At 56.6% G+C, this 57671-nt stretch carries 43 protein-coding genes, 1 tRNA gene and 1 pseudogene (1 of these 45 only partly in view); 21 read left to right on the top strand and 24 right to left on the bottom strand.

Features of this window, described 5'->3' with window-relative positions:
- The first annotated feature begins 53 nt into the window (after positions 1 to 53).
- The 8 genes from C4S63_RS10205 (at position 54) to fhuF (ending at position 23765) form a co-directional block, all read left to right on the top strand.
- Complete coding sequence (locus C4S63_RS10205) at positions 54 to 1712, top strand: multidrug ABC transporter permease/ATP-binding protein (RefSeq protein ID WP_103917501.1); 1659 nt, start codon at positions 54 to 56, stop codon at positions 1710 to 1712.
- A 40-nt stretch (positions 1713 to 1752) separates the two neighbouring features.
- The gene (locus C4S63_RS10210) at positions 1753 to 1953 is read left to right on the top strand and encodes an MbtH family protein (RefSeq protein ID WP_062815862.1); all 201 of its coding nucleotides are present in this window, start codon (positions 1753 to 1755) and stop codon (positions 1951 to 1953) included.
- A 33-nt stretch (positions 1954 to 1986) separates the two neighbouring features.
- Positions 1987 to 12792, top strand: a complete 10806-nt coding sequence (locus C4S63_RS10215) for a non-ribosomal peptide synthetase (RefSeq protein ID WP_103917502.1) — start codon at positions 1987 to 1989, stop codon at positions 12790 to 12792.
- Complete coding sequence (locus tag C4S63_RS10220; RefSeq protein WP_103917503.1) at positions 12789 to 18245, top strand: non-ribosomal peptide synthetase; 5457 nt, start codon at positions 12789 to 12791, stop codon at positions 18243 to 18245. The genes C4S63_RS10215 and C4S63_RS10220 overlap by 4 nt, the downstream gene beginning before the upstream one ends.
- 117 nt (positions 18246 to 18362) lie before the next feature.
- Positions 18363 to 20639: a TonB-dependent siderophore receptor gene (locus C4S63_RS10225; RefSeq protein ID WP_103917504.1), complete on the top strand. Its 2277-nt coding sequence runs from the start codon at positions 18363 to 18365 to the stop codon at positions 20637 to 20639.
- Positions 20629 to 21609 carry a GNAT family N-acetyltransferase gene (locus C4S63_RS10230; protein ID WP_103917505.1) on the top strand — a complete coding sequence of 327 codons (981 nt, stop codon included), beginning with the start codon at positions 20629 to 20631 and terminating at the stop codon, positions 21607 to 21609. The genes C4S63_RS10225 and C4S63_RS10230 overlap by 11 nt, the downstream gene beginning before the upstream one ends.
- Before the next feature lie 99 nt (positions 21610 to 21708).
- On the top strand, positions 21709 to 23001 hold the full coding sequence (locus tag C4S63_RS10235) for a lysine N(6)-hydroxylase/L-ornithine N(5)-oxygenase family protein (protein ID WP_103917506.1): 1293 nt from the start codon (positions 21709 to 21711) through the stop codon (positions 22999 to 23001).
- Positions 23001 to 23765: a siderophore-iron reductase FhuF gene (gene fhuF, locus C4S63_RS10240; RefSeq protein ID WP_103917507.1), complete on the top strand. Its 765-nt coding sequence runs from the start codon at positions 23001 to 23003 to the stop codon at positions 23763 to 23765. The genes C4S63_RS10235 and fhuF overlap by 1 nt, the downstream gene beginning before the upstream one ends.
- On the opposite strand, the gene C4S63_RS10245 is transcribed toward fhuF, so the two are convergent.
- A complete protein-coding gene (locus C4S63_RS10245) occupies positions 23740 to 24432 on the bottom strand; it encodes a 4'-phosphopantetheinyl transferase (protein ID WP_103917508.1) in 693 nt (230 codons plus the stop codon). The two genes, fhuF and C4S63_RS10245, sit on opposite strands and share 26 nt — an antisense overlap.
- A 148-nt stretch (positions 24433 to 24580) precedes the next feature.
- Here C4S63_RS10245 and C4S63_RS10250 point away from each other — a divergent pair, with 148 nt between their 5' ends.
- The gene (locus C4S63_RS10250; RefSeq protein ID WP_063525724.1) at positions 24581 to 25510 is read left to right on the top strand and encodes a DUF808 domain-containing protein; all 930 of its coding nucleotides are present in this window, start codon (positions 24581 to 24583) and stop codon (positions 25508 to 25510) included.
- A gap of 416 nt (positions 25511 to 25926) precedes the next feature.
- Positions 25927 to 26061: a hypothetical protein gene (locus tag C4S63_RS17580; RefSeq protein ID WP_255409079.1), complete on the top strand. Its 135-nt coding sequence runs from the start codon at positions 25927 to 25929 to the stop codon at positions 26059 to 26061.
- 213 nt (positions 26062 to 26274) lie between these two features.
- On the opposite strand, the gene C4S63_RS10255 is transcribed toward C4S63_RS17580, so the two are convergent.
- Positions 26275 to 26457 carry a hypothetical protein gene (locus C4S63_RS10255; protein ID WP_103917509.1) on the bottom strand — a complete coding sequence of 61 codons (183 nt, stop codon included), beginning with the start codon at positions 26455 to 26457 and terminating at the stop codon, positions 26275 to 26277.
- A gap of 125 nt (positions 26458 to 26582) precedes the next feature.
- Here C4S63_RS10255 and C4S63_RS10260 point away from each other — a divergent pair.
- The 3 genes and pseudogenes from C4S63_RS10260 to C4S63_RS10270 all read left to right on the top strand — a co-directional run.
- Positions 26583 to 27019 (top strand): annotated as a pseudogene (locus C4S63_RS10260) (transposase); the annotation flags it as partial.
- A 201-nt stretch (positions 27020 to 27220) separates the two neighbouring features.
- Complete coding sequence (locus C4S63_RS10265) at positions 27221 to 27583, top strand: cupin domain-containing protein (RefSeq protein ID WP_001201003.1); 363 nt, start codon at positions 27221 to 27223, stop codon at positions 27581 to 27583.
- Between the two features lie 23 nt (positions 27584 to 27606).
- Positions 27607 to 28170, top strand: a complete 564-nt coding sequence (locus tag C4S63_RS10270) for a chlorite dismutase family protein (protein WP_001097412.1) — start codon at positions 27607 to 27609, stop codon at positions 28168 to 28170.
- A gap of 250 nt (positions 28171 to 28420) precedes the next feature.
- Here the strand turns inward: C4S63_RS10270 and C4S63_RS10275 are convergent, their stop codons facing one another.
- From C4S63_RS10275 to C4S63_RS10295, 4 genes are all read right to left on the bottom strand, one after another.
- Positions 28421 to 29965 (bottom strand): IS66 family transposase, encoded by a 1545-nt coding sequence (locus C4S63_RS10275; RefSeq protein ID WP_008175578.1) that lies wholly within the window; start codon positions 29963 to 29965, stop codon positions 28421 to 28423.
- A 75-nt stretch (positions 29966 to 30040) separates the two neighbouring features.
- A complete protein-coding gene (gene tnpB / locus C4S63_RS10280) occupies positions 30041 to 30376 on the bottom strand; it encodes an IS66 family insertion sequence element accessory protein TnpB (protein WP_008175580.1) in 336 nt (111 codons plus the stop codon).
- Entirely contained in the window at positions 30373 to 30750 is a 378-nt protein-coding gene (locus tag C4S63_RS10285) for a transposase (protein WP_008175582.1), read from the bottom strand. The genes tnpB and C4S63_RS10285 overlap by 4 nt, the downstream gene beginning before the upstream one ends.
- 746 nt (positions 30751 to 31496) lie before the next feature.
- A complete protein-coding gene (locus C4S63_RS10295; RefSeq protein WP_103917511.1) occupies positions 31497 to 31934 on the bottom strand; it encodes a Panacea domain-containing protein in 438 nt (145 codons plus the stop codon).
- A 340-nt stretch (positions 31935 to 32274) separates the two neighbouring features.
- On the opposite strand from C4S63_RS10295, the gene C4S63_RS10300 reads away from it, so the two are divergent.
- The 3 genes from C4S63_RS10300 to C4S63_RS10310 are packed head-to-tail and all read left to right on the top strand — an operon-like array spanning position 32275 to position 35249.
- The gene (locus C4S63_RS10300; protein WP_103917512.1) at positions 32275 to 33234 is read left to right on the top strand and encodes an ABC-three component system protein; all 960 of its coding nucleotides are present in this window, start codon (positions 32275 to 32277) and stop codon (positions 33232 to 33234) included.
- Between the two features lie 49 nt (positions 33235 to 33283).
- On the top strand, positions 33284 to 33466 hold the full coding sequence (locus C4S63_RS17650; RefSeq protein WP_369826425.1) for an ABC-three component system middle component 8: 183 nt from the start codon (positions 33284 to 33286) through the stop codon (positions 33464 to 33466).
- Positions 33453 to 35249 carry a DUF2326 domain-containing protein gene (locus C4S63_RS10310; protein ID WP_103917514.1) on the top strand — a complete coding sequence of 599 codons (1797 nt, stop codon included), beginning with the start codon at positions 33453 to 33455 and terminating at the stop codon, positions 35247 to 35249. The genes C4S63_RS17650 and C4S63_RS10310 overlap by 14 nt, the downstream gene beginning before the upstream one ends.
- Before the next feature lie 51 nt (positions 35250 to 35300).
- Here the strand turns inward: C4S63_RS10310 and trbL are convergent, their stop codons facing one another.
- The 7 genes from trbL to C4S63_RS10350 form a co-directional block, all read right to left on the bottom strand.
- Positions 35301 to 36677: a P-type conjugative transfer protein TrbL gene (gene trbL / locus C4S63_RS10315; protein WP_103917515.1), complete on the bottom strand. Its 1377-nt coding sequence runs from the start codon at positions 36675 to 36677 to the stop codon at positions 35301 to 35303.
- Positions 36678 to 36700: 23 nt separating this feature from the next.
- Positions 36701 to 36922, bottom strand: coding sequence for an entry exclusion lipoprotein TrbK (gene trbK / locus C4S63_RS10320; protein WP_103917516.1), 222 nt, complete (start codon positions 36920 to 36922; stop codon positions 36701 to 36703).
- A 32-nt stretch (positions 36923 to 36954) separates the two neighbouring features.
- Complete coding sequence (gene trbJ, locus C4S63_RS10325; protein ID WP_103917517.1) at positions 36955 to 37698, bottom strand: P-type conjugative transfer protein TrbJ; 744 nt, start codon at positions 37696 to 37698, stop codon at positions 36955 to 36957.
- Positions 37699 to 37814: 116 nt separating this feature from the next.
- A complete protein-coding gene (gene traI / locus C4S63_RS10330) occupies positions 37815 to 39389 on the bottom strand; it encodes a TraI/MobA(P) family conjugative relaxase (protein ID WP_103917518.1) in 1575 nt (524 codons plus the stop codon).
- A gap of 14 nt (positions 39390 to 39403) precedes the next feature.
- The gene (locus tag C4S63_RS10335) at positions 39404 to 39775 is read right to left on the bottom strand and encodes a conjugal transfer protein TraJ (RefSeq protein ID WP_103917519.1); all 372 of its coding nucleotides are present in this window, start codon (positions 39773 to 39775) and stop codon (positions 39404 to 39406) included.
- Between the two features lie 1452 nt (positions 39776 to 41227).
- Entirely contained in the window at positions 41228 to 42139 is a 912-nt protein-coding gene (locus C4S63_RS10345; protein ID WP_103917521.1) for a replication initiator protein A, read from the bottom strand.
- 85 nt (positions 42140 to 42224) lie between these two features.
- Positions 42225 to 42437: a plasmid-related protein gene (locus tag C4S63_RS10350; protein WP_103917522.1), complete on the bottom strand. Its 213-nt coding sequence runs from the start codon at positions 42435 to 42437 to the stop codon at positions 42225 to 42227.
- An 81-nt stretch (positions 42438 to 42518) separates the two neighbouring features.
- On the opposite strand from C4S63_RS10350, the gene C4S63_RS10355 reads away from it, so the two are divergent.
- The gene (locus tag C4S63_RS10355) at positions 42519 to 43331 is read left to right on the top strand and encodes a hypothetical protein (protein ID WP_103917523.1); all 813 of its coding nucleotides are present in this window, start codon (positions 42519 to 42521) and stop codon (positions 43329 to 43331) included.
- A 113-nt stretch (positions 43332 to 43444) separates the two neighbouring features.
- Here C4S63_RS10355 and C4S63_RS10360 read toward each other — a convergent pair whose 3' ends face one another.
- The 6 genes from C4S63_RS10360 to rpsU form a co-directional block, all read right to left on the bottom strand.
- Positions 43445 to 44551, bottom strand: a complete 1107-nt coding sequence (locus tag C4S63_RS10360; protein ID WP_103917524.1) for a site-specific integrase — start codon at positions 44549 to 44551, stop codon at positions 43445 to 43447.
- Positions 44552 to 44711: 160 nt separating this feature from the next.
- Positions 44712 to 44788: transfer RNA gene (locus tag C4S63_RS10365), tRNA-Ile, on the bottom strand.
- 66 nt (positions 44789 to 44854) lie between these two features.
- Positions 44855 to 46759 (bottom strand): RNA polymerase sigma factor RpoD, encoded by a 1905-nt coding sequence (rpoD, locus tag C4S63_RS10370; RefSeq protein ID WP_103917525.1) that lies wholly within the window; start codon positions 46757 to 46759, stop codon positions 44855 to 44857.
- Positions 46760 to 46943: 184 nt separating this feature from the next.
- Complete coding sequence (gene dnaG / locus C4S63_RS10375) at positions 46944 to 48845, bottom strand: DNA primase (protein ID WP_103917526.1); 1902 nt, start codon at positions 48843 to 48845, stop codon at positions 46944 to 46946.
- 229 nt (positions 48846 to 49074) lie between these two features.
- Positions 49075 to 49521, bottom strand: coding sequence for a GatB/YqeY domain-containing protein (locus tag C4S63_RS10380; RefSeq protein WP_062815874.1), 447 nt, complete (start codon positions 49519 to 49521; stop codon positions 49075 to 49077).
- A gap of 14 nt (positions 49522 to 49535) precedes the next feature.
- Positions 49536 to 49751 carry a 30S ribosomal protein S21 gene (gene rpsU / locus C4S63_RS10385; protein WP_007148705.1) on the bottom strand — a complete coding sequence of 72 codons (216 nt, stop codon included), beginning with the start codon at positions 49749 to 49751 and terminating at the stop codon, positions 49536 to 49538.
- Between the two features lie 160 nt (positions 49752 to 49911).
- On the opposite strand from rpsU, the gene tsaD reads away from it, so the two are divergent.
- Complete coding sequence (gene tsaD / locus C4S63_RS10390; RefSeq protein ID WP_062815875.1) at positions 49912 to 50937, top strand: tRNA (adenosine(37)-N6)-threonylcarbamoyltransferase complex transferase subunit TsaD; 1026 nt, start codon at positions 49912 to 49914, stop codon at positions 50935 to 50937.
- Between the two features lie 204 nt (positions 50938 to 51141).
- Here tsaD and plsY read toward each other — a convergent pair whose 3' ends face one another.
- Positions 51142 to 51732, bottom strand: coding sequence for a glycerol-3-phosphate 1-O-acyltransferase PlsY (gene plsY, locus C4S63_RS10395; RefSeq protein ID WP_255409080.1), 591 nt, complete (start codon positions 51730 to 51732; stop codon positions 51142 to 51144).
- A gap of 202 nt (positions 51733 to 51934) precedes the next feature.
- On the opposite strand from plsY, the gene folB reads away from it, so the two are divergent.
- Both folB and folK read left to right on the top strand, forming a co-directional pair.
- Positions 51935 to 52297, top strand: a complete 363-nt coding sequence (gene folB / locus C4S63_RS10400) for a dihydroneopterin aldolase (RefSeq protein ID WP_035244902.1) — start codon at positions 51935 to 51937, stop codon at positions 52295 to 52297.
- Entirely contained in the window at positions 52290 to 52796 is a 507-nt protein-coding gene (gene folK, locus C4S63_RS10405; protein WP_062815876.1) for a 2-amino-4-hydroxy-6-hydroxymethyldihydropteridine diphosphokinase, read from the top strand. Before folB ends, folK begins: the two co-directional genes overlap by 8 nt.
- 413 nt (positions 52797 to 53209) lie before the next feature.
- Here the strand turns inward: folK and C4S63_RS10410 are convergent, their stop codons facing one another.
- From C4S63_RS10410 to C4S63_RS10425, 4 genes are read right to left on the bottom strand one after another with little or no spacing between them, the layout of a single operon-like run.
- Positions 53210 to 54154, bottom strand: coding sequence for a DUF4124 domain-containing protein (locus C4S63_RS10410; RefSeq protein ID WP_234999987.1), 945 nt, complete (start codon positions 54152 to 54154; stop codon positions 53210 to 53212).
- Entirely contained in the window at positions 54127 to 54540 is a 414-nt protein-coding gene (locus C4S63_RS10415; RefSeq protein ID WP_160052753.1) for a DUF4124 domain-containing protein, read from the bottom strand. Before C4S63_RS10415 ends, C4S63_RS10410 begins: the two co-directional genes overlap by 28 nt.
- A gap of 34 nt (positions 54541 to 54574) precedes the next feature.
- Positions 54575 to 55312, bottom strand: a complete 738-nt coding sequence (locus C4S63_RS10420; protein ID WP_103917528.1) for a pteridine reductase — start codon at positions 55310 to 55312, stop codon at positions 54575 to 54577.
- Entirely contained in the window at positions 55291 to 56541 is a 1251-nt protein-coding gene (locus C4S63_RS10425) for a multifunctional CCA addition/repair protein (protein WP_062815880.1), read from the bottom strand. The genes C4S63_RS10420 and C4S63_RS10425 overlap by 22 nt, the downstream gene beginning before the upstream one ends.
- 311 nt (positions 56542 to 56852) lie before the next feature.
- Between C4S63_RS10425 and C4S63_RS10430 the strand changes: the two genes are divergently transcribed.
- Positions 56853 to 57671, top strand: partial view of a DMT family transporter gene (locus C4S63_RS10430; RefSeq protein ID WP_062815881.1) — the 5' portion only. 99 nt of this gene lie beyond the right edge of the window; 819 of the gene's 918 nt are visible here — the first part of the coding sequence; its start codon is at positions 56853 to 56855; its stop codon lies off the right edge, out of view.

A 57671-nucleotide genomic window follows, 5' to 3' on the forward strand; every position in this document is an offset into this window, starting at 1 on the left:
ATCAATATCATTGCGATTCGTTTTTGTATCAGCCATGGAGGCGGACCACTGTCATGACCTTGCCGGGTTTGCTGTTTTCCGGTCGCAAAGCAACCTTTGTGGCTGTCGTTGTGCTCAGTGTGCTCAGTGCCTTGCTGAGTGTGGCCGTGCTGGCATTCATCAGTCAGCGATTACTGGCCGGAGGGGCGGAGCTGGGCATGGTGTTGATGCAGTTTGCCCTGCTGCTGCTGGCGTTGTTGGCCACAGCCACCGGCGCCCAGGTCACTCTCCACCGGCTGGGGCATCGCATGGTCTATGGCCTGCGGCGCGATCTGGTGCGCCGTGTGTTGGCCACGGATATTGAGCAACTGGAAAAGGTGGGGGGGCCGCCTCTGCTGGCGGCACTCAGTACCGATACCCGTAATCTCACTATCGCTTTTGTGCATCTGCCCGAGCTGGTTTACGGCGCCGCGCTCAGTGTGGCGGCTCTGAGCTGGCTGGCCTGGCTGTCGCCGGCCCTGTTTGCCGTCACCGTGGTATGGCTGGTGGCGACCGCAGGGATGGGCATCTGGCTGGTGGGGCGGATCAACTTTCATGTGGGCAAGGTACGGGAGGGTGATGATCACCTGTACCAGGATTACCAGGCCATGATTGACGGGCGCAAGGAGCTGGCCCTGAACCGCGCCCGGGCGGCGCGTTTCTACCAGGAAGAGTTTGACGATCACGCCCGTGCCTACCGTGACCACGTCACCCGCGCGGATATTTTCAATGGCGTGGCCGGCAATATGGCCAATGTGCTGATGCTGGCCCTGATCGGCGTGCTGTTCTATCTGGCGTCCGGGCTGGGCTGGGCCAGCGCCAATACCGCTTCGGTTTTTGCGCTCACCATTCTGCTGTTGCGCACCCCCCTGATTGGCGCTGTGGCCGCATTGCCCACCCTGCTGGCGGCGCGAGTGTCCCTGAAAAAGCTTGCCGGGTTGCAGTTGGTAGAAGGGAATACCGACTTTGCGCCGAAGGGGGAGTCACTGGCCGGCTTCAAGCAGTTGTCACTGAAGGGCGCCTGCTACCGTTATCCGGATCAGGATGGCGTGGCCGGATTTGAGGTCGGTCCGCTGGACCTGACCGTAAAGCGGGGTGAGCTGATTTTTGTCCAGGGGGGCAACGGCAGTGGCAAGAGCACCTTTGCGCGGCTGCTGACCGGTCTCTATCGCCCCCTGCAGGGTACCTTGAGCGTGGATGGCCAGCCCATTACCGAAGACAACCGGGTCGCTTATCGACAGCTTTTTTCCTCGGTCTTTACTGACTTCTACCTGTTCAATCGCCTGTTGCAGGGTGACGGCGCCGAGGTGCGCGTCGACGAGGTGGACGACTGGCTGAAGACCCTGGGTATGCAGCACAAGGTGCGCCAGGCGGATGGGCGGCTCAGTGACATCCGGTTCTCCCAGGGGCAGCGCAAGCGGCTGGCGTTGCTGATGGCGGTCATGGAGCAGCGCGACTGTCTGTTACTGGATGAATGGGCGGCGGATCAGGACCCGCAGTTCCGGCAGTTTTTCTACCACGCGTTATTGCCGCGTCTGCAGGCACAGGGCAAAACCATTATTGCCATCACCCACGACGATCATTACTTCGACCGGGCGGATCGGCTGTTGAAAATGGACGCCGGCCAGCTCATCGAGCTGGACGGTCAGTCCGCCAGACACAGCGTGCACGCCCTCCGTGAAGCCGGGGCCTGACTCCCGGCGCAACGGATCATGCCGACAAGGCGAGGAAACCATGAGTATTGATAACCCCGATACCGAATTTCACGTGGTCATTAACGACCAGGAACAGTACAGCATCTGGCCTACCTACCGTCCCGTTCCTGCTGGCTGGCAGCCGGTGGGGATCAGTGGCAACAAGGCTCACTGCCTGGAGCATATCAACCAGGTATGGACCGACCAGCGCCCCAGGCGTCTGCGCGACGCTCAGGCCTGATTCTCTGTCACGCAATTTTGTAAAGGAGCTGACATGACCGGGTCTGCTTCCCTGTCTGCCCGTCCCGGGCCGCATTGGGTGCCGCTCTCCTGTTCCCAGCAACGCTTGTGGGTGTTCAGTCGGTTATCCCCAGACAGCACCGCGTACAATCTGGGAGGTCTTTTCTGGCTGGAAGGGGAGCTGGATATTTCGGCGCTTCAGGCCACCATGAATGTGGTCTTAGCCCGTCACGATATCCTCCGTGCCCGATTCGCGGAATTTGACGGCCAGGCCTGGCAGACCATTAACGCCCACCAGGACAGGGCGCTGGTCATCGATGATGTCAGTGATCAGTCAGACCCGGTCGCGGCCACCTATTCCCTGGCTAGCCAACAGAATGCCATGCCTTTTGATCTGGCGGTGGGTGGGCTGTTGCGCTATCGCCTGGCCAGTCTGGGGGATATCAATGGCAAGCCGCTCCACGCCTTGATGGTCTCCCTGCATCATATTGCCGGCGATGCCTGGTCTCTGGGTGTCTTCATGCAGGAGTTTTTCCTTGTCTATAACTCTCTGCGTGATGGTCGTGAGATGCCGCTTCCTCCGCTGGAAAGACAGTACCCGGCTTTTGCCGAGGAGCAGCAACAGTGGCTGACCGGTGAGACGGCAGCGCAGCAACTCGCATACTGGCAAGAGACCTTGCAGCATGAAGGCGAGCCGCTGGCATTGCCTTCGCTGAAAAATACCGCAGCAGCGCAGAAAGCCTGTTTTCGTGATTTTTCCCTTTCTGTTCAACAAAACCAGGCGTTGAAAGCGCTGGCCTCCCGGCAGGGTGTCAGCCGTTTCACCGTGTTGCTGGCCGTTCTGGAATACCTGCTTGCCCGCATCACGGGACAGGATAAGGTGCGGGTGGGTGTGCCCAGCGCGAACCGCAATGGATCCAACAATGGGTTGATCGGTTTTTTTGTGAATAACCTGGTGGTGCAGGGGACGCCTCGTCCCGGTGACACCGTCAGTGAATGGATTACCCGCATTCACCAATCCCTGGAAGGCGCCAAGCAGCACAAGGAGCTGCCGTTCGAAAAAGTGGTGGATCGACTTTGCCCGTCGCGAAATCAGGGGCGCCATCCTTTATTCCAGGTGGCGTTCAATTATCGCCAGCAGGGCGCGGGCATGAGTCTGAATCTGGGCAACCTCGTCGTCCGGGTAGAGGATCTGCCGGTGACGGAAACGCCGTTCGATCTGGTGTTGGATGTATGGCCGGATCAGCAAGGCGGCCTGGGTCTGCGTCTGGTGTATGGTGACGGAGCGCTGGATGAGCGTATTGCCGATTGCCTGCAGGCCGGGTTCGAGAGCCTGCTGGAACAGTTTCTGGAAGATGCCTCCCGAACCTTGTCCGCACTGACGATCCTTTCCGATGAGGATCAGAAATGGCTGTCTGCCCGGGAACAGGGCCAGGGTGAATGGCAGGCAGCCAGTATGGTGTCCCTGTTTTCCCGGCAGGCCGCCGAGCAGGGAAATGCCATTGCCCTGGTGCATGGCGATACCCGGGTTTCCTTTGCCGAGTTGGAAGCCCGCTCCAACCAGTTGGCCCGTTATCTGATCGAACAGGGCGTCACCGCCGATGAGGTGGTGGGCGTTTCCTTCGAGCGCGGCGTCACCATGATCGAAGCCTTCCTGGCGGTGATGAAAGCCGGCGGCGCCTTCCTGCCGCTGGACCCGGGCTATCCGGCGGATCGTTTGCGTTACATGCTGGAAGACAGTGGCGCCAAAAGGATGCTGACTTCCTCGAGCCTGATTGAGGTCTTGCCGAGGGTCGATGCGGTGACACCGGTGGCAGTGGATGAGTTGTCCCTGGATAGGTATGCCTATGGGCCGGTCCGCAACCAACCGCATCCCGACCAGCTTGCCTACGTGATCTACACCTCCGGCTCCACCGGCAAACCCAAAGGGGTGGCACTGACCCACGACGGCCTGTCCATGCACGTGCAGACCATCGGTGAGCGCTACGGCATGACCCCGGAGGATGTGGAACTGCAATTTGCGTCCATCAGTTTCGATGGGGCCGTGGAGCGCTGGACGGTGCCATTGGCCTTTGGCTCCCGCGTGGTCATCCGCGACCAGGAACTATGGAGTGCGGAAAAATGTTGCGAGGTGCTGGAAAAAGAAAACGTCACCATCGCCTGTTTTCCTCCCAGCTATGTGGGGCCGTTACTGGATTGGATCGAGCAGGAAAAGCCTGAACTACAGGTCCGCTCCTGGACCCTGGGGGGCGAAGCCTTTACCCGGGAAACCTTCGAGCGCATGCAGCAGGTGCTGAAACCGCAGCGCATTCTTAACGGCTATGGGCCTACGGAAACCGTGGTCACGCCCATGCTGTGGGCGGCCTATCCGGGGGATACGCTCACCAGTGCCTACGCGCCGATCGGTACCGCCGTCGGTCCACGAAAACTCTATGTGCTGGACCAGGATCTTAATCGGGTTCCTGTTGGTGTGGCCGGTGAACTCTATATCGGTAATGAAGTGGGGCTGGCCCGTGGCTACCATGACCGCCCGGATCTGACCGCAGAGCGATTCCTCCCCGATCCGTTCGGTGAGCCCGGCGAGCGCATGTACCGCACCGGGGACCTGGTGCAATTCCGCGACGACGGCGTCATGGAATACCTGGGCCGGGTAGACCAGCAGGTGAAGATTCGCGGCTTCCGTATCGAGCTGGGGGAAATCGAAAGTCAGCTATTGGCGTTTGATCAAATCCGCGAGGCAGCGGTGGTGGCTCAGCCCTCACCGACGGGTGACAGGTTGGTTGGCTATATCGTGCTACGCGATCCCGTAGGAGCGGCGCTGGATGCTGCCACTATCCTCGCCGACCTGTCCGCCTCCCTGCCGGACTACATGGTCCCCAGTCAGCTGATCACCCTGGAAGCTCTGCCGTTAACTCCGGCAGGCAAGGTGGACCGCAAAGCCCTGCCAGAACCGCAATGGCAGACCACTGGCCAAGGCGAGCCCCCACAAACCGACAATGAAAAAATCCTCGCCGATATCTGGCAGCCATTGTTGGGCGTGGATAACGTCAGCCGTGACGACCACTTCTTTGCTCTGGGCGGCGATTCCATTCTGGCGTTGCAGATCGTCAGCAAGGCCCGCCAACAGGGGCTGGCGCTGACACCCAAAGACCTGTTCGAGCAACCCACACTGCGTGCATTGGCAGCGGCCGCCCGGGTCGTGACGGGCAATGCGGCCAGTCAGGAACCGTTGTCGGGTCCGGTTGGTTTGCTGCCCATCCAGCAGCGTTTTATCGAACAGCGAGGCCTGTCCCTCTGCAATCAGTACATCCATTTTTCCGTCCAGGACGCGTTTGATCCCGAGCGGTTGGAAGCGGCGTTGCAGATGCTGGTGGCCCAGCACGATGCCTTGCGGCTGCGCTTTTCCGCCACCGATCCGCAACAGGCGCAGTGTGTGGCAGAAAGTACGCGCCCCTTGCTGCAGGTGGTTGAAGCCCGCAGTGAGTCCGACATTTCTCATGCCATGGCGGCGGCGCAGGGTGGGCTTGGCCCTGCCGACGGCAAGGTGCTGCAGGCGCTCTATATTGTTGGGGATGCACCGCAACTGCTGTTGACCCTTCACCATCTGGCCGTGGACGGGGTGTCCTGGCGAATCCTGCTGGAAGATCTGTTCAGTGCTTACCAGCAACTGCAGCAAGGAGGCGACGCCAGTCTGCCGCGCAAGACCCATAACCTGCAGGACTGGCGCCAGGCACTGAACCAGCATTTCGTTCCCGAGGCCGAGAAAGAACTGCCGTACTGGCAGCAGGCTACACAAACCCTGGCGCCCCTGTTTCCGGTGCATCAAGACTCGGGGCCTGCCCGGTTCGAGTGTCAGACCGATGCGAAGACATTGCGTCGTTGGGTAAAAAGTGCGGACCGTTATGCGTCACTGAATCTGGAAGAATTTCTGTTGATCGCGCTGGCCGGGACGCTGGCGGATTATTGTGGCCGCGACACGGTACGTATCCATCGGGAAAGCCATGGCCGTGCCGACAGTCATGCCGGTCTGGATCTGAGCCGCACGGTGGGCTGGTTCACCAGCCTCTACCCCCAGCGACTGGATTGTCAGGGGGATCTGGCTGCATCCATCAAATGGCAGAAAGAACAACTGCGCCAACCTGCCCATGGCGGCCTGGGTTATGGCCTGTTGTGTCAGCAGGGCAAGCTGGCGGACGCGGATCACCACATGGACGTGCTGTTCAACTATCTGGGCCGGTTTCGCCATGACTCCCTGCCGGGTGTCAGCGTCAGGGAGATGGGCCTGTGGCAGGCGCCGGATGCCCCGGCGGATGCGCCACTGACCATCAACGCGGATCAGCAGGAGGGCGCGCTGCGTCTGCGTATCGACGTGGATGGCAAGGGTGTGTCCCGGGAGCAGGGTGAAGTGCTGGTCGCCCAATGGCTGGAACAATGCGAACGGCTGGCCTGCCATTGCGAGCAGGCGCCGCCGATCCTGACCCCGGCGGATATGCCGCTGGCATCCCTGAGCCAGTCGCAACTGGATGCGTTACCGTCACGGCCGGAGCAGATTCTGCCCCTGTCACCCTTGCAGTCCGGCTTGCTGTTCCATTCCCGTTTGAGTGACCGCAACAGCACCTATGTGAACCAGTTGATACTGCCACTGACGGGACTGTCGCCACAGCGGATGAAACAGGCCTGGCAGCAATTGCTGCAACGCCATGCGGTGTTGCGCACTGCGCTGCTGCCGGATTACCTGGCGGAACAGCGCCATCAGGCAATCTGGCCTGGGGATCAGGTTGTTCTGCCGTGGCAGCAGGTAGACCTGCGGTCGCAAGGTGATGCGGATCGCTACTGCCAGCAATTGCTGGAGCAGGGGTTCGATCTGGAAAATCCGCCGCTGTGGCGGGTGGACTTGCTGCGGACCGACGACCAAACCTGGCAGTGCGTCTTTACCCTGCACCATATTCTTATGGACGGCTGGAGCACCGGGGTGTTGCTCACCGAGCTGATGGCCCTGTATCACGGCCATTCCCTGCCTGCTGCCCCGAAAGAGTACGGCGTTTACCTGCGTTGGCTGCAGCAGCAGGACCGGGATGCGACACGGGCGTTCTGGCAGGACTATCTCGCCCCCCTGCAGGCGCCCACTCGTCTGGTGGAGTCGGTAGGGTCGAAAGAGAAAGGTGCCTTCCGCCGTCATCCCATTACCTTCGACGAGGCCACCAGCCGGGCCCTGCGTCAGGCGGCTCGCGACAAGGGGCTGACCATCAACACCCTGGTACAGGGAGCCTGGGCCCGGGTGCTGGGACAATTTACCGGACAACGTCGGGTAGTGTTCGGTAATACCGTTGCCGGTCGCCCGGCGGAACTGGCCGGCAGCGACAGCATGCTGGGCCTGTTCATCAATACCCTGCCGATGACCGTACCGCTGGATGGCGACCAGCCCGTGGATCAGTGGCTGGAGGCATTGCAGGCGGACAATGCTTCCCTGCGCGAACACGGTCATGCGCCGCTGTTCGAGGTGCAACAGGAGGCCGGCTGGGGAGGGGAAAGCCTGTTCGATACCTTGCTGGTCTTCGAAAACTATCCGCTGGATGAAGCCCTGCTGGGCGGCGATCACAGCGGCCTGCAACTGGGCACGCCGACCAGTCATGAGTTTACCCACTATCCGCTGACCGTGGCGGTGTTGCCTGGTGAACATCTGGAGATGCTGTTTGCCCATGACACGGGCGCCTTGCCGGTGGCATTGGTGGACCGTATGGCGACCGCATTCAGGCAGACACTGTTGTCACTGGCAGAAAGTCAGGATGGCCCGCTTGCCGAACTGGATAGCCTCGGTGATGACCTGTTTCGTCTGCAAACCTGGGGAGAGGGCTGCGGTGAATGGGGCTCCGACAGTTTCGTGTCCCTGTTTGCCCAGCAGGCGTCAGCAAGGGGGGATGCCATTGCCCTGGTGCATGGTGACACCCGTGTCTCCTTTGCCGAGCTGGAAGCCCGCTCCAATCAGTTGGCCCGTTATCTCATCAAACAGGGTGTCAAAGCCGATCAGGTGGTGGGTGTTTCCTTCGAGCGCGGCGTCACCATGATCGAAGCCTTCCTGGCGGTGATGAAAGCCGGCGGCGCCTTCCTGCCGCTGGACCCGGGGTACCCTGCGGATCGCTTGCGTTACATGCTGGAAGACAGTGGTGCGAGCCTGTTGCTGACCTCGTCGAACCTGATGGATGTCTTGCCGTCGGTTGCGGCCGTGCAACCTGTGGCGGTGGACCGGTTGTTGCTGGATGGGTACGCCTATGGCCGAGTGAATAACGGTCCCCATCCGGATCAGCTTGCCTACGTGATCTACACCTCCGGCTCCACCGGCAAACCCAAGGGAGTGGCACTGACCCACGGCGGTCTGTCCATGCACGTGCAGACCATCGGTGAGCGCTACGGCATGACCCCGGAGGATGTGGAACTGCAATTTGCCTCCATCAGTTTCGATGGGGCTGTGGAGCGCTGGACGGTGCCGCTGGCCTTTGGCTCCCGCGTGGTCATCCGTGACCAGGAACTATGGAGTGCGGAAAAATGTTGCGAGGTGCTGGATAAAGAAAACGTCACCATCGCCTGTTTTCCTCCCAGCTATGTGGGGCCGTTACTGGATTGGATCGAGCAGGAAAAGCCTGAACTAAAGGTTCGCTCCTGGACCCTGGGGGGCGAAGCCTTTACCCGGGAAACCTTCGAGCGCATGCAGCAGGTGCTCAAGCCGCAGCGGATTCTTAACGGCTACGGGCCTACGGAAACCGTGGTCACGCCCATGCTGTGGGCGGCCTATCCGGGGGAGACCCTGACCAGTGCCTACGCCCCCATCGGTACCGCCGTCGGTCCACGAAAACTCCATGTGCTGGACCAGGATCTCAAACGGGTTCCGGTTGGTGTGGCCGGTGAACTCTATATCGGTAACGAAGTGGGCCTGGCCCGCGGTTACCAAGGCCGCCCGGACCTGACCGCCGAACGCTTTCTTCCTGATCCGTTCGGTGAGCCCGGCGAGCGCATGTACCGCACCGGGGACCTGGTGCAATTCCGCGACGACGGCGTCATGGAATATCTGGGTCGGGTGGACCAGCAGGTGAAGATTCGCGGCTTCCGCATTGAGCTGGGGGAAATCGAAAGTCAGCTATTGGCGTTTGATCAAATCCGCGAGGCAGCGGTGGTGGCCCAGCCCTCACCGGCGGGTGACAGGTTGGTTGGCTATATCGTGCTACGCGATCCTGCAGGCGCGGCGCTGGAGCCGCGAACCGAGACCGAGACCATTCTGGCTTCTCTGTCCCAATCCCTGCCGGACTATATGGTCCCCAGCCAGTTAATGACGCTGGAGCAACTACCGCTGACCCCGGCGGGCAAGGTGGATCGAAAGGCCTTGCCGGAACCGCAATGGCAGGGCAGCAGTGAGGGGGACGCACCGGAAACCGACAACGAGAAAATTCTCGCGGAAATCTGGCAGCCATTGCTGGGCGTGGAAACCGTCAGCCGTGATGACCATTTCTTCAACCTCGGGGGTCATTCACTGCTGGCCGTACAGATGGTCAACCGTTTGCGCCATCAGCATCAACTGGACCTGCCGCTGAACCGCATCTTCGAGCAACCGGTTCTGAAGCACTGTGCCGCGTTGTGTCAGTCAGTTGCAGCCATGCCGGCAATCAGGCCGGTGCCGCGCAGTGGTGATCTTCCCTGTTCGGCAGCGCAGCGTCGGTTGTGGTTTGTGCAGCAACTGGAGCCGGATAACGGGGCGTACCATATGCCGCTGGGCCTGGAGGTGCGTGGTGAACTACATCGCGATGCCCTGCAACAGGCGCTGAATATTCTGGTGGCCAACCACGAAAGTTTACGCACCCGTTTTGTGGATGCGGGTGGGGCTCCACGTCAGCGCATCCATGATGACGCCGTTATCGAGATTCAGTGGCAGGATCTGTCGCAGGAAAATGCCCCGGAAGCCGCTGCAGAAAAAGTGCAACATCAGGTGCTGAGTCAGCCGTTCGATCTGGCCGGTGACAACCTGTTGCGGGTGCTGGCCATCAAGCTGGCCGATCAACGCTATCACCTGTTGCTGGTGCAGCATCACATCATCGGCGACGGGGTTTCCATGCAGTTGCTGCTGGCGGAGCTGAGCGAGCTGTATCGGCAAGCCCATCAGGGCGATGCCCTGACGGCATCGCCCGCAAAAATTCAGTACGCGGATTATGCCGCCTGGCAGCAACAATGGTTGGACAGCGATGAGGCCCGCGCCCAGACCCGATGGTGGGTGGAGCAGTTGGGTGATGGGGGCGAGCCCCTGGCCCTGCCCACGGATTTCCCTCGGGGCGAGAGAGCGGGAGGTGCCCGCCAGACAATTCGGTTTACCGATGCACAATTGGCCGGGTTGAAACAGCGTGCCGGCGAACTGGGTTCCACCGTATCCACCTTGTTGCTCAGTGTCTGGCAGATATTGCTGCACCGTTACAGTGGGCAGTCACAGGTGCGTGTGGGTGTGCCGGTGGCCGGTCGACTGCAGGCGGAAACCGAAACCCTGCAGGGCTGCTTTATCAATACGCTGGTGATTCCTGCGGACTTTGATCAGCCGCAATCGTTTGCCGAACAGGTGGCGGCGATTCAGCAATTTATCGGTGAGGCCCAGGGCCGCCAGGCGCTGCCCTTTGAAGGTCTGGTGGACGCCCTGGCTGTGGACCGAAATCTGGATCGCCATCCGCTGTTCCAGGTGGTGTTCAACCACCAGCGACTCAGCCAGAACTTTGCTCCGCAGTGGCCGGAAGCGTTGGTGACGCCCTTTGATCCCGGTGCGGCGGGGGCGCAGTTTGAACTGGCCCTGGATATTCTTGAAGACGACCAGCAGCTACAGGGCTTTGTCGGCTACGACACCGGCCTGTTCAAGCCGGAAACCATTGCCCGTTTGCGTGAGCATTTTGGTCTTCTATTGGAGGCATTGCTGCACGATCCACAGCAATTGCTGGCGGATATCGATCTGCTCACCGATGAAGAAATCCGCGCACAGCAGACCTTCAATGCCACCCGGAAACGCTGGGGTGATTTTACTGCGGTTCCCAAACGGTTAAGCCTGCAGGCACAGAAAACACCGGATGCCATTGCGCTGACCATGGGCGAGCAACAGCTGTCCTATGCGCAACTGGATCGTCGGGTAAACCAGCTGGCCAATCGCCTGCGCCGCGTCGGCGTGAAAGAGGAAGTGCGGGTGGCCATCGGGCTGCCCCGTTCTCTGGAACTGGTCATCGGCATCCTTGCCATCACCCGTGCCGGTGGCGCCTATGTGCCGCTGGACCCGTCCTATCCACAGGATCGTCTGGCCTACATTCTGGATGCCGCGTCGCCGGCATTATTGCTGACCCACAGCAGTCTGCTGGCAAGCTGGCCGCAGGCGGTGCCCATGTGGTGTCTGGACGAGCTGGATGTGAGCGACCAGCCGACCACACCCCCGGTGGTGCAATGGCACCCGGACCAGGCGATCTATGTGATCTATACCTCCGGGTCCACTGGCAAACCCAAGGGCGTGCTCAATACCCAGGCGGCCCTGGAAAATCGTTTGCTGTGGATGCAGAGCGAATATCCCCTGAATGATCGCGACTGCGTGTTACAGAAGACGCCGTTCAGTTTCGATGTGTCCGTGTGGGAATTTTTCTGGCCATTGATGGTGGGGGCGCGACTTGCCGTAGCCCCGCCGGAGGCCCATGCGGATCCGGTGTGGTTGCAACAGGTGATGGCGGATGAAGGCGTCACCACGCTGCACTTTGTGCCCTCCATGCTCAACGCCTTCGTGAGTGCCACCGGCCTGCAGGACCTGCCGCATCTGAAGCGACTGATCTGCAGCGGCGAGGCGCTGGATAGCGAGCTGCAGAAGACGGTCTTTGCGGCACGGGATGATGTGCAGCTGCACAACCTGTATGGCCCCACGGAAGCGGCCATCGATGTGAGCTACTGGCGATGCCGCTCTGAAGCGGGTCACACCGTGCCCATCGGTGCGCCGATCAGCAATATCCAGCTGCATGTGCTGGACACCGATCTCAATCCGGTGCCGAGGGGGATTCCCGGTGAACTGTACCTTGCCGGGGTGGGCCTGGCCCGGGGCTACTTCGGTCGCCCGGACCTGACGGCGGAACGATTTCTCCCCAATCCCTTCGGGGAGCCGGGAAGCAGAATGTATCGCACCGGTGATCAGGTGGTGCAGCGGGCCGACGGCATTCTCGAATACCTGGGCCGCCTGGATCATCAGGTGAAGATTCGTGGCCTGCGCATCGAGCTGGGAGAAATCGAGCAACAGCTCAAGCAGCAGCCGGATGTGGACGACGCCGTGGTGGTGGCCCATCCCGGTGAGGCGGGGGATCAGCTGGTGGCCTATGTGGCCGGCGAATCCGATAACCGGGAGCGTTGGCAGCAGGCCCTGGCCGGTGCCTTGCCCGACTACATGGTGCCGTCACTGTTCATGGTGCTCGAAAAGATGCCCCTGTCACCCAACGGCAAGCTGGACCGCAAGGCCCTGCCGGCCCCGCAATGGCAGGCCCGGGAATATCGTGCGCCGCAGACGGAGACGGAACAGCAACTGGCGGGCCTGTGGGAAGAATTGCTCGGGCAGTCTCGCGTTGGACTGGACGATAATTTCTTCGCGTTGGGCGGACACTCCCTGCTGGCCACCCGTGTGGTGGCGGCTTTACGTGATCGTTGGGGGGTGGCTGTGCCCCTGCGTGCCCTGTTCGAGGCCGACTCCCTGCAGGCGCTGGCGGCCCTGGTGGACCAGCACAACGGTGAAGCAAAACAGCAGGAAGACGACGATCTGGCGGCCATGGCCGACCTGCTGGATGACCTGGAAGATTTATGAGTCAACTTGATAAGGCAGCACTGGCCCAGCGTTTTATGTCGCTGGATGAAAGCAAGCAGGCCGTCTTTCTGCAGAAGCTGAGTGAAAAGGGCATTCCCTTTGAGCGGTTGCCTATTGTCGCCGGGCATCGCCCGAAACGAATTCCACTGGCGCCGGCCCAGCAACGTTTGTGGACTATCCATCAACTGGAACCGGATAACACGGCCTACCATCTGACTGCCGCCTTTATGTTGTCAGGTCCGCTGGATGTGGCGCGTCTGTTGCGTGCCGTGGCAGCGGTGGCAGATCGGCACGACAGTCTGCGCACCCGTTTTGTAGAGGAAAATGGCCAGGCGCAGCAATGGATTGCAGCCGCGCCCCTGTCCGTGGAGCAGCGTGATGCCCGGGCGCTGGATGACAATGCCCGCCAGACCCTGGCGGACGAACATGCCCGTCGACCCTTTGTACTGGAGCGGGACAACCCGTTGCGCGTGCAGCTGCTGCAAGTGACCGATCAGCAATGGCGGCTACAACTGGTCATGCACCATCTGGTCTCCGATGGCTGGTCCATGGACGTGTTCTTTACCGACCTGGCCCGTGCCTATCTGTCCGATGCGCCCCTGTCTCCCTTGTCCATTCAGTACGCGGACTATGCCCTCTGGCAAAAGGCCTGGCTGGATGCCGGTGAGCGGGACCGGCAGTTGGCCTATTGGCGTGAACAACTCGGTGAGGTGCAGCCCCCGTTGTTGATTGCCCATGATCGCAACCCGGAAAAGAACGCTTTGCGTCAGGCGGCCAGTGTGCAATGGACCCTGCCGCAACACTTGCAGGCGGCGCTGCAAAAGCTGGCCCGTGACAACGACACCACCCTGTTCACCGTGGTGCTGGCTGCCTGGCAATGGGCACTGGCTGCGGTTGGTGGTCGACGTGATATTCCGGTGGGCGTGCCGGTCGCCAATCGCGAGCGCTCGGAAGTGGAAGCGCTGGTGGGTTTCTTTGTGAACACCCTGGTGATACGCGGCAAACCGCAAGCGGCGCTAACGGTGAATGAATGGGTGGGGAAGTTGCATCAGACCATGCTGGATGCCCAGGCTCATCAGGCGCTGCCCTTTGACCAGCTGGTGGCGTCCCTGTCTCCGCAAAGAGAGCCGGGCGAAACGCCCCTGTTCCAGGTGCTGTTCAACTATCAGCGTCGCGATGGCGGCAGCCGTCATCTGGACCAAGATGTCACCATTACGCCCCTGTCCCAGGGCGTCCCCCATGCACTCTTTGATCTGGCGCTGGATGTGCACGAAAGCGACAACGGGGCGCTGGCACTGACGTTGACCTATGCCGCGGACCGTTTTCATGGCGAAACCGCCAGGCGTTTGCAGCAGGCCATGGAAGCTGTGCTGGATGCCTTCAGCGATGGTCAGTGTCGTCTGGGTACTATCGAGGTGGCCGGCGACGATCTGCCCCGGCTGGAACAGTGGGGGCAGGGCCGCGGTGAGTGGCAGTCGGAAAGCTTTGTGTCCCTGTTTTCCCGGCAGGCCGCCGAGCAGGGAAATGCCATTGCCCTGGTGCATGGTGGCACCCGTGTCTCCTTTGCCGAGCTGGAAGCCCGCTCCAACCAGTTGGCGCGTTACCTGATTGAGCAGGGAGTAAAAGCGGACGATGTGGTGGGCGTTTCCTTCGAGCGCGGCGTCACCATGATCGAAGCCTTCCTGGCGGTGATGAAAGCCGGCGGCGCCTTCCTGCCGCTGGACCCGGGGTACCCTGCGGATCGTTTGCGTTACATGCTGGAAGACAGTGGCGCGAACCTGTTGCTGACCTCGTCGGATCTGGCTGAGAGCCTGCCCCGTGTTGATGGACTAACCCCGGTGCGAGTGGAGACACTGGCTCTGCAACGTTATTCCCCGACAAACCTGCATAACGAACCGCATCCCGACCAGCTTGCCTACGTCATTTACACCTCCGGTTCCACCGGTAAACCCAAGGGAGTGGCACTGACCCACGGCGGTCTGTCCATGCATGTGCAGACCATCGGCGAGCGCTACGGCATGACGCCGGAGGATGTGGAACTGCAGTTTGCCTCCATCAGTTTCGATGGCGCCGTGGAGCGCTGGACGGTGCCATTGGCCTTCGGCTCCCGCGTGGTCATCCGCGACCAGGAACTATGGAGTGCGGAACAATGTTGCGAGGCGCTGGAAAAAGAAAACGTCACCATCGCCTGTTTTCCGCCCAGCTATGTGGGGCCGTTACTGGATTGGATCGAACAAGAGCAACCTTCCCTGAAAGTGCGTTCCTGGACCCTGGGGGGCGAAGCCTTTACCCGGGAAACCTTTGAGCGCATGCAGCAGGTGCTCAAGCCGCAAAGAATCATTAACGGTTACGGCCCCACGGAAACCGTAGTCACGCCCATGCTGTGGGCGGCCTATCCGGGGGATACGCTCACCAGTGCCTACGCGCCCATCGGTACCGCCGTCGGTCCACGAAAACTCTATGTACTGGACCAGGAACTTAATCGGGTTCCTGTTGGTGTGGCCGGTGAACTCTATATCGGCAACGAAGTGGGCCTGGCCCGGGGTTACCACGGCCGCCCGGACCTGACCGCCGAACGCTTTCTTCCCGATCCGTTCGGTGAACCCGGCGAGCGCATGTACCGCACCGGGGACCTGGTGCAATTCCGCGACGACGGCGTCATGGAATATCTGGGTCGGGTGGACCAGCAGGTGAAGATCCGTGGCTTCCGCATTGAGCTTGGGGAAATCGAAAGCCGCCTGCTGGCCTTCGACACAATTCGCGAGGCGGCGGTGATCGCCCAACCATCCCCCACCGGCGATCGCCTGGTCGCCTACATCGTGGAACGCGCCCCTGTAGGAGCGGCGCTCGAGCCGCGAATCGACACTGATGCGATCCTGACAGAGCTGTCCCGCACTCTGCCGGACTACATGGTGCCCAGCCAGTTGCTGATCCTGGAGCAACTGCCCCTGACCCCGGCGGGCAAGGTGGACCGCAAAGCCTTGCCAGAACCGCAATGGCAGACCACTGGCCAAGGCGAGCCCCCACAAACCGACAACGAAAAAATCCTCGCCGATATCTGGCAGCCATTGTTGGGCGTGGATAACGTCAGCCGTGACGACCACTTCTTTGCCTTGGGCGGCGATTCCATCCTGGCTCTCCAGGTAGTGAGCCGCGCCAGGCAGCAGGGTCTGGCAGTCAGCCCCAAAGCACTCTTCGAGCAACCGTTGCTCAAGGATCTGGCGGCAGCGGTGGTCAGTGCAGAGGCAACCGTTATTTCCCAGGCGCCCATGCAGGGACCGGTTTCATTGCTGCCGATCCAGCAACACTTCTTCTCCCTGAACCCGCCCAGTCCCAGTCACTGGAACCAACATTTGTGGCTGGCTCTGGACGCGCCGATGGAGCGGCAGGCTTTGGAGGCCACGTTGCACGCCTTGTATCGCCAACACGATGCGTTGCGTTTGCGGTTCACCAATCACGCAGAGGGGTGGCAGCAGGAATGTCTGCCTGTCGACACACCGCCGGGGGAGTTGCTGTGGTGGCGTGAAGCCTCCGGTGAAGACCAGGTTGCAGCACTGTGTGAACAGACCCAGCAAAGCCTGAACATTGAAACCGGCGAGTTGCTGCGAGCGTTATATGTTTCCGCACCGGATCAGCCGGATCGCCTGTTGTTGGTGATTCATCACCTGGCTGTGGACGGGGTGTCCTGGCGAATCCTGCTGGAAGATCTGTTGAATGCTTACCAGCAGGTGCAGGGAGGCAAGGATATTGCCTTGCCGGAACGGACCCATAATCTGGCTGACTGGCATCAGGCCCTGCAGCAATGGAGGGAAGAAAAGGGCGAGCAACGCCTGCCGTTTTGGCAGGGGCAGAAACCGGAAAAGCGCGGCGAGCCTTTGCCGGCCTATGGGGAAAAACAGATGGCTTCCTTGTCCCTGAATCATGAAGATACCCGCCGGCTTTTGCAGGAAGCGCCCACCAAATTGGGGGTAACGGTGCCAGCGTTGTTGCTGACGGCACTGACACGAACCTTGCAGCCATCTCCTGTAGGAGCGTCGCTGGCGGCGCGATTTTCCACAATTGCGGATCGCGCCGCGAGCGCCGCTCCTACGACAAATCGACCTCTTACCATCAACCTGGAAGGCCACGGTCGCGAAAACCGCCTGGCTCCGGGGCTGGACCTGAGCCGGACGCTCGGCTGGTTCACCAGCCTTTATCCGCTGGCCTTGCCCTACGACAGCGACCCACGCCAGAACCTGTTTGCGGTGTCACAACAACTGAAGCAAACCGAGACCGATGGCGGAGTGGGCTATGGTGTTTTGCGTTATCTCACGGAGAGTCCGCTTAATGGCAGTGCCGATGCGCCGGTGACCTTCAATTATCTGGGCCAGTACCACGACGACGCCTTGATCCAGGGCTTTACGCCGCTGCAAGGTGGCGGCAAACCACAGGCAGACAACAACCCCATGGCCGCGCCGCTGGCGATTAACGGCCAGGTAGTAGCGGGCAAACTGTCACTGGTCTGGGATTACGCCAGCAGCCACTATGATGCCCGGCGTATTCAGCACCTGTGTGGCCGGTACCGTCAGGAGTTGCTGGCATTGCTGGCCCTGGCGGAGGCGCCTCGTGAAGCCCAGGCCGACCCGGCGCTGGTCACGCCACTGAATCACAGCCCCGATGCCCCTGTGCTGTGGTGCCCGCATCCGGTCACTGGCCGCGTGACCGGTTATCAAGCCATTGCGAGCGCGCTGGATGGGCAGTGGCAGGTCAATGGCTTGCAGTCACGGAGTTTCCTGGAGGAAGGATGGTTTGATCCTTCCCTGGAAGAAATGGCCGAACGTTACTACCGCACCCTGCGTCAGGCGCAACCGCAAGGCCTCTATTATCTGCTGGGCTGGTCGCTGGGTGGGGCCCTGGCCATGGAGCTGGGTAAACGTCTGGAAGCCGCGGGGGAATCGGTGGCCTTTCTCGGCTTGCTGGATACCTATGTGCCGGGCCATGAAGTACCGGAAGATCAGTGGACGTCGCCCGAGGCCCAACAGACGCTCCGGGAGCATCTGGGCATGTTGCTGCCCACGCTTACCGGCAAGGCTCTGGATAGCTGCATCGAACGGCTGCGGGACGGTGCGCCATCACAATGGCCGGGGCTCTTCCGCCACTGGCTCCAGGAGCAGTCGGTGGAGCCCGTGATGGCTGACAGTGCGTCCCAATTGCTGCATGCCTGGGCAGTGGAACAGCACCTGCGCGCCCTGTGCTGGGGATATCAGTTGCCGCAGCTGGAGACTCCGGTTCACAGCTGGTGGGCTAGCGAACCGCGGGGCCGAGCAGACCGCTTGCGTGCAGGGTTGCAGGTATTTGCTTGCCTGGCGCATAGCGAAGTCCTGCAGGCTGATCATCTTGGCATTGTCAGGGAAGAGGGTCTGATCAACGGCTTGCCCGACATCCTTGATACCTGTGTATCCCTGATCGATTGACCCAAGCGACAAATAAACCGAAATAAATGTGCACTGGTTGTCAGCTTGGCAATCTGTATAATGCAGATGCGAATCATTCCTATTATTGTGATCGTTACGAACGTTAGGAGAACCACCATGGGGAATCGGACCAGTACTGGCCTGATCCGGGGGCTGCAAACCAGCCGTCATCCGTTGGCTCTGGCCATTACCATTGCCCTGGCCGCCACGCCGGCATGGGCGGAAGAGCAGGAGGCGACACAGCAAGAAGAGCTGCAAACCATCGAGGTAAATGCGGATCAGTCTGAAGACGCTTACGGCGGCGATGACTTCGGCTATGTAGGTCAACGGAGCATGACCGCGACCAAGACCGACACGCCGGTCAGTGAAACCCCGCGCTCAATTTCCATCGTGACCCGTGAGCAAATGAATGACCGGGCTGCTGTGAGCATCAGCGATGCATTGCGTTATACGCCCGGTATCCAGGCCGGTTTTTATGGTGAGGACAATAAGCAGGACTGGTTTATTGTTCGAGGGTTCAAACAGGCTAACAACGGTCTGTATCGTGATGGCACCCGCACCTATTCCAACGGCTTCTACAGCTGGCAGATTGACCCTTTCCTGCTGGAGCGGGTGGAAATCCTTCGCGGCCCCTCTTCGGTCCTTTATGGCCAGACCCCTCCCGGTGGCGTCATTAACGTTATCAGCAAACGACCACAGGATTACTCCTTCGGATCTGTAGGTGTGCAGTATGGGACCTGGGATCGCAAGCAGATATCTGTGGATGCCGGTGCGCCGGTGGGTGATGGTCATGCTTTTCGAGTCGTTGCGCTGGCCAGGGAAAGTGGCACGCAGGTTGATGATGTCGAGCAGGAGCGTGTGCTGTTTGCGCCTTCACTGAAGCTGAATCTGGGTGAAAAAACCAACCTGACCTTGCTGGCGAGCTATCAGGAAGATAATTCCGATCCTTATCTGCAGTTTCATCTTGCTGAGGGAACACTCAATAAAAGCGAGGGTGGAAACGGTTTTATTGATGACGATGTCGCCGTTGGCAACCCGGGTTTTGAGCGGTTTGATCGAACCCAATATACCTTCGGTTACCAGCTGGATCATGACTTCAGTGATCAGGTTTCATTCCAGCAAAATGTCCGCTATGGCCGCATCGAAGTGGATTTGCGGCAAATGTACGCGCTTGCCTATGCCGATGACTTTGGTGTCCCGACCGGCCGAACCGAGGTGGTTCGTTATATCTCCACGGAAGAGGGCCATGCTGACAGCTTGAATGCCGATAACCGCTTTATCTACAACTGGGATTTCAATGGCATGGAGCATACGCTTCTTGCTGGCCTGGACTATCAGTTGCTGAAAATCGATGGCAAGGACTATGCCAATGATCCAGTGGTCGGTGAGCAGATAGCCCCTGGCGTCTACGCGCCTAATACGTTGAATGTCTACAACCCGCAGTATTCCGCTGAAAGCGATATCGTACTGTTGAATGGTCCGACCCCCGGTGTGGCACAGCCGCTGACGGAGGCGGATCTTCAACGTCGCACCACCGACAGCTATCAACTGGGTGCCTACCTGCAAGATCAGGTAAAAATCCAGGACCATCTGGTTCTTACTCTTGGTACCAGGTTCGATAAGGTCGATACCGAGTTCCGTAACAAAGCAGACGCCAGTGCCGATCTGGATGTCAGTGATGAGCAGTGGACGGCCAATGCCGGAGCTGCATGGCTGTTTGATGGCGGCGTTACTACCTATGCCAGCTATTCGCAGTTTTTCCAGCCGGTCATTCAACTGGACCAGAATGATAATGCGGCCAAGCCGGAACAGGGCGATCAGATCGAACTGGGTGTAAAGGTGCAGCCGGATGGCTTTGATGGTTACTTCAATGCTGCTGTCTTTGATATCAGTCATGAAAATCTGACCCGCAATGACACGGTAGGTAATTTGACGCAGATCGGCGAAGTGGAAAGTCAGGGCGTTGAACTTGAGGCGGTGGCCAATATCACCCCGAGTATCAGTGTCGTGGGTAACATGACCTTCCTGGATCCTGAAATTACCGAAGATATCCGTGGTGATGCGGTCATTGGTAACCAGCCCAATCAGGTCGCCAAACGGCTTGGCTCGTTGTGGGGCAAGTACACGGTATTGGGTGGCGTAATGAACGGGTTGTCGGTTGGCTCCGGTGTGCGTTATGTCGGAGCGACCTATGGCGATGATTTGGAAACCCGCTCATTCAAAGTGGATTCCCATATGCTTTGGGATGCCACCGTCAGTTATCAGTGGGATAACTTCAAATTCCAGGTTGCTGCGAAAAATATCGAAGACAAGGAATATGTCGCGACCTGTAACTTTTGGTGCTGGTATGGCGATCGTCGTAGCGTGATCGGCAGCGTTAGCTATGCCTGGTAAGTCCCAACATGCTTCCATTCCGCTGCCCCACGGGCAGCGGCTGGATGTGTTTGACCTCTCTGAGCACTGGCTGTGCCAGTGCAATGATCAGGACCTGTTGACCGTCCAGCTTGGTGACAAGAGTGGCATGGTTCAGCAATCCATAGACGACCCGGCGCTGTTGCGCCGGGCCGCCTATGCCTTTTTTGTGACCCATCCTGAGGTGAAATCGCTACGGTTTTCTGACCGGTTTCATGCCGGTTTCATGGTTCAGGATGACGGTGATGGCTATGTGCTGGAGCGGGATATGCTCTGGCAGTTGCCGGATGACTGGTTGCCGACACATCTGGGCAGGCCCTATCCGGTCACCATGGTGATGGACGCCAGTGGGCGACGCCATCCGCTCCGCCCGGCCAAGCCGACGGGTGAGGTTTACCGGCGTTATGACCAGGGCATCAATGCCTGGGTGTCATTGCGCATGCTGGATATTGATGCCGATCTGGAGCGCTTTATGCGCTGGCAGAATAGCGAACGAGTTGCCGCATTCTGGGAACAGAGCGGTACGCGGGAAGAGCACCGCCGTTACCTGGAAAGCCAGGCAAAGGATCCGCGTGTGCTTAACCTGATCGGTTGTATTGATGATGAACCCTTCGCCTATTTCGAGGCGTACTGGACCAAGGAAGACCGTATCGCGCCCTATTACGATGCGGACGATTTTGACCGGGGTATCCACATGCTGGTGGGTGAAGAACACCACCGTGGCCCCCACAAGGTAAAAGCGTGGCTCAATGCGCTTTGCCACTATCTGTTTCTCGATGACTGCCGTACTCGGCGGATTGTGTCCGAGCCGCGCTCGGATAACGACAGGATGATTCAACACCTTCAAGCCAGGCGTTTTGCCAAGCCAAAGGAGTTTGATTTTCCGCACAAGCGCGCAGCCCTGATGGTGCTGCATCGCGAGGCGTTTTTTGAGCGCTGCGAGCTGAGCTGAAAATCCCATGGCGCGCTGCCCACCACTATCCGGCAGCAGGTGGCTGGCATGAATATCATGCCGGTGATTGGATAACCCGCACATTGAGGACGACCCCCCATGAGCGTTCACACTCAGGAATACGACGTTGTCGGTATTGGCTTTGGTCCAGCAAACCTGGCCATTGCCATTGCCCTGCAAGAGCAGGCAGAACTGGATGATCTGCAGTATTGTTTCCTGGAAAAACAGCCTCGCTTTGAGTGGCATGGCGGTATGCTGCTGGAAGGCACTCGCATGCAGGTGTCTTTCCTGAAAGACCTTGCCACGCTCCGCAACCCGGCCAGCCGTTTTACCTTCGTCAACTACCTGCATGATCAGCACCGGCTGGATTCCTTTATCAACATGGGCACCTTCTTTCCCACCCGTGTGGAATACAACGACTACATGCGTTGGGCCGCCGATCAATTCAGTGATCGGGTGCACTATGGCCAGGAGGTAATCGCCATCGAGCCGGTAGTGCAGGGCGGTGAGGTGGAATGGGTGCGTGTTCGATCCCGGCAAGCGGATGGTAGTGAGAAAGAAATCTTTACCCGCAATCTGGTAATCGGCATTGGCGGTTATCCACGGATACCGCCGGTGTTCGCCGGCAAGATGGGCGACAACATGGTCCATTCTTCCCGCTATAAACATGAATATGAGCGTTTCGCCCGTCATGAGGCGCCTCGCATTGCGGTGATCGGCGCTGGCCAGAGTGCGGCGGAAATCTATCTGGATCTGATGAACCAGTATCCCCATGGCAATATGGATCTGATTTCCCGCAGCCGGGCTCTGCATCCCTCCGATGACAGTGCCTTTGTGAACGAAATCTTCGATCCGGCCTTTACTGATACCATCTACGGTCGCCCGGAAGCGGAGCGTCGGGATTTCCTGCAGCGATTCAGCCAGACCAACTATGCGGTGGTGGATATGGCCGAGATCGAGCAAATCTACGAGCGTCTCTATCTGCAGAAAATCACTGGCAAGGTACAGCACCGCTATCTGTCCAATCGGGATATTGTGGCTGTGGTCAATGATGGGAAGACGGTGCAGATGACCCTGCGCGACAAGGATACCGGTGTCGAGCAGGTGGAAGAGTACGATGGCGTGGTGTTGGCCACCGGGTACAACCGGGATGGCCATGAACGCCTGCTCGCTCCCATGGCTGACTGGCTGTCGCCGCAGGGCATTGAGCGCTGTTACCGACTGCCCATGGCGGAAGGTTGCCATGCCAATGTGTTCCTGCAGGGCTGCTGCGAGGAAACCCATGGGCTCAGCGATACCCTGTTGTCGGTGCTGGCGGTGCGTTCCCAGGAAGTGGTGGATGCCCTGCTGCGACGTGAGAAGCGACCCGCCGCCGCTGCTTGCGCCAGCTGATGATCCCGTCCCTGGCCCCCTTGTTCCAGGGGGCTTTTGCTAGCTATGCCCCGATGTTGCGTCTGGCGGCAGCGGGGGAGCCGGCCCTGCCCCTTGTGGCTCTGTTTGAGCCGGATGCCCTGCGCCGGCAACTCCACCGGTTCCGCCCCGATCTCCAGGGTGAAGATGAGCGCGCCTTGCTGTCGATCTGGAGCAAGTATTACTTCCTTTACCTGGTGCCGCCGGTATTGGGCGCCAACCTGATTCTGCAGCGCAGTCTGCCGATACACCCGAGCGCCATGCACCTGGAGCTGAATCAGGAAGGCTTGCCGTCCTGCTTTGTGCTGGAGCATGAAGGGGCCAGTGTGCCGGTCGGCGCCCATCCCCTGACCCGTTTCGAGCCCCTGATTCGGGAGAATATGGAGACAGTGATCAGCGGCTGGCAACAGGCGTTGGGTCTGTCTCCACGCGTCCTGTGGAGTAATGCCAGCCGCTATATTCGCTGGTTTCTGGGGGAGCTGGAAAAGGCCGGTCTGCCGGCAATGATGTGGCAGCCGGGCAAGGCCATTCTGGAATGTGAAACCTTTGCCGATGGCTCTGCCAACCCGTTAGCCGGTGCCTACCGGGAGCGGCTGAATCAGAACACCGGTGACGCGATGATCGTACGTAGGACCTGCTGTATTCGCTTCCGTTTACCGGATATGCCCCTTTGCGAAGATTGCCCTCGCCTCTGCAAGAAAGGGCAGATGGCGCAGGCTCCTACCGTGGCAAGGCAATCCAGCTGAGTACACCTTGTTGGCGTTCCCGCCAGCGAAAGGGGATCTCGGTGCCGTGTTTCCACTGCTCTGTCAGCGTCGTCAGCAAAGTGAGTGAGCGTGGGTTGCGCCGGGCGGCGTCATGGAAATAAAAACGCTTGCCGGTGAGCGGGTAGAGCGCCTTGAACAGGCTTTCCTTGGCGGAAAAGATCAGGGTGATCCGGTTGGCCCGTTGTATCGGTGTAAGTCCTCTCAGATGCTCTCTTTCCTCGCTGGTCAGCAATTCACGGCACAGGCGGTCAGCCCGTTCTGCCGTTAACCATTGCTCCGTGTCCAGACCCACCGCCAGCCAGTGCCGGGCATCGGCCACCATGACTTCTGCTGTGCCCTTGCTGTGAGTAATGCTTCCGACAGTGCCGTCTGGCCATTGGGGGGCTCTGTCGGAACCCATGCCTGGTATGCCTTCGACGCCCAGCAGACGTAGGGCTTCCCGGGCGCACCAGCGCCCGGCAAGATATTCGGTTCTACGCTTGCCCACGGATGATGCCAGCGATGTCGGCAGGGAGATATCTGCCCGCTGAAAACTGTCATCAAGTAGCCTGTCAGTGTGATAGTGGCAACCAACACGGATCAACCCATCGGCGATTTCCTCGCGATGGATGTTGGAAAGACACTGTGGGCGCTGATATTCCGGCATGGTTTCTGGGCTGTTGATGGCGTTGATCGCACTATAACAAACTCGCAGGAAAAGAGGGGGCAGGTTAGCGATGCGCTGGGGAATCAGTGACGGTAGACTCGGCCACTAATGCACGTGCAAGCGTGTTACGACGACAAAGGAGATTTTCATGGCCGGAACCAGCCTGCTTGCCCTGATCGATGATATTGCCACCTTGCTGGATGACGTTTCCGTTATGACCAAGGTGGCGGCCAAGAAAACCGCCGGGGTGCTGGGCGATGATCTGGCGTTGAATGCCGAGCAGGTGTCCGGCGTGAAAGCAAACAGGGAATTGCCAGTGGTGTGGGCGGTGGCCAAGGGGTCGGCTCTCAATAAGTTGATACTGGTACCTGCCGCCTTGTTGATCAGTGCCTTCCTTCCCTGGTTGATTACGCCGTTGCTGATGATAGGCGGCGCCTTCCTTTGTTACGAAGGTTGCGAAAAGCTGGTGCATAAGTTCTTTCACAAGGAAGAACAGGAACATGAGCATCGGGAAACCCTGAAAGCGGTTGCCGACCCGGCGGTGGACCTGGTGGCGTTTGAAAAGCAGAAGATCAAGGGCGCTATCCGCACCGACTTTATCCTGTCCGCCGAGATCATTGTGATTTCATTGGGGGCGGTACAGTCGGCGACTTTTGGCGTTCAGGTCGCGGCAATTTGTACCATTGCCGTGTTGATGACCATCGGCGTTTACGGTCTGGTTGCCGGTATCGTGAAGCTGGATGACGCCGGCCTGTACCTGGCAAAGACGGATCCCCAGGCATCTGGTGCCGGGGCGCGAATTGCCCTGGGCAAAGGTATCCTGTTTCTCGCCCCCTGGTTGATGAAGACTTTGTCTGTGGTTGGCACTGCTGCCATGTTTCTGGTGGGCGGTGGCATCCTGGTCCACGGCATTCCCGGTTCCCACGACTGGGTGCATCACCTGCAGGAAATGGTTGGCGCAGTGTCCTGGTTGGTGCCGTTACTGGTAAACCTGATTGGCGGGCTGGTGGCGGGCGCCATGGTGCTTGCTGTCGTCACGATGGTGGGGCGGCTGCGTTCTGCCACTGTGGGCTCATGAATATAGCGCAATAGTCCACTTGCTGATGTGTGGGGAGGCCGTGGTTCAGAGGTATGCGACTGGACGCTCTTATTTCGCGAGAGCGAAATACACAGCGCGATCGAAGGTAATGGTGGGCCCACCAGGACTTGAACCTGGGACCAATCGATTATGAGTTGGCAAGGTATACCGCAAAGCCAGCAAAATCAAGAGTAGGGTGACGTAGCTGGCCGTAATGGAAAGTATTTTAATAACAGTAAGTTAGCGTAATTTTCCGAAAGCAGCCAAAACGGGTGAGTGTACCTGTACTGTACCTTTTTCCATGCACTACAGTGTCTCTGGAATTCGTGCTGTGGTAGCGGCCCTGGCTGTTGCTGCCATTCTCGGATCGGGATAATAACGGTGGCAAGGGATATACTCAGGCTATAGAGAGCGGAATGAGCCAATCAACATTCACCAGCGTTTGGGATGCCAGCGAGGGCGCCCCTGCAGAGCGGGAAGACCTGAAGGCCCGTAGCGATTCCATGATGCGGCTGAAAGCGCATATCGCGGCCAAGGGCTGGGATGCCTGAACTGCTGCAGCAGCAGAGCTGCAGGGATCATCAAAAAGGACGTACTGACGGCTTTTGATCCGGTTGAAGGACTGGACAGTGAGGAAGCGCTAGCAGAATTCATCGAGGCGGCGAAGGAAACCGGGGACGAAGAATTCATTTCCCGGGCACGGCGCCTGGCTGACCAGGCAAGGCGTAAACTCCTCCGCTGACACGGATTTGAGCACACGAACGTTATTTTCTGCCTAGTTCTGTGGTAGCGAGATGGTAACCGTCCGGTGATTCCACCTTGAGCCAAATCGCCTGCCGACCAAAAGGCTCGAAGCTTACCACCCGGTCGATTCCGGTCAGATCCAGAAACGCCTCGTCGATGGAGTAGACATCCACTCTCGATGCCAGAGCTTCCAGGGTCGTCATCACCCGCCGGCTTATATCGCCATTTGTGTGGAATAGAGAATCAATTGGAACGGGGGCTTTGCTCGCCCCCCCTTGAACTTCTCATACCCAACCTGTTTGGCTATAGCTACTGAGGAGATCGCGGTGGCCCACCAAATCTTCCGGTCATCCTGTTCAATTACACCGCTAGCCGTACCCAGGAGGTGCCGCAGCGCCTCCTGGAGGCAGAAAGGCGTCGAGCGTATAGGTTGCTGGGCATGCGCGGCGCAAGTTCATCAGAAAACTCAATCCAAGGGCAAGATCGGCCGAGCGGAGATGGCACTGACTCTTATCAACAAGCTCTACGGCATCGAGCGCGACATGGAAGAGGCGGGCGATGCCCAGCGATACCAGACGCGCCAGTCGCAAAGCCAGGCTTTCCTGGAGCAACTGAAAGCTAGGCTGGACAAAACCCCTCCCCAGGTCACGTCGTCAAAGTGCCTTGGGCAAGCAATCAATTGCCTTGCGAGCAACTGGTTAAAGCTGATCCGCTACATCGAAAGGGGGACACCTGCCCATCGACAACAACCCTGCCGAGCGGGCGAGCCACCTTCTCATGTACATATGACCAAAGCGTCGCCCGTCTCCTCCCGTTATGTCATGCCTACCCACGACGGAGTATTGACGGTCTCTGTGCGCCAGAGCATAGTTTTCCCGAAGGGCGCTTAGGTACATATCTTCATGTGCTGTCCAGGCGCAGTTGCGTTTAGAGTACGTGTCCAATCAGTTTTAAATGGGTGTGAACATGAGAGCAGAAACTGAATCGCGGATTTTTTCGGTGGATGAATATGTTCGTCCGTCTAACGGCGAACCGATTCGTTCGGTTGTTCTGGAAACCAATGACTCTGTCGTCGTTGTTTGGCACGCCCACCCTGGGCAGGAAATAGCTTCCCATGTACATCCTCACGGCCAAGATACTTGGACGGTTATCTCAGGTGAAGCCGAATATCATCAAGGTAACGGCATAGTCACTCATCTTAAAGCTGGAGATATTGCGATCGCAAAACCTGGGCAGGTACATGGTGCAATGAACTCTGGCCCCGAACCTTTTATATTTGTTTCAGTGGTTGCGCCGGGCAATGCCGGTTTTGCGTTGGCTGAGAAATAGGCGAAAGGCCTGAGAGGAAACTGATGAATACACGATTATTTACGTTCGCTGGTGGAGAAACGGGTGTTTGGCGCGTTGTTCGGATGGATGCCGTGGCGGGAGCCCCTCTCCCTGGAATCCCCCGGCTCGACGTAGCCGCTGGCTCTGTTTCGCCGCAGCCTTTGGGCACCAAATGGCTTCTTCGCGGGATAACGAGTAACGAGCGTTATGTCGTGCGTGAAGAGAAGGATCGTCTCGTGGCGAAGCAGCCAAGTTTGGGTCGAGCAGAGGCCACCTGTGCCGCCCTGATCCCTATCCGGAAAAACCCCTCATGGTGGGGACTGGCTCAAGACGAACGCCGGAAGATTTTTGAGGAGCAGTCCCGTCACATTCACATTGGGCTCCAATATCTCCCTGCTGTGGCCCGTCGTCTCCACCATTGTCGGGACCTGGGCGAGAGCGAACCCTTCGACTTCTTGACGTGGTTCGAATATTCCCCGTCTGATGAGCCGGGCTTTAACAGGCTTTTGGCCGAACTCCGGGCCTCGGTGGAGTGGAAGTATGTCGACAGAGAAATCGACATCCGGCTAGTGCATGAGCCGGCCTAGTATCAGGTTTAACTGCGATCTCCGTGCGGCATACACCTGCGACACCCGCAGCCCAGCAAAGCCCGGAAAATCTAGTGTGTCTAATAACTTAGGAGTAACACGACACGTATGCCTAGCGAGCCACCAGTCGCTTGGGAAATTTTCTACTTATGGCCTCCTCTTTCTCTCATCGATCTCCCAGGGCATATCCTGCCGTCTAGAGTTGGCACCTTGTCCAGCTTTCGAAGAAGGCTCTCCATACACGTCCGGCCTACACCTTGTTAGGTATGGCCGGTTTCCAGTTGTGGGGCAATAGCTCGTCGATGGCGTTGTTCTTCTGTGTCGGCAGGCGAGTCAGCACATCCTTCAGGTAGGCATAGGGATCATGCCGATTCAGCTTCGCTGACTGTATTAGGGTCATGACCGCAGCCGCACGTTGACCACTGCGCAGTGAACCCGCAAACAGCCAATTGCTGCGCCCCAGCGCCCAGGGTCGGATCTGGTTTTCCACCCAGTTGTTGTCGATGGGCACAGCGCCATCGTCCAGGTAGCGCGTCAGCGCTTCCCAACGTTTGAGGCTGTAATCCAGGGCTTTGGCCGTGCCGGAGCCATCCGGCACTTTCTGGCGATGGGCCAGCATCCACTGATGCAGCGCATCGGCAAGGGGTTTGGCTTTGGTTTGCCGGATTTCCCGCCGCATATCCGGTGGCAGATCTTTGGTTTCCCGCTCGATCTCGTAGAGTCCACCGATGTATTCCAAGGCCTTGGCCGCCAATTCGCTCTTGTTGGCCTCGTGCAGGTCATAGAACTTGCGCCGGGCGTGGGCCATACAGCCGATTTCGGTAATGCCGTTGCCGAACCCGGCCTTGTAGCCAGCGTAATCATCACAGACCAGCTTGCCCCGCCAGTCACCCAGGAAGGTTCGGGCGTGTTCGCCTGCACGGCTGGGTGCGAAGTCGTAAATAGCTGCCTTCAGGTCGGCAAACGGTGTGGTGCAGTAGGCCCAGACGTAGGCCTTGTGGGTTTTCTTCTTGCCCGGGGCCAGCATGCTGACCGGGGTTTCATCGGCATGCAGAACACTGTGTTCCAGCAGAGTATTTCTCAACGCATCCACCAGCGGCTGCAACTGCACACCACAGGCACCCACCCATTCGGCCAGGGTGGAGCGCGGGATTTCCAGGCCGGCACGGCCGAACATGCGTTCCTGACGGTACAGCGGCAGATGGTCGGCATACTTGGCCACCAGCACCTGGGCCAGCAGGCCAGCGGTGGGGATGCCTTTGTCGATCACCTGCGGTGGCACCGGTGCCTGGATCAACGTCTCGCAGCTGTCGCAGGCCCATTTGCCCCGGATGTGACGTTCAACGGTGAACTCACCCGGGACATAATCCAGCTTCTCGCTGACGTCTTCGCCAATGCGCTTGAGCTGGCAGCCACACTGGCATTGAGTATTTTCTGGCTCGTGGTGGATCAGGGTGCGGGGCAGTTCCGGTGGCAGCGGTGTGCGTTTGGGTTGCTGCTTTGGCCGAGCGGCTTTCTGCTCCTCGGTCATCGCCTGTTCCAGTTCGACCTCGATGGAGGCCAGGTCGCTGTCGATCAGTTCGTCCAGCAGTTTTCCCTGAACCGCGTCCAGCTGCTCGCTACGCCGGGCGTACTTATGGCGCTTGAGAATGGCCACTTCGTGGGTCAGCTTCTCGATGACCGCATCACGGTGCACCAGAGCCCGCTCTTTGTTATCAACACGATCAAACAGTTCCGTAGCGAGAGCACGGAGCTGACCGGCAGAGAGTTGGTTGATGTCGGGGCGCTGAGTCATGCCCCTTAGTATGCCAAGCCCTTGTACTGCAAGCGATTCGCAGTTCTGGCTATGGCGGTATTGCTCAGCTTGTGGTTACAGGATTGAGATGACGCCATCGGCCCCAATACGTTGCCATGGCAGGCCCTGAACGAGGGCGGATAACTGTTCTTCGGTCAGACATAACTGTTTGCCTCGCCAGGATTCGCCCCAGTGGAACTTGCCCCGGTTTAGACGACGGGCACACAGCCAGATGCCGAGGCCATCATGGATCAGCACCTTCATCCGGTTGCCTCGCTTGTTGGCAAACAGGTAGGCGCAATGGGGTCTGGCCGAACCGAAGACCTGAACGACTCGTGCCAGAGCTTTATCCGGTCCCGCCCGCATGTCCAGCGGTTCGGTGGCCAGCCAGATCTCATCAATGCGGATCATCCCAACAGATCCCGCAACAAGGCGGCACACTGGTGGGCCTGCTCCGCAGGCCACTCCACGACAACCGCGCCACTGGCGCGGGGAATCTCGATGCGGATGGTGCTACGCTTGTCCGAGACCGAGTGGTGGCTCCGTGCTGAAGTTGCTGCTGGCAGATTGACCGGCACGAACTCCGGCGTTGTCGCTGGTGCTTTAGGCACTCGTCGCGCCTCCTTGATCCAGCGTCGGACCATGTTGGCGTTGAGGCCATTACACAGAGCGATCCGGGAGACGGATGCGCCCGGATCTCGGCACTGGGCGACAATCCCGGCTTTGAATTCCCGGGAAAACCGGCGACGGCGTTGGCAGGGTTTGGTTACGCTTAATTCGTTCATGTTAAGTGTCCACTAGAAAATAAGTGGACACTATCCTGACGACGGCAGCGCCAGGCTCAAGATGGGATCACCGGACGCTTACGCGAGATGTATCTCGACTTTATCTCGGCAGGGTTTCGGACGTGCTCGGAGCTCGAGCAGCATAACTTTATTTGCTAGTGGGATAGAGCTTGTGATGTCGTTCCCACCAAACAAGAAAAAAATGGGATTGAACGATGTAACCCCAGGCTCGCTTGGTTCCACCTAGCCTAAATCTAAATGCGGTTTCGAACTCCTCTAATCCCAATTTCTTCCACCGACGCCTAGCTTCTTTTATTAAAGTGGAAATTTCTTGTTCATGGTGCATTTTATGCCCACTACCGGACCCACGGGAGTCAACATCAGCCCAAGTCATTTGAGTGAACTCAATGAATGGGGGCTCTATATCGACTGCCCATTCTTGGTCAGTCCAAGCGCGGAGTTCGTGCCAACTCCACTTTCCTTCTTTGTCCGCTTGAGAAATACACCAAGTTACGCGATTACCAAAGCGTGAGCCATCCTTGGTCGCTTTAGGTGTCTTAATGGTGTCGGAGTTGACGCTGGGGGATATTTGGGGTTGTTTCGTGTCGTTAACGGTGACTATGTACTTGGGCTGGTCAACACCGCTCACTGAGTCAATTAGTTTCTTTTTGGATTCCTCAAACCTTTTTTGTCTACTTGCTTTTCGTGCAGCTCGAGCCTCACTCTTGTTCCCCATAAGTGTAGGCTCACAGAGAGGAATAGTATTCGTGAATAGCGCTAAGGGTAATTGGCTCGTTTGAGTAAGCTCCTACAGGGGTGTCGCCTCTGGCGTCAAGCCAAGGAGCTTCTTGATGAGTAAGATTACTCAGCCATTGAGCTGTTTTGTCACCATAGAACCCAAGCACTTTCTGAATATTTTCTTTCTCGATATCGGACAGGTTTGTAGAGTCGCCTTCCTTAAAGAAAGATTGGTCAACTTTGAATTGCCCACGATGTTTATCGTAGATTGAAGGTAACACCGGGCCGTTGGCCCAAGCTTGGAAGTCGTCATCAGTAAAAAGGGGTTCTTCTTCCCAAACCATATGCCAAGCTTGTGCATAGTACATAAGCTTTTGTAGTTTCATGGCGGACATCACTCCATGTGCTTCCGTGATGTATCTTGCGACGTCATATACCGTTGCCATGAGTGATCCCCTTGAATTTATTTAGAGAAGGCGGTTGGACTCCTTGCCTACTATAGTAAAGCACAGGAAATTATACTCTAGGGCTTGGGAAATCAAGAGAAAAGCAGGAAAAGAAGCAAAAAATCCAATATTATCAATGTGTTATGGGGTGTTGTTATGTGCGGAACAGCTCCTATCATTTTCCTCTTGTATGATCTGCCTCTCAAGATCAGGGCGCTATGTTAGTATGTGCTTATTCATTTGAGCGGGTGCAGAGCAATACTGAGCGCTAAAGGAGTGAGCGCTAACATCCACGAAATACAATAAAATCAATGGATTGGACTATATTCTAAGTATGCCTATGAAATATGCCTATGAAGATCTAAGCGACGATCAATTTGAAGAATTGATCGTTTTTTTATGTCATGAGCTACTTGGGATTTCTACCCAGGCCTTTGCTAAGGGGCCAGATGGAGGCCGAGATGCAAAGTTTGTTGGGACTGCTGAACTCTACCCTAGCCAGCGTGCCCCCTGGAAGGGAGTGACTATAGTTCAGGCTAAGCATACTAATGGGTATAACAAGCACTTTTCTGATCCCGATTTTTACAGCAAAAATAATGAATCAACCGTCCTCGGTAAAGAGATAAATAGAATCAAGAAGCTTCGTGAAAATAAGCAGCTTGATCACTATATGCTATTTTCTAATAGACGGTTGGCGGCTAATGCTGAGAGTGAAATCCGGGCATGTTTGTCGAGTGAATGTGACATCCCTGAATCCTCAATCTGCCTCTGTGGTGTCGAGGTTATAGAGATGTGGTTGAAGACCTTTCCAAAAGTAGCAGAAAGAGCCGGGCTGGATATGGTGGACTCTCCACTTATTGTTAGCCCTGATGATCTGTCAGATGTGGTTTATGCCTTGGCAAAGCATAAAAAGGATACGGTCGAGGTAGAGACGGACCCTCCTGTTCCGAGAACTCCTTATGAAAAAAAGAATAAAATCAATAATATGTCTGATGAGTATGCTGCTGTGACTAGGGGGCGATATTTGAAAGAAACCGCGCAAGTTCAAAAGTTTCTTTCCGCTCCGGAAAACTACGAAATATTAAAGCTTTATGAAGATGTGGTAGATGAGTTTCAGCTCAAAATAGTAGCGAAAAGGAAAGATTATCAAACCTTCGACGACGTGATGAACTATTTAGTGGATCTGCTTTTTGCTAGAGACCCCGTTTTGAGAAGAAACAAGCGACTAACTAGGGTCATGCTTTTTTATATGTACTGGAATTGTGATATAGGGAGCGACGGAAATGTTAAGACCCACTAAACATTCGCACCCTGATCGTACAGTGGTTAATGTTTCCTTGGTTCTTCTAATGAGGCTTAGAGACTCCAGGATTGAGGGTTACGGTGAGCTTTTTAAGCATTCCAAGAAGAGCGTTGTTGGCGGAGATGTTCTTTTTCTTCCTGCGCTGAATTTTTTATTTCTTCTTGGGTTGATTGAATATCATCCAAAAACTGATGCTATTGAGTATGTAAACAGCAATGAGACTGTCTAAGCTTTACACAAATAACCATGATTTGTTTGAGCCTATCTTTTTTAAAGATGGGCTGAATGTGGTATATGGCGAGATAAGGCTTCCCCAAAATAAAGGGAAGGATACCCATAATCTAGGTAAGAGTACCTTGGGGAGAGTGATTGATTTTGCTCTCCTCTCTAAAAGAGATCCTCGGTTCTTTCTTTTTAAGCACGAAGATGTTTTCGCAGCGTTTGTGTTTTTTATCGAGATTGAGCTGGAGTCGGGAGGCTATCTTACTGTTCGTCGTAGTGTTAATAAGCCGTCAAGAGTGAGCTTTAAAAGGCACAACGATAAGTACCAGGACTTTACTCAACTTGTAGATGAAAACTGGGATCATGTGGATGTTCCATTTTCCAAATCAAAAGAGCTTCTTGATGGAATTCTGGGGCTTTCGGCTATAAAACCATGGGGATATAGGAATGGCTTGGGCTATTTAGTTAGGTCTCAAGAAGACTATAGTGATGTGTTTAAGCTGAAGAAGTTTGGGTCGCGAGATGTTCACTGGAAGCCCTACTTGTCGCATGTGCTAGGGTTTAATGCTCGTTTGATTGTAAAGCATTACGATAAGGAAGATGAACTTAAAAAGAAAGAGGATGCTGAAAGTATAGTAAGAAAAGAGCTTGGTGGCTCCGTTCAGGATGTTAGTAAAATAGAAGGGATTCTCTTAATTAAGAGAAAGGATGCGGAAAAGAAGCAAGAGTTGCTCGACGCGTTTGATTTTAGGCAGCAAGATAAAGATAAAACGAAATACATTGTCGATGATATTGATGAGACGATAGCTCGTCTGAATGGTGAGCGATATTCGCTTAGCCAAAACCTAAATAAAATAGATAAGGCTATTAACGAAGACAAAATTGTCTTTAGTACGGAGGAAGCTGCGAAGATATTTGATGAAGCCGGAGTGTTTTTTGCTGGACAGATAAAAAAAGATTTTGATCAGCTTGTGGCTTTCAATAAAGCTATAACAGAGGAGAGAATAGGGTATCTGGTTGGTGAAAAAGAATATGTTTCTGCCGAGATTTCGAGAATTACGAAAGAACTGAATGTTCTTGGTAAAAAACGTTCAGATGCTCTTGCTTTTTTGAGTGATACAGAAGTTTTTGCAAAATATAAGACGTTATCTAACGAGCTTGTGACGCTTAGGGCTGATATAGAAGCGCTTGAGAGGCAGAAAGAGCACCTTCACCGGCTTCAAGAATTAAGAGCAGAAATTCGGCAGCTGAATGAACAGTGTGGCCATCTTCAGACTGAAATTGAAAATGATGTTGAGTATCAAAACTCGGATCAGGAAAGCCTGTTTTCGAACATTAGGGTTTATTTTAGCGAAATAGTGGACGATGTAATAAATAGGAAAGCTCTTTTAAGCGTTTCTCCTAACAGTGAAGGGCATTTACAGTTCAAAGCTGAGATTCTTGATGAATCGGGGAATTCAACTAGTGCTGATATGGGGCATACTTATAAAAAGCTACTGTGCATCGCATTTGATCTGGCTGTTCTGAGAGCTCATTTGAATGACAAGTTTCCGCATTTTGTTTTTCACGATGGAGTTTTTGAGTCATTAGATAAACGCAAGAAAGAGAACCTATTGTCTACTCTTCGTCAGTATTCTGAGATGGGCATTCAGTCTATAATTACGCTGATTGATTCCGACCTTCCTGAAAGGGGGGATGAGGAAGAGCCTGTTTTTAATGAGGATGAGGTTGTTTTAAGGCTTCATGATGAAGGAGATCAGGGGCGCCTATTTAGAATGAAAGGCTGGTGAATGCTCTGTATCCTGACGAGAGTTCGGAAGACAAAACATTCATGCCCTGGTTTATAATTTATTAATGAAGTCGTTCACTTCATCGTGCTTGGAATCGGGAACGTCTGAACCGGCATCACTGCTGCCGGTATCGGTCTGGGCTTCACTGGTGTTCTGTGAGGCCCCTTGTTCCCGGATAGCCGAGGCGATCTTGCCGCCTGCGGTGTTGGACAGGGATTCACGCGCACCCTCCATGCGGTTGCTAACCCCTTCTTTCGCGGCCTTGGCGGTGCCTTTACCCAGGTTGGCCGCAACATCGCTCATATAGTTGGCTCCGGTGTTCATAGCCGCAGCAAAGCTAGATGTCTTGCTGCCGCCGCTTCCAGCACCAACAGGGGCGTTTTTGAAGGCTCCTTGTCCTGATGACATGTTGGTATTTGCTTGCTTGAAGGCCGCATTCAGGGCTGAAGCACCGCCAAAGGCCTGTTTTGCACCGGCCATTGCTGCCGCGCCGCCTGTTGCAACGGCAGCCCCACCAAGTGCCACGGCGCCCATGGCAGCGCCGGCACCGAAGCCTCCCGGTCCACTGATGCTGGAGCCATTGATGATGCCGGCCACCATCTGGGGGACTTTGCTGACCAATAGCATCAAGATGGCTGAAACGACGGCAACGACAGTAAGCTCTTTTAAATGGATTCCGTCAGAAAGATTTTGGTAGTAATCATTTAGGATGCTGTTTCCTATACCAATGATTAGGACCATGGTCATGATGCTGGCTGCGACACCTAAGACAGTTTTGAAGTAGTTGATGGCAATATCGCTTGTCCACTTCGAGCCTCCAAAGCCCAGGAAGAAGACGCCGGCATACAGGAGAATCCAGGAGCTGCAGAGCAAGATAATCATGTTGGCCGCAATAAGGCACATCATCGCAATGATCACCAGGCCCAGTATCAGTGCGCAGAGGGTTTCCCCCATACTCCAGATGCTACTGTCGTCTATAATCCGAAAAAATATCTCAAAGCCGATATCCATTACGTTTCCGGGCCTGAATTCTGGGCCTAATCCGCTAGCAGTGCCTCCCACTTGTTGAAGGCTGAGGATAATATCACCCGCCATATCCGGGCCGTTGAGAAGTAACCAGTAGTAGAAGCCAACATAGACAGTGAACCGAATAAATTCAGCGAAGAATTCCCCTATGTCTGCCTGGCGTAAGGCCATAAATCCGAAGGTGAAGATCATGGAGATGGCGACCAGACACCAGAAAAGCCAGCTTGCCCGATCCGTGATAACGGAGGCCCAAGTGCCAGCGTTGTCACGGAAGGCCCTCATTATCTGCTCCGACACATCGGAGTTGTCGATTGCAGCTTGAGCCACGCTACTGGCCATGAGAAGCATGGTGGATGCCATGATTCGCAGTTGCCAGCCGTTAATCCTTTCCCAAATGCTCATGGTCGCCTTATTCCTATTGCTGCTTACTTAACGGTGAATCCTTCGCCGGAGCTTTTCTTAAAGGTGCCTCGACGCAGGCATTTGCTAGAAAACTCTTGTTGCATTGCTCTGCTTTCCAGCTTTTTTATGTTTTCCAGCTTGCAATTCGTGTCGTTCACTTCGGGCATCTTTTCCTCGAAACATCCAGAGAGAAAGATGGCCAAAGAGGCTGTCGTCACCAGAGGTAAGATTTTGGCTGATTTCATTGTTGCTCCTTAATGTTGGTTTTCTTACGGCTTCATTTGACGGTGAATCCTTCACCGCTACTTTCTTTGAACTCGCCTTTTCTGAGGTTTTCTGAGCTGGCTTTCTGCAGGGCTTCCCGACTGTTCTCGGCCTGCATCCTAGCCACCAGGGCTTGGTTCTGCTGGGCCATCAGAGAGCGAATTTGCAGGAGTTGGGCTGACTGCTGGCTGGCAAACTGATTGGCATATTCCAGGGCAGCCAAACGGCCCGCCGGATTTTGCGCCTGGTTCTGGAGCTGACGCAGCCGCTGGGCATCCTGCTCTAGCTGATCCTGCTGCATTTGAACGCCCACCAGGGCCTTGTCATTGGCCGCTTTCTGGGTGGTGGTGCCGGCGGCGTACAGATCGTCATAGGTGCCCCGGCACCCGTCTTCCTGGAAGCAATTGATGTTGCGGTACTCGCCCAGGTCGCCGCCGAACTTGTCCAGCCAGGCATTCAAACTGCCGGCCTGCTGGGAATACACCTTGATGGCATCGGTCGCGTTAATGAGCTGAGTAATGGTGGAATCGGTCTGATCCCAGAGATACCCATTCACGCCCGTGGTGTTCTTGATCTGGTCTTCAAGTTGCAGCAACTGCGTCCGGTACTCCTCGATCTGCTTTGACGTCTGAGCCATATTCTCAATCGAGGACAACGTGGTCTGGATGATGTTGGTCACGTCAATGGTGGCGATTCCAGCATTGGCAGAATTGAATGAGAGCAATATGAGAAGAGATGCAATAAAGGTTTTATTCATAGTGCACCGATTTTAATCAGAGTGTCTGGATGCTATCAGAAATGGTGGTGATATTTCTTTGAGGTTATGCACGATATTAGAATTATTCCGAAATGGTTAATTTTAGCCGCTAAAATTTAGCGTAGGGTTATTCGCTTTTGTTTAGCTTTATGACGCCTATTCGGATCGGAATTCAGCATGACCTTTTGTGAATGGACGTCGGTGAAGTTTACATCCATGGAATTTTCGCCTGCTATTTTTTCTATTCGAGAACGAAATGCAGGGTCACCTGATAATTCGAGCTTATTTCCATACTTGGTCTTGGCTAGAGAAAGCGTCGCAATAAGCGTTTCCTCCTTTGGCTGCGACGGCAATATCAACTTCTCGCCATCGTCACGCACAGCTTGTTCATGAAGCTGGTAAATAATGGTGCCCTTCCTAGTGACGCCGTCAGCTCTGATTCCTGACGTCTGGTTGTCTTTTTTGTGCTGAGGCTGGCCGATACTATTACCCTTAGATGGCTTGGATCGATGTGACCTCAGTACTCGCAGAGCCTTATCGTTACCCTGTTTTGCCTGCTTTCTTAGCCAGTCATTCCAGCCTGGAAGGAGGTGTTGGTTATTGATTTTATTCCGCTCTCTAGCGTATTCCTCACGGATGCGCTTGATCTCGTTTTGAAGGGAGCGGTTGATCCGCATATAGACCAGGCGTTTTGCTGTTCGCCCTCTAGCCAAAGTTCTGAGCGCTTGGCGCCTCAAGTTGGCAGAACGTCTGGCAGCGGTAATTAACTTTTCCCTTTTGTTAATGGCCCCTTTGATGGCTTGGCTTTGTAAGGCTCGACCTTCCGATTTGGCTTTAGTGTATTCGGCGAACAATTCTGCTGAATGTAGGTTCCGATGGACTGGCTCGCCTCGATACTTAACCTCTGGTTCCGGGGCTTGTCCTTCAATGGCGCGGTAGCAGCCAAGCCTTTTCTCAAGCTTTGCTTTTGAGAAATCACGATTGACGGTGCTGGCTTTCAGAGCTATCCCTGATCCCGATTTAAATACCAGGCCCGCCCCTTGCGGTACTAGCTTTATATCGTATTTCGCTATGGCTTCATGGAGCTGCTGCCAGGTTTCTGCATCCTTCACCGCTTCCGCACAGTACTTGCAAACCCAGCTCAAGAGGCTTTCCCGACCGCTCATGTTCTCTATATCTTGTGCTCGTCCCTCAGCCATCGTGCGCTTTTTTTTGTGATTATCGCGCTGCAGGTTGTGTTTTTTCTCTAGCTCCAAGCATAGGTTGTCCCGAGTCCTGTAGTCGCGATATGGCTCATGCATGGTCAGGCGAACGGGATGAATTTTGTTGATCGCAAGGTGGATATGAAAATTATCTGTGTCTTGGTGGGTGACACTGATGCGCTGGTGCTCACCATAGCCCAGTGCGTTACACATATCGGTTTCTATGTTCTTCAAGACCTCTGCTTTTGGAGACTCTCCCTCGGGGAAGGAAATAATCAGGTGGTAGGTTTTATCACCTGTAGCTCTTTGGTTAAGGCTCTGAGTGGTCTCAATCTCCAGGGCTGCCCACTCCGGGGTTTCTGAGCGGCAGTTAGTGATCGAGATGGAGCCGACCCTGAATTCCTTGCCCTGGGAATTGAGCAAATAGTTGGTTAGCCTGCTGAAGCTGCTCTTGCCGCCGTGGTTCATGGTGACCCGTTTGCTGATCATGAGAACTTTAGCCGCTAAAATTTTAGGGCGGAGGCTTTTTGATAGAGCAGGGCCTGAATGGCTTTCGTATCCCTAAGAGCAGCCAGAATGACGCTTTCGAGTCTGGCTGAGCTGTGCCCCTCTAGTTCCAGCTTCTCGTCATTGGTGAGCCACATTTTCAGCAAGCCGCCAATTCGGCCTAAATCGGCATTGATCTTCACCAGCTCCATTACTGCTTCCTTGTCAGCTATGCCTGTTACTGGCGTACCCATTCCGACATTTCGTAAATAGGCGGAAGCGCTAAGGCCAGCGGACTTTGCCTTATTCACAATGTCACCTTTTTCATCAGGCAATACCCATACCTTAATGGGGGTGGTGCCTTTTCGAGTTGGCGATCCAGTCATCATTATCTCTTTCGGCGGTAGCCTTTGCCTCGCAGAGCAGGACCCGTTGAGCACTTGTGCGAATAAGGATTTTGAAGTGGTTCGCCGGGCTTGTCCCGGTGGGCCTACTTCACCTGTCCTGCCCTAATAAAAAACACTTTTAAAACGATTTATAGTGCGATCCTATCGCTTTTTATTTGCTGTTTTAAAGCAAAAACAAGAGATTTTTTATTGGCTTAGTAATTTGGCGAAAGTGGGAGTAATTAATGATGCTGAAAATCACTGTAAAAGCATGTGGAAGGATAAGAGCAGTGTTCTAAAAGCAGAATAAAAGCGTTGTGGCAGCGTTTCTGGCGAGGTCATCCTTATAGCCTTATTTGAGTTTGGCTCTTCTTTCACGCTGTTTTCGCAGCTTGTTCTTGGCCCAAAGCCCGTCCCTTTGCATCTCTCGTCGCAGATCTTCAATTTCTTCTTGTGTCAGTTTTCTGGGGCCTTGATCTGATCCTGATACTGAATTTGACGTCATGTCTTGTTCCTTTCGTCCAGTGTTCAAAAACCTTTAGCCGCTAAAGGCTCCCCGTGCGATCAGTATCGCTCTGTATTCATGCTAGAAGGGCTATTTGTCTTTGTTGGCTTTCCGAAGCCGCAGCCTTTCTTGCATCCTTTTGAGGTCGTGTTTTGCCTCTTCTCGAAGTGCTTCGATTTCCTGCTCGGTGAGCCGCCTTGGCCCAAGATCAGAGTGGGGTGGTGATCTGTCACTCATATTCCCTCTGTTGTCACTTATGGATGATTATACTTTAGCCGCTAAATTGGCAGCCATCATCATGGGGAAGTGATTAAGACTGTTTGGTCCTCTCTTTTTCCTGCAGCCAGGCTCTGACTTTTTCCCCATCCTGCTGCATCTCCTGCTGTAGTGATTCTATCTCTGATTGCGTCAACGGATTGAGCATTCTTGAGGTGTCCCGCTTGGCCTCTTGCCGAAGTTCTTGGACTTTCTGCTCGGTAAGCCGTCTAGGTCCATGCTCAGAACGGTATGGTGATCTGTCGTTCATTGTTCTTCCCCGTATGCAGTATCTGATATTACTAATTTTAGCCGCTAAAATTGCGAATATGTCAGCTGCGCTGACGGTTTAACGCCAAGATTGGAGCATATTCAGCATGCCCTTGGCTGCTTTTCACGCATTCCGAACGTTAAATAATATATTTAAGTTAAATTGCGCGCGCGCGTTACGGCACGAAAGTGCCCTGCAACCTATTGTTATTGTTGTGATTTAGGCGCAATGGGGGCTCTAAACGTACGAAAGGGAGTGTCCCTAAGGGTACGTGTCAATTCACAGGCTTGGCGTACCTAAACGTACGTGTCAATTCACAGGGCTATGGGCGTAAAACAATGGGTTGTGGCAAGCTAGACGCATGTACCTCGGGTATTGACGATCAGGAAAGTAATCAGGGGAAACCCTGCTTGGGCTCGTACCTTTAGGGACGCTTACGTTTGGCTTGCTTGCGTTTGTGCTGGGTGTGGTGGGCGTTTACTGGAACATGTGGCCGCCCAGCTAGCATGTCCTTGAGCTCAGCTCGTTTTCCTTCAGGGCCGTCCGCGTAGAACGTCACCTGGTCACGTTTGGCATCATAGGCCATGAGGTAATCAGGCAGAGCACCATTTTCAGCCAACTTTATGATTTCCCCTCGAAACTTACGCAATGTGGTCGTGCTGCCGCTTTTTTCTAGGAGTGTGGCAAGTTGTACCCGCCAATGTGGCTGCTTCCCACAGTGTTTTCGAGCCAGCTCATACATTCGACGGTATAGGGGTTTGCGGATACGGAAATAATCGCGGTTTAAGGTTAGCACATGCATGGATTCGATACTGCGGAACAGCCAGTCAGGTAGTGTCACCTCCACCGCTTTCATGCGATTATTTGTAGGCGATCTCTCCACGACTCGCCAAGAATCGATTAGGCCAAACCCCTGCCGTTCGCGCTGTCCATTCGTTTCTATGTTGGTTTCAATACGCGTACCGCTGAGCCGGCGGAGCATGCCCGCAGCCCGTTCGTATCCGACCCCGCTTGTTGGTCGGCTAGTCGCTTTAAGAAAGTCGTGCATGGTGAAGTGAACCGTGCTCGACAATTCTCGTCCCCTGTTCTTCGCCTCTACGATTTGACTGATGCAATATATCCACAGGTCCTTGTCGTGGATAGATGCGAGCCCGGTTGCTCCAGGAAGAATAGTGACTCTTCTGCCGTTTCGTTCGTAAGTGCGAATGCGCTTGTCGCCGGCCCTCAATGCGAACAACGGGTGCTCCATGCTGGCCATGTCATCTTTAGGGGCGGCATCCAGTATATCGGCTACAAAGAAATCGCCTTGCCGATTGTGATCCGGCAATAGAGCCATCAGATTATCTCTCTAAGATCTGCCTGGTTGTCTGCTTCGATCGAGTATCAATTTCGATATTTTTAAGTAGGGCGTTATTTTTTATTCATGATTCGTCTATGAGCTCTGCCACATCGCTGGCTTTAAAGTAGACGCGACGGCCAAGCTTCCTTTTTGCGGAGTTCCATTTGTTTGCAAATTCTGATTGACTGCGTAACGAAATTCTTAGTCCGTCAGGGCTTCGCTTTAGCAGATCTGATAAGTCGGTAAGTGATAGAAGTGGCCCGTAACGTTTTAAAAGCTGCTCTTCTGTGGTCATATTTGCTCCCTTGGTTGTTTCGCCAAAAACGTGATAATTTCGCTTGGCTTATCTACGCATCATTAAAACCAGGGATAGGAAATGCACAAAGACGCAAAAAATATGGATTACGTGTCAATTGATATTCAAGCAGACAAGAGAGTGGGGCGGCCTTCCAGGAGCGATGCAGATAGAATGAAAACCATCGCCTGGTATCACGCCTTGGCTAATGGGCGTAGGCCTGTTGAGATGATCAATTGGCTTCCATTCAGTGATGTTGATCCGAGAACAATATATCGGTACCGGAAAGGTGAAGTCCCGCCCCGTAGGGATTTTTTGAACTCTCGTTCCGAGGAGTTTGTCTACGCCAAGTCTGTTTATGAAGTAGGGCCTTTGCAGGTCCCACTTTGGGATGCTTTGTGGGGAGCTATTAGCTCAAAAGATATTTCTTTGGCTAATCAGCTTATGCCTAGTGCTCAGTGGCCGTCCGATATGTTGAGTGAGTTTTTCTTTGATGATGGCGACCTAGCAAAAATTTCTGATTTCAGGGCTATGTATCGATTAGGGAAAGAAAGATCATCCGCGTCTGATTTTGAATGTTTTGTCGGTGCTATTCGAGTAACCCGGGCATGGGGAGAGATGGCGTCTAAGAACAAATCAATCTTTTACTTGCTCCTAAGCGGTACTATGGCTTTTCCTGGTGCTGTAGCTGTTATAGAGCAGTTCGGTTTGCGCGAACCTATTAGGAAATGGATTTCAGACTATTTGGGAGTTGGAGACTCAGCTGAGCGGGGAAGCCAAAGTGATTGCCCCTCTTTCAGTAATGAAAGAGAGTTGGCTTATCAATGTGAGAAAGCTGAAGGGCAGAGAATTCAAGTCGGTGATGGTCTGCGCAGGGCTCTTTTTACGTTCTAGCTGATGAAAGAAGAACGAGGTTCAGCTTTATAAGGGCGGCCTGGACTTTGCTTTAATGTCTCGGCTTTTCGCTTAAGCGTCATCGTGTTGGTTCCTGATAGAGGCAAGCATCTCTACTTTTTGCTCCGCTGAATATTTCTGCGGCTTTCGATGAAATCCAGCTCATCAACCAGATCTTCGGCCCTCAGGTGAGTGTAGCGCTTCAGCATCTGCATGGATTTGTGCCCGCTTATAGCGGCCACCTGCTGGTCGCTGAGCCCACCTTCTACTAGCCGGCTTACTGCTTCATGGCGTAGATCATGGAAGTGTAGCTCTTTCAATCCGGCGCTTTCCTTCGCCTTTAGCCAGGGTTTGTTGAAGTTATAGGGTCTGCGTTGTCCGTCCCTGCCTGGTTCACCAAAGAACACCAGGTCTGTATCTATGGGACGGATAGGGTTGTCCTGGGCCTCCTGCAGTATCGCTGCCGCTTTACTGGAAAGTGGGACGGTTCGCGGTGCGGTGTTCTTGGTCTCAAGGAGACGCACAACCCGTCGTTTCAGGTCGATCTGGTTGCGTCGTAGTGTGGTGATCTCTGCCGAACGCATACCGGTTTCCAGGGCCAGCCGTACGATCCAGCCAAGCATGGGGTTGGAGTGGCTATCGACTGCTGCCAACAGGCGCTCTTCTTCCGCCTGGCTTAGCCGGCGCTCACGGCCGGGAGGTGGGGCAGGGCGACGGATATTTTGCACTGGGTTGGCCGGCAGGCCGATTCCCCATTCTCTGATAGCGGTATTGAACATATGACCGAGCAATGCCAGGTCGAGCCTTACCGTGTTGGGGGATCGAGGTTTGGGATCAGGATTACCCTTGGCGTCTTTGCGGTCCAGGCCTGCAAGGCGTTCATCGCGATACTTGGCGATGATCTCAGGTGACAGGGCGGCAAGAGAGTATTTGCCCAGGCCTTTGATTAGCGGTTTGGAGTGCCGGGCGTCACACGCCGCAGAGGCAGGACGCTTGGTTGGGGAAACTTCCGCAAGGTAACGCTTGAGTGCGTCCGCCACGGTCATTCGTTCAGCTGGTGCGCGTTGGATGTAGATGCCACGCACCATTTCATCTTCGGTCCGTCGCGACCAATCTTCCGCATCGCGTTTGGTGCGAAAGGTCTTTGAGGTGGTGGGAAACCCCGTTTTGCGAATGACGGCTTTCCATGTGCCAGACGGGGTTTTGACGAGTGTTGCCATAGCCTTATCGATCCCTGCTGTATTCGGCCACTGTACCGAAATTGTACCTTTGAGAGAAATCGATTGGTGCCAGGCTAAATGGCTGAGAGGGGAATTACCGCTGTGACTTTATTATCCTTCTGATTTAAAAGGAAAAAATAAAGTGTTTGGCGTAAGGAGTTGGTGGGCCCACCAGGACTTGAACCTGGGACCAATCGATTATGAGTCGACTGCTCTAACCAGCTGAGCTATAGGCCCGAAAAACGGAAGGACAATAAAATGCCGGCCGCCGATTATTCGGGGGCCGGCATTTTTTTGCAAGTGTTACAGGTCGCCGTCCAGGAAGCTGCGCAGGTGTTCGCTGCGGCTGGGGTGGCGCAGCTTGCGCAGTGCCTTGGCTTCTATCTGACGGATACGCTCACGGGTCACGTCGAACTGCTTGCCCACTTCCTCGAGGGTGTGGTCCGTGTTCATGTCGATACCGAAACGCATGCGCAGTACCTTGGCTTCCCGGGCGGTCAGGTTGGCCAGTACTTCGCGGGTGGCTTCTTCCAGGCCCAGGGACGTGGCGGAATCCACCGGGGACTCCATGTTACCGTCCTCGATAAAGTCGCCCAGGCTGGAATCTTCATCGTCACCGATGGGGGTTTCCATGGAGATCGGCTCTTTGGCGATCTTCAGTACCTTGCGGACCTTGTCTTCCGGCATTTCCAGGCGCACGCCCAGTTCTTCCGGGGTCGGTTCGCGGCCCATTTCCTGCAGCATCTGGCGCTGTACCCGGTTGATCTTGTTGATCGTCTCTATCATGTGCACCGGGATACGGATGGTGCGCGCCTGGTCGGCGATGGAGCGGGTAATGGCCTGACGGATCCACCAGGTGGCATAGGTGGAGAACTTGTAGCCACGGCGGTATTCGAACTTGTCCACGGCCTTCATCAAGCCGATGTTGCCTTCCTGGATCAGGTCGAGGAACTGCAGACCGCGGTTGGTATATTTCTTGGCGATGGAAATTACCAGACGCAGGTTGGCTTCCACCATTTCTTTCTTGGCGCGGCGGGCCTTGGCTTCACCGATGGAAATGCGGCGGTTGATTTCCTTGATGTCAGCCACCGGCAAACCAATGATTTCCTCGACGGTGGTGATCTTGCGCTGGGCGCGCTGGATATCTTCCTTGACCACGCTCAGCTTGTCGGCAATGGTTTTGCCTTTCTTGGTCTTCAGCTGCTGGTCAACCCAGTCCATGTTGGTTTCGTTACCGGGGAACAGCTTGATGAAATCCTTGCGGTCCATGCCGCCGCGGCGGATGGCAGAGGACATGATCTGACGCTCGAATTTGCGCACCAGGTCCAGATTGTTGCGGGCGCCGACCAGCATCTCGTCGTAGATGCGCGGCACCAGCTTGAACAGGGTGAAGTGCTCGGCCAGGGCTTCCATGGCTTTGGCGGTGCTGGCATGGTCACGACCGTTGCGCTTGAGCGCGCGTTCGGCCTTCTCGTGCAGTTTCTTCAGCTCGGCAAAACGCTCGGCCGCCAGTACCGGATCCAGACCGCCCTCGTCCTCATCGCTGTCGTCGTCGCTGTCCTTGTCGTCAGCGTCGTCGTCATCATCGTCGTTTTCCTTGGCTTTTTCTTTCGCTTCAGCGGCTTTTTTGGCCTTCTCCGCGAAAGTCGGTTCCTTGTTGGCATTGGTGGCGGCCGCGCCGTCATCATTGGGGTCAAGGTAACCGGCGATGATATCGGTGAGCTTGCGCTCTTCGTTTTCCACGCGGGCGTATTCGTCGATCAGCATGTCCACGGCACCGGGCCAGAAGGCCAGGGCGTGCAGAACTTCCCGGGTGCCTTCCTCGATACGCTTGGCGATCTCGATTTCGCCTTCACGGGTCAGCAGTTCCACCGTGCCCATTTCGCGCATGTACATACGCACCGGGTCGGTGGTGCGGCCGGGCTCGCTCTCTACGGAGGCGAGAACAGCGGCAGCTTCTTCGGCGGCAACTTCATCAGTGCTGTCAGCACTTTCATCGATCATCAGCTGATCGGCATCGGCGGCTTTTTCCACCACGGTGATGCCCATGTCGTTGATCATCTGAATGATGTCTTCCACCTGGTCCGTGTCGGTGATGGACTCCGGCAAGTGGTCATTCACTTCGGCGTAGGTCAGGTAACCCTGTTCCTTGCCGAGTGCGATCAACTGCTTCAGCTGGGATTGTTGCTGCTGCTTTTGAGTCGTCATGCAATAAAGCCCGTAACGTCGTGCTAGCTTGCCGTGGCTGACTAGCGGATTGTGGCGTGGGAAAACGGCGTATTATACCGGTATGTGGGGATTTCGGCCAGTAATTGCAAGACTACGGGCCGGATGGGGGTGAATTGTTTTTGTTGTTACTTATCTTTGAAAATCATGGAGTTACAGGTTTTTTCTAGTTGAAGGGCTGGCGGGCGTGCTGGCGAGCTTCGGCAAGGGCCCGGTGCAGTTCCTGCCATTGGGCCGTGTCCGGGATGCCGGCTTGCTCCATTTCATGGAGAGCCGCCTCCAGGCGAGTGACTTCCAGCTGGGAGAGAGCATCCTGCCAGAGCCGGGTCGCCATCTCTTTTTGCATGGGCGGCTTGAGACTGGCCTTGAGCAGGCGGGACAGGGTTTCCCCCTGCTCCAGTGCCATCAGGGCGCCGAGCAGGGCGGCGGGGCTGTGGTTCTGTCGGCACAGGCCGGCTACCTGTATCAGCAGATCAATGTGCGGCATGGGGAGCCGCTCAACGCCGTCAGGTAGTGGATGCTCGCTGACCAGGTCCGGGTAATCCAGCAGCACCAGGACCAGCCGTTCTGACAGGGTCATCGGGCCCTTGCGGCTGCCTCCCGGGTGGCGCGGTGGCCGGCTGTAAGAGTCGGCCGGATCGCTGTTGTCCGCCGGGTAGAAATCGTCCGGTGGCGGCATGGCGTCGCCATATTCCTCGGGCATGAACTGGTCATGGGAGTGCGGTGCCGGTTCGGCGCGAGGAGCGGGGGCAGGCTCCGCCCTGGGAGCCGGTTTAAGCTGTGCCAGAGATTCCTTGTCCAGGCGTGTCAGTTGTGACAGTTCCTGGGTCAGCAACGCCCGGTAGACCGGCCCGGCGGGCTTGTCCAGATAGGGCAGGGCAAGCCGGGCCAGGCGGGCGCGGCCGTCCACGGTGGACAGGTCCAGCCCGTCTGACAGATGCCGGAAAAGATAGGTGGAAAGGGCGTCGGCCTTTTCGGTGAGCGCGCGCAGGGCTTCAGGGCCCTGCTGACGTACCAGGGTGTCCGGGTCTTCCCCGTCGGGCAGAAACAGGAAGCGCACCTGTTTGCCGTCGTCCAGCGCGGGGAGCAGGGATTCCAGTGCTCGCCAGGCGGCCCGCACACCGGCCTGGTCACCATCAAAGCAGAGCACCACTTCGTTGACCTGGCGGAACAGCTTGCGGGCGTGGTCTTCGGTGGTGGCGGTGCCCAGGGTGGCGACCACATTGGGTACCCCGTGCTGGGCCAGGGCGATCACGTCCATGTAACCCTCCACCACATAAAGGCGGTCGCTGCGGTCGCGGCTTTGCCGCCATTCCCACAGACCGTAGAGCTCCTGGCCCTTGTGGAAGACCGGGGTTTCCGGGCTGTTCAGGTATTTGGGTTTGCCGTCGCCCAGCACCCGACCCCCAAAGCCGATGGTGCGTCCGCGGGTGTCGCGGATCGGGAAAATAATACGATCCCGAAATTTGTCATAGGTGCGGCCGGTGTCTTCCCGGCGCACCAGCAACCCGGCGGTCAGGGCCTGCTCAAGCCCTGCTTCAGTGAGTGACAGGCCGGTGATCAGGTTGTCGTAGCCCGGCGGGGCAAAACCGACGCCGAAGCGTTTGGCGATTTCCCCGCTGAGCCCGCGTCCCTTCAGGTAGGTCACCGCTTTTTGTCGCTCCGGGGCCTGGCGCAATTGCTGGCAGTAGAATTTTTCGGCCCGGCTGAGCAGGTCATAGAGGGACTGCAGGCGGTCCTTTTTCTGTCGGTCAGCGGGGGTTTCCGGGCGGCTTTCCGGAACTTCCATGCCGGCACGGCTGGCCAGTTGCTTGACCGCTTCCGGGAAGCTCTGATGCTCGTATTCCATCAGGAAACCCACCGCATTGCCGGAGGCGCCACAGCCAAAGCAGTAGTAGAACTGCTTGTCCGGCGCCACGGTGAAGGACGGGGTCTTTTCCTGATGGAAGGGGCAGCAGGCGCTGTAATTGCGGCCGGTTTTTTTCAGGGGCACGCGGGAGTCGATCAGCTCCACCAGATCGGTGCGGGCCAATAGATCCTGTATGAAATTTTCCGGAATGCGTGCCATGGGTCTGATTTTGCCAGAATGGGAGTTGGGGCCGCTAAGTATGCAGGGCGATATACCAAGGCTTCTTATTCAAACAGAAACCGCAGGGTGGCGGTAGCAGCGCTTTGAAACCCGGTGTCGGTTTCTCACGGTTTACGGTCAGAAAAAGCCGGAAAACGGTGGGCAGCACGAACCGCTGAAGTTGCAGATAGGGTTATTCAGAGTCGCCGGATACAGCAAAGCGGCTCAATCAGTTGAGCTTGGCGCGAACCTTGCCACTGGCGGCGCCCATGTCGGCACGGCCCTGGAGTTGCGGCTTGAGAATGCCCATCACCTTGCCCATATCCTGCATGCCAGCGGCACCGGTCTGGGAAATGGCATCATCAATCAGAGCATCGATCTCGTCGTCGCTCAGTTGGGCGGGGAGAAACTCCTGGAGTACCAGGATTTCCGCTTCTTCGGTTTCCGCCAGTTCCGGGCGGCCCGCGTCGCGGTATTGGGTGGCGGAATCCTTGCGCTGCTTGATCAGCTTGTCGAGCAATGCCAGTACGCGGGCGTCATCGGGCTCGATGCGCTCGTCCACTTCGATTTGCTTGATCGCTGACAGCGCCATACGAAAAACGCCAAGACGTGCCTTTTCTTTGGCACGCATGGCGTCTTTCATGGCTGCAGTGAGCTGCTCTTTGAGCGCACTCATCAGACGTCTAAACCTTAGTAGAGACGTTTGCGTGCGAGTTGCTCACGCTGCAGTTTCTTAAGGTGACGCTTGACGGCTGCGGCACGCTTGCGCTTACGCTCTTGAGTGGGCTTCTCATACTGTTCGCGACGACGCACTTCAGAGAGAATGCCCGCTTTTTCACAGCCACGCTTGAAACGGCGCAGGGCCACATCAAACGGTTCGCCTTCTTTCACCTTCACCTGAGGCATGAAGAATCACCTTCCTAAAAGTCTTTGGGTTATATGGATTCGCCGCGGGCTCAGGTGGTCCCGGGTGCGGCGAGGGCGGGGATTCTACCTGAGTCGGGAAGAAATGCAAATCCGGGCGTCTGGCGCTATCATGGCGCCCGGATTTCAAGGGGTGAGCAACATGCGTGTATTGGGTATCGAATCAAGCTGCGACGAGACTGGGGTGGCGATTTACGACTCCGACGCCGGTCTGCTGGGGCAGGCCCTGTACAGCCAGGTGGAGATGCATGCCCGTTTTGGTGGCGTGGTCCCGGAGCTGGCCAGCCGCGATCATGTGCAGCGGGTACTGCCCCTGGTAAAACAGGTCATGGCGGAAGCCGCTACCACCCCGGATCAGCTTGATGGCATCGCCTATACGGCCGGTCCCGGCCTGGCTGGAGCCCTGCTGGTAGGGGCCGGCGTGGCCCGGTCGCTGGCCTTTGGCTGGGGTGTCCCCGCCGTGGAAGTCCACCATATGGAAGGCCATTTGCTGGCCCCCCTGCTGGAGCCGGATGCCCCGTCGTTTCCCTTTGTGGCACTGCTGGTCAGTGGCGGGCATAGCCTGTTGCTGGAAGCGCGCTCCCTGGGGGATTACGCCATTCTGGGCGAATCCGTGGATGATGCCGCCGGCGAAGCCTTCGACAAGGCCGCCAAGATGATGGGATTGGGCTACCCCGGCGGCCCGCGTATTGCTGCCCTGGCGGAGAAAGGGACGCCGGGCCGGTTCCGTTTCCCGCGGCCCATGACTGACCGCCCCGGCCTGGACATGAGCTTTTCCGGCCTGAAAACGTTTACGCTCAACACCATCAACGATCTGGGCGGCAGGGACGCTCTCAGCGAGCAGGACCAGGCAGATATCGCCCTGGCGTTCGAAGAGGCCGCGGTGGATACCCTGGTGATCAAGTGCCGCCGGGCGGTGGAGCAGACCGGTGACAAGCGCTTGGTGATGGCCGGCGGAGTGAGCGCCAATCGGGCATTACGTGCCAAGCTGGCAGAGCAGATGGAAAAGCGAGGGGTACGTGTGTTTTATCCCGCGCCCCAGTACTGCACCGATAACGGCGCCATGATCGCTTTTGCCGGCGCCCTGCGCCTGCAGGCCGGGGAGAGTGCGGAGCTGCCCATCAAGGTCCGCCCCCGCTGGCCGTTGACGGAACTGGCCTCACTCTAAGCGGCCAGCAACCACCTTGCCGTAGGAGCGTCGCTCGCGGCGCGATAAAAGAACAGGTTCAAAAGCGCTCCTCACCACAGAGGGCACAGAGCACTGAGAGAAAAACCTGTCTTTCCCTCAGTGATCTCTGTGCCCTCTGTGGTAAGTCCGCCTTTCAGATGTTGGGGAATCGCGCCGCCAGCGACGCTCCTGCGGTTGAGGGGGCTAGTCTTTCTTCCTGAACCCCAGCTCTTCCCCGCGCAGCAGTTTTTGCAGGTTGCTGCGATGGCGCAGGATCATTACCAGGGACAGTGCCAGCATGGGCCAGAAGGCCTGGGGTAGCCAGGCGAAGATACAGGCCGGGGCCACCACGAAGGCGCTTAACGAGGCCAGGGAAGAGATGCGGGTCAGAGCGAACACCAGCAGCCAGACGACGCCAGCCACCAGGCCGCTGGGCCAGTGCAGGGCAAACAACAGCCCGAAGGCCGTGGCCACGCCCTTGCCGCCCTGGAAGTGGAAAAACACCGGGAACAGATGTCCGAGAAAGGCGAAGGTGCCCACCAGCGCGGCCACGAAGGGTCCCATGTCCAGATAGCGGGCCAGCACCACCGGGATCACCCCTTTCAGCACATCGCCCAGTAACGTGAGCGCCGCGGCGGGCTTACCGCCAATACGCAGCACATTGGTGGCACCGGGGTTGTTGGAGCCCAGGGTGCGCGGGTCCGGGTAGCCGAACAGTCGGCACACCAGAATCGCGCTGGAAATGGAGCCCATCAAATAGCCGGCTGCACACAATGGCAGCAGCCAAAACCACACGTCCTGTAATGTCCCTGCTTGCACCGGCTATAATCTCCCTTCACATCGCCGGGGTGGCGACTTCTGCATGCTTGGCAGGCATTTATTGTACACATGGCGACACGCCTGCCTGCGTTGCAAGCGTAACATCTGATTACCCAAAGTGGGATTCACGCAGATGGAAAGTCGCTTTCCCGTGAAACCTGCGCCAATGAGGGCGAGTATGGACATTGTTTATATCAATGATTTGAAAGTGGATACCGTGATTGGGATTTTCGACTGGGAGCGGCGTATCCGCCAGACTGTCAGTCTGGATCTGGAAATGGCAGCGGATATCCGCAAGGGCGCAGCGTCTGATCACATTGACGATGCGCTGGATTACAAGGCTATTGGCAAGCGTGTGATCGCGTTTATCGAAGGCAGTGAATTCCAGCTGGTGGAAACCCTGGCGGAAAACGTGGCCCAGTTGGTGATCGGCGAATTCAATGTGCCCTGGTTGAAACTGCGGCTGAGCAAGCCTGGAGCTCTGCGTGGGTCGCGGGATGTGGGTGTGATTATCGAAAGGGGTCAAAAACCCAATGGGTAATAAGGATCAAACCGCCCGGGTGTATCTGAGCCTGGGCTCCAATATCGACCGGGCGCACAATATTCGTTCCGGCCTGCAGGCACTGGCTGCTGCCTTCGGCAGGTTGGCGATCAGCCCGGTCTATGAAAGCGAGGCGGTGGGCTTTTCCGGCGATGCCTTCTACAACCTGGTGGTGGGTATTGATACCACCCTACCGGTGGGCGAGCTTGCCGCCCTGTTGCGGGATATCGAGAAAGACCATGGCCGGGTGCGTGGGGAGAAGAAATTTTCCAGCCGAACACTGGATATCGACATCCTCACTTATAACGATCTCACCGGCGAGATCGACGGGGTGCAACTGCCCCGTGACGAAATCCTCAAACACGCCTTCGTTCTCAAACCCCTGGTGGACCTGGCTCCCGATGCATTTCACCCGGAAATCGGCAAGCCCTACCGGCAGTTGCTGGAAGAGTCGGATTTTGCCGGGCAGGCATTGTGGGTGGTGGAGTTGGAAGCGTAGTTGCGAGCTACGAGCTACGCTCGATTGGAGAGGGGAAGACTGGAAAGTTCCTCAAGTTCCGAGATACCTACGAAGCCGCCTGTAGGAGTACCTCTTGAGGTGCGAACCGCGCTTGCGCGGAAATCGCCCGCAGGGTGATCAGGAATCTCAGAGCTCGACAGGTTTCAGAAAAGAATGGCTGGCACCAGGATCTCTGTCGCCTCGCCCTGGCTCGGATTCGTCCCTCAAGAGGTATTATTCGCTGCGCTCACCCTTCGGGCCGCACTGCACTAAGTGCGTTACTCCGCTGCGCTCCGTTCCTACAGTGGCTTTGTAGCCAGTTTTGTGGGGCGCCGAACCTGTGTTCGCGGGGCTGGGCGGGAATCGTTTTACTGAATCTCTCTCGCGTTGCAGTGTGCAGCGTGTCACTTCTTTCAATACCAGTGCGGAGTCATGTCGCTCTGTGCCCAGCGGAAAAAGTCATATTCCAGCCGCGTCAGTCCCCCCGGATAGATCTGGTCGATTCGTTGCAGGGTGGGGCGGCGGTCGGTTTTTTCCAGTTCCTGTAACAGTTTGCGCAAGGTGCTGCGGCCTACCGGCTTGGACATCAGGAAAGCGGTGGTGGCCCAGGCCACGGTATAGGGAACGGCATCAAGTTGATGGGCCATGCGTCGCCACTGCCTGTCATCCAGAGACAGATACTGGCGCAGGGTAATCAGCCGCCCTTCATCCATCCATTGACGAATGCGGGCCTGGGCATCGGCCAGCGCTTCCACTTTCAGGCGCCCATCGGGCTGCACCTGCAGGGTCTGAAAATATTGGGCGAGCCCCTCATGGAGCCAGACCGGTGACGCCGGAGAGAGCTGGTAGAGCAGCACGTGACTGCTTTCATGGAGAATTGTCTGTGCGACTTGCTGATCGTTTCCCCAGCGCCAGACCGCCACTTCATTACTGGCAGGTATGAAGACGCCGGCATAGTGGGCGTTGCTGGAGCCGATACGATCCTCCATCCATTGACGGAAATCCGCCTGATGTTCGAACAGATACAGGTTCACCTGGGCGGTGCCGTGCAAGTCCAGTCCGAAATCGTTGCGGTAGCGCCGGTAGATGAAGCGAATCGCCTCCAGGGTCCTGTCGTGAAGTTCCCCGGGCAGGGTGAAGTCCTTGCGTAGCTGGGAGACTTCCAGTTCCTGGATAACCGGCGAGGTCCTGGGGGTAACCTTCTGGCTCTCCAGTTGCTCCGGCGGCCGATCGCCAAAGTGCAGTTTGCCGTTCTCGTCTCGCCACTGGAAGATGTCCCCGTGGGCTGCCAGTGAGGTGATCAGGACCGCGGCGCTGAAACCGGTGCGGATCAGGAATTGCAGTTTCTTTGAATCCACTGACGTACCTCTTCCTTGTCCTTTTCAACCTGATCCAGCGTGGGGTGGGTGACCTTGCCGTCCTCATCCTGATAGACGAAACGGCCGTGCAGTCGTTTCAATTTTGCCCTGGCTTCCTTGCATTGTCTGGCGATAGCGTCCTGCTGTTCCCGTTGTTCGGATGCCTGTTCGCGCTGTTCTGCTTTCTCACTCTGGCGAAGCCGCAGGGCGCGCTCGTTGATTTCCCTGACGCGATCACCCTGGCCGATTTTGGGGGGTGCCTTGATATCCATTTTCTCGTGCTGCTCCTGGGGGGGCTGATCACCAAAGTGCCAGTTGCCCTCTGCGTCCTGCCAGCGATATACCTCCGCGTTGGCGAGAAGCGGCAGTACGAGCAGTAGTGTCATGATTCCCTTCATGGTTTCCCCTAATCAGTGGTAGTTAGCTTCCTTGCAGTGTCAGTGAGCGCCCGCCGTCCACCGCCAGAATCTGGCCAGTGACGAACGGCGCCTGGGTGCCGAGCCACCATACCGTCTCAGCGATGTCCTGGGGTGTGCCGCAACGTTTCAGTGCGGTGGCATCCTGGATGTCCTGCTGATTCATCTGCCCGGCCTCCGGCCACAGGATGGGGCCGGGGGACACGCCGTTGACGCGAATATCCGGGCCCAGTTCCCGGGCCAGGCTGCGTGTCATCATGGCAAGGCCGGCCTTGGCCATGCAATACAGAGTATGGTGTTGCAGCGGTTTTTCCGCGTACACATCCACAATATTCACAATGCTGCCATGTCGTTCGCTCAATGCCGGTGCCAGCTTCTGGCTCAGGATAAACGGCGCACGCAGGTTGCTGTGAACCAGCCTGTCCCAGTCGGCATCATCGGCCTGATCGACGGGGGTCGGGTAAAAGCTGGAGGCATTGTTAACCAGCAGGTCCATACGGCCGAAGCAAGCCAGGGCATCGGCTGCCAGCTGGCGCACCTGATCAGGCTGGTCCAGATCCGCCTGCAGCAGGGCGGCGCTGTCCGCCCGTTCCGCGTTCAGGCTGTCAGTCAGTGCGCGAGCGTCATCGGCACTGTTGCGATAATGAATGATGACCCGCATGCCGTTGCGGTGCAGAGTGCGAACGATTTCTGCGCCAATGCGACGGGCGCTGCCGGTGATCAGGGCGACGGAATCTGCCATGTCTTTTTAAACTCACTTTTGTAGTGGGAGAGTGCGTGAATGCGGGCCTTCTCAATGGCCTCGCCCAGTGCCGGCCCCTCATTGCCCTCCTTGCGCAGCGCTGCCACATCAATATTCCTGACGGCCTGTGCCGCGCCGCGCAGGTAATCCACCTGGGGATAGGGGCGGTCTTCCAGTCCGGTACGACCGCGGGCATCCGCTTCGCAGGCGAGCAGAAACTCCTCCAGCCGTTCCGGGCGACGGACCACATCCAGCGTCTTCAGCAGCTTCCAGACCGTGGCGGGCTTGAGCTCCAGCGCCCGGTGACAGTGGGTATGGTATTCCGCCACCAGAGCCGCCAGGGTGGCGGCGTCTTTGGGGACGCGCCAGCGCTTTGACACGGTTTTCGCCAGCCGCGCGCTGCGGATTTCGTGGGCGATATGTCGGGGCCATTCTTCCTTGGGCGTCTTGCCCTTACCCAGATCGTGGCAGAGGACCGCGTAACGTGCCGTCAACGGCAGGTTCAGTCGACTGGCCTGTTCCAGACACAGCCATTGGTGCACCAGGGTGTCCACTTCCGGATGGTGTTGTTCCGGTTGCGGCACGCCATCCAGAGCCGCCAGTTCCGGTAGCAGCACTTTCAGTGCGCCGCAGGCATGCAATACCTGAAAAAAGACCTGCGGGTCCCGTTCCATCAGCGCCCGGCTGGTTTCCTTCCAGACCCGTTCCGGCACCAGGTAATCCAGCTCGCCGCTGTCAGCCAGTTGTCGCATCAAGGCCAGGGTGTCATCGGCCACCCGGAATCCCAGCCAGTGGTAGCGCGCGGCAAACCGGGCCACCCGCAATACACGCAAGGGATCTTCGGCAAAGGCCGGTGAGACATGGCGTAACAGGCGCGCTTTGAGATCAATGCGACCGTTGAAAGGATCAACCACCCGGCCCCCTTCTTCCCGGGCCATGGCATTGATGGTCAGATCACGACGCACCAGATCATCCTCGAGACTGACGTCCGGTGCCGCGTGAAAGGTGAAACCGCCATAACCGTGGCCAGACTTGCGCTCGGTCCGTGCCAGGGCGTATTCCTCCTGGGTTTTCGGATGCAGAAAGACGGGGAAGTCCTGACCCACCGGGCGGAACCCCCTGGCCTGCATATCGTCGGGAGTCGCGCCGACGACAACCCAGTCTCTTTCGGTTACCGGGAGTCCCAGTAACGCATCCCGCACGGCGCCACCCACCAGATAAATTTTCATCTTGTGCGCTCTCGTTATCTTGGACAGAATGGTCGCATGCTTTCTATCGTACTGAAACTACACATGCTGGTCGCAGACCGCTGTGCACGCAAATGGCGTGCGCAGGGACCGCGGCTGTGTGACTGATAGTTTCAGTTCTGCAAAAGGCCGCAGTGTCCCTGACCTGCGGCCTTTTTTCGTTTTGGGGGTTGCAGGTCGGTCTTTAGTTGCGAGGCACGAGTTTCGAGTTGCGAAAATCTTTAAACATGCGCGTTTTTAGGTTTTCGAAACTCGATTCTCGGGACTCGCGACTCTTAATCAAGGAGAACGACATGCCTACCCTGGCAGCATATTTGATCGTGGTAGCGGTGTGGGCGACGACACCGCTGGGGATTAAATGGAGTGGTGACGCCATGGCGCCGCTGGCGGCGGCCGGGGTGCGTATGGCAATTGCTGCGCTGCTGGGGCTGTTGTGGTTGAGCTGGAAACGTCAGACATTGCCCCTGCATGGCCGCGCCCTGCTGAGTTATACCGTTGCCTTGCCGGGCATATTTGGAGCCATGGCATGCAGTTACATGGCGGCGACCTCTTTGCCCTCCGGGCTGATTTCCGTGATTTTTGGCCTGGCACCATTGATCTCCGGTCTGATGATGCAGAGCCTGCCGGGCAGCGTTCGCCTGAACGGCTGGCACTGGAGCGCTTGTCTGCTCGGCCTGTTGGGGCTGGCACTGGTGTTTGATGAGAGCCTGGCCGGGCTGTTGGGAGGGGCAGCGCTGGGTGAGCGGGGCAATGGACTCGTGTGGATGTTGTCCGCGGTAACCCTGTTTGCCGGTAGCGGTATTGCCGTCCAGCGGGTCGCCGCCGGTTTGCAGCCCATGCAGCAAACCGTGGGTGGGCTAATTCTGTCATTGCCCTGCTATGGGGTCGCCATGTTGATTGCCGGTCAGACCTTTGCGTATAGCGGTGATCTGCGCGGGCTTTCCGCGATTATTTATCTGGCAGTGTTCGGGTCCCTGCTGGGCTTCTACTGCTATTTTCAGATTCTGTCGCGGCTGCCTGCTGCCACGGTGGCCCTGGTGACCCTGATTACGCCGGTGTTGGCGCTGACGCTGGGTAATCTGCTCAATGGTGAAAAGCTGGGGAGCATGGTC

The sequence above is a fragment of the Alcanivorax sp. DSM 26293 genome (assembly GCF_900107995.1).
Taxonomy (GTDB): domain Bacteria; phylum Pseudomonadota; class Gammaproteobacteria; order Pseudomonadales; family Alcanivoracaceae; genus Alcanivorax.

Excerpts from the sequence above, each read along its gene's own strand:
- C4S63_RS10205 (WP_103917501.1), top strand. The coding sequence starts at position 54 with ATGACCTTGCCGGGTTTGCTGTTTTCCGGTCGCAAAGCAACCTTTGTG.
- C4S63_RS10210 (WP_062815862.1), top strand. The coding sequence starts at position 1,753 with ATGAGTATTGATAACCCCGATACCGAATTTCACGTGGTCATTAACGAC.
- C4S63_RS10215 (WP_103917502.1), top strand. The coding sequence starts at position 1,987 with ATGACCGGGTCTGCTTCCCTGTCTGCCCGTCCCGGGCCGCATTGGGTG.
- C4S63_RS10220 (WP_103917503.1), top strand. The coding sequence starts at position 12,789 with ATGAGTCAACTTGATAAGGCAGCACTGGCCCAGCGTTTTATGTCGCTG.
- C4S63_RS10225 (WP_103917504.1), top strand. The coding sequence starts at position 18,363 with ATGGGGAATCGGACCAGTACTGGCCTGATCCGGGGGCTGCAAACCAGC.
- C4S63_RS10230 (WP_103917505.1), top strand. The coding sequence starts at position 20,629 with ATGCCTGGTAAGTCCCAACATGCTTCCATTCCGCTGCCCCACGGGCAG.
- C4S63_RS10235 (WP_103917506.1), top strand. The coding sequence starts at position 21,709 with ATGAGCGTTCACACTCAGGAATACGACGTTGTCGGTATTGGCTTTGGT.
- fhuF (WP_103917507.1), top strand. The coding sequence starts at position 23,001 with ATGATCCCGTCCCTGGCCCCCTTGTTCCAGGGGGCTTTTGCTAGCTAT.
- C4S63_RS10245 (WP_103917508.1), bottom strand. The coding sequence starts at position 24,432 with ATGCCGGAATATCAGCGCCCACAGTGTCTTTCCAACATCCATCGCGAG.
- C4S63_RS10250 (WP_063525724.1), top strand. The coding sequence starts at position 24,581 with ATGGCCGGAACCAGCCTGCTTGCCCTGATCGATGATATTGCCACCTTG.
- C4S63_RS17580 (WP_255409079.1), top strand. The coding sequence starts at position 25,927 with ATGAGCCAATCAACATTCACCAGCGTTTGGGATGCCAGCGAGGGCGCC.
- C4S63_RS10255 (WP_103917509.1), bottom strand. The coding sequence starts at position 26,457 with ATGACGACCCTGGAAGCTCTGGCATCGAGAGTGGATGTCTACTCCATC.
- C4S63_RS10265 (WP_001201003.1), top strand. The coding sequence starts at position 27,221 with ATGAGAGCAGAAACTGAATCGCGGATTTTTTCGGTGGATGAATATGTT.
- C4S63_RS10270 (WP_001097412.1), top strand. The coding sequence starts at position 27,607 with ATGAATACACGATTATTTACGTTCGCTGGTGGAGAAACGGGTGTTTGG.
- C4S63_RS10275 (WP_008175578.1), bottom strand. The coding sequence starts at position 29,965 with ATGACTCAGCGCCCCGACATCAACCAACTCTCTGCCGGTCAGCTCCGT.
- tnpB (WP_008175580.1), bottom strand. The coding sequence starts at position 30,376 with ATGATCCGCATTGATGAGATCTGGCTGGCCACCGAACCGCTGGACATG.
- C4S63_RS10285 (WP_008175582.1), bottom strand. The coding sequence starts at position 30,750 with ATGAACGAATTAAGCGTAACCAAACCCTGCCAACGCCGTCGCCGGTTT.
- C4S63_RS10295 (WP_103917511.1), bottom strand. The coding sequence starts at position 31,934 with ATGGCAACGGTATATGACGTCGCAAGATACATCACGGAAGCACATGGA.
- C4S63_RS10300 (WP_103917512.1), top strand. The coding sequence starts at position 32,275 with ATGAAATATGCCTATGAAGATCTAAGCGACGATCAATTTGAAGAATTG.
- C4S63_RS17650 (WP_369826425.1), top strand. The coding sequence starts at position 33,284 with ATGAGGCTTAGAGACTCCAGGATTGAGGGTTACGGTGAGCTTTTTAAG.
- C4S63_RS10310 (WP_103917514.1), top strand. The coding sequence starts at position 33,453 with ATGAGACTGTCTAAGCTTTACACAAATAACCATGATTTGTTTGAGCCT.
- trbL (WP_103917515.1), bottom strand. The coding sequence starts at position 36,677 with ATGAGCATTTGGGAAAGGATTAACGGCTGGCAACTGCGAATCATGGCA.
- trbK (WP_103917516.1), bottom strand. The coding sequence starts at position 36,922 with ATGAAATCAGCCAAAATCTTACCTCTGGTGACGACAGCCTCTTTGGCC.
- trbJ (WP_103917517.1), bottom strand. The coding sequence starts at position 37,698 with ATGAATAAAACCTTTATTGCATCTCTTCTCATATTGCTCTCATTCAAT.
- traI (WP_103917518.1), bottom strand. The coding sequence starts at position 39,389 with ATGATCAGCAAACGGGTCACCATGAACCACGGCGGCAAGAGCAGCTTC.
- C4S63_RS10335 (WP_103917519.1), bottom strand. The coding sequence starts at position 39,775 with ATGATGACTGGATCGCCAACTCGAAAAGGCACCACCCCCATTAAGGTA.
- C4S63_RS10345 (WP_103917521.1), bottom strand. The coding sequence starts at position 42,139 with ATGGCTCTATTGCCGGATCACAATCGGCAAGGCGATTTCTTTGTAGCC.
- C4S63_RS10350 (WP_103917522.1), bottom strand. The coding sequence starts at position 42,437 with ATGACCACAGAAGAGCAGCTTTTAAAACGTTACGGGCCACTTCTATCA.
- C4S63_RS10355 (WP_103917523.1), top strand. The coding sequence starts at position 42,519 with ATGCACAAAGACGCAAAAAATATGGATTACGTGTCAATTGATATTCAA.
- C4S63_RS10360 (WP_103917524.1), bottom strand. The coding sequence starts at position 44,551 with ATGGCAACACTCGTCAAAACCCCGTCTGGCACATGGAAAGCCGTCATT.
- rpoD (WP_103917525.1), bottom strand. The coding sequence starts at position 46,759 with ATGACGACTCAAAAGCAGCAGCAACAATCCCAGCTGAAGCAGTTGATC.
- dnaG (WP_103917526.1), bottom strand. The coding sequence starts at position 48,845 with ATGGCACGCATTCCGGAAAATTTCATACAGGATCTATTGGCCCGCACC.
- C4S63_RS10380 (WP_062815874.1), bottom strand. The coding sequence starts at position 49,521 with ATGAGTGCGCTCAAAGAGCAGCTCACTGCAGCCATGAAAGACGCCATG.
- rpsU (WP_007148705.1), bottom strand. The coding sequence starts at position 49,751 with ATGCCTCAGGTGAAGGTGAAAGAAGGCGAACCGTTTGATGTGGCCCTG.
- tsaD (WP_062815875.1), top strand. The coding sequence starts at position 49,912 with ATGCGTGTATTGGGTATCGAATCAAGCTGCGACGAGACTGGGGTGGCG.
- folB (WP_035244902.1), top strand. The coding sequence starts at position 51,935 with ATGGACATTGTTTATATCAATGATTTGAAAGTGGATACCGTGATTGGG.
- folK (WP_062815876.1), top strand. The coding sequence starts at position 52,290 with ATGGGTAATAAGGATCAAACCGCCCGGGTGTATCTGAGCCTGGGCTCC.
- C4S63_RS10415 (WP_160052753.1), bottom strand. The coding sequence starts at position 54,540 with ATGACACTACTGCTCGTACTGCCGCTTCTCGCCAACGCGGAGGTATAT.
- C4S63_RS10420 (WP_103917528.1), bottom strand. The coding sequence starts at position 55,312 with ATGGCAGATTCCGTCGCCCTGATCACCGGCAGCGCCCGTCGCATTGGC.
- C4S63_RS10425 (WP_062815880.1), bottom strand. The coding sequence starts at position 56,541 with ATGAAAATTTATCTGGTGGGTGGCGCCGTGCGGGATGCGTTACTGGGA.